Here is a 56,115-nt window from a genome sequence, read left to right as displayed (position 1 = left end):
GATGATCGTCGGCAATGACAACATCCTCGACTCGGTCTTTCATAGTGTTTTCCTTCGCATTGCGTTTTCGCGAACAGGAAACTTCACGGCCAACCTGACAAGCGTCAACAGAAGGAGGCGCGAAACATGCCTGTCGAATTCATCATCGCCGATGATCACCCCGTGGTCACCATCGGCGTTGCCCGGCTCATCGCCGCACACCCGGACCTGTCCCTGCGCGGGTGTGCCAGGAATTCGAGCGAGCTCGTCAACCTGCTGGCCACCACCAGCGTGCAGGTCGCGGTGATCGACTACTCGATGCCGGGTGGCGAGTACGGAGACGGTCTGTCATTGATCCGCTTCCTCCTGCGACGCTTTCCTCGCACGGCGCTCGTCCTGCTCACCGGGAACGACAGCAGCCACATCATCGAGCATGCGCAGCGAGCCGGCGTGAAATGCATCGTTGCCAAGTCCGATCCGCTGGAGTACCTGCCACCGGCCATTCTCGCCGCGGCGGTCGGCAGGAACCACCTGTCGCCGCGGATGCTCGAACTCGCTTCGCTGCATGAGCAGCGACCGGGCGTGGTGCTGTCGGGGCGCGAGCTGGAGGTCCTGCGCCTTCTGGTCGAAGGTTACAGCCAGCGCGAGGTGGCCCGCCAGTTGTGCCGCAGCGTACAGACCATCAGTGCACAGAAGCGCTCGGCGATGAAGAAGCTCGGCCTCAACAGCACCATCGATGTCCATCGCTATGCTGCTGCCAATGGCTGGGTGACGTGTGCCGATGGCGGATAGGCCTGCGGCATTTGCAAACTAGTTCGATTGTGGAAGTGAACTGCCATCCATACAGTGACTGCAACTTAACTCGTAGTCCGGGGGAGCGGAATGACCATTGAACTGGATGCCTGCGTAGCCGGAGTGCTTGCACGGTTCGCTGCACTGGATGTCGAGCAGCAGCGGTGGTTCCTTGATTCATTGAACGGCTACATGTATGCGTCCGCGCCGCAGCGGAGGCAGCTGCGCAGCACGTGGGAGAACCATCGTCACGACGAGGTGGGCGGTCGCAGCGCCGTGCCCCGGCAGGCCTAGGCGGCCACGCGTGTGGAGTGGGGCGCCCGCACACATCATCGCTGTTCCGTGACGCCCACGATCTGCACCGATTCCCGATACAGTGCAGCAACGCCGGACCTCGCCGCGCTTGCCTGCTCCAGTAGTTTCTCTTCCACGGGCAGAAGCCCGGAGCGACATGCCTGCACCACGTCCTTGCACTCCATCATCATCCACTTCGTCTGACTGTCGTCCATCACGATTCTCGACAGCACGCGCGAGGCTTTGCGCAATGCGATCTCCCGCGATGTCGCATGGGCACAGACGTAGGCGTAGAGCGGGGGCGCGAGGCCATGGCGATCACGCCGCAGGTCGAACTTCATCAGAAAGCACACACGCATCCGAACACCGCATCTCCGGCCGGGTCAAACGGCGCGCCATCGCGCCGACAGTGCAACTCCAGCGGGTTTCGCTGCAGTGCAATATGGCAACAGTGCAATCAAGTCCGCGTTCTTTCCATAGAACTTTTATCAATCATTCGTTGCCGAGCTGGCCGGACAGGGCGATCCGCGCTGAACTTCGGAGTTGTTCGATTGAGTGCTCCAGCCGGCGGACATAGCATGGACGGCGCGCCGGCGCAGGAAGCGGCGAGGGGGCTGTTACCTACATGGACCATGTCGAGGGGGTCAAGACGATGTTCACAGCGGGAGCCGGAGTACTGTCGGATCTGCGTCACTGCCTGTGCCGGGACTCCGCAACGATGCCCCATGATGAAGGTGCCATTCTGGGGCCGTCATCTGCATCGGAAGAGGCAGGCGTGCGCAGCCACATTGCCTTCCTGTGCCGATTCCCCGATCGCGATGTGCCGGTGATCACCAGCCGGTTCATGGGCCGGTCACTGACGGTAAGCATCGGGCTGGAGCCCCGTGGCGTCGGTCACGCAGGAAGGCAGGCCACCGGGGCAGAGCAGCGTGCGCTGCGCAGCGCGTGCGGCCGCGGTCGCATCCATACCGTTGCCATATCCACACGCACCGCCGCTCCGATCACCCTGCACGGCATGTTCCGTTCGGTGCCCGATGGCGAAGGCGTGATGATCCTGTGCGCCGACGATGCGGTCCGCCAGCATGTGATCGCTCTGATGGGCCTGTCGAACCACTGTTCCAGCTGCGGCGCGACCCGCTGATTCCCTGTTACAGCGTGCGCAGTACACGAAGCTGAGCCGTTCATCCGCGCGGCCCGGGATTTCGAATTATTCGGAATAGTTGCATACCCAGGCAGAGTATCCGTCCCTATCGTAGCGCCCTTCGATGAAGAGGGTGTCGGCAACGCCGCACCCCGACCTCAAGGAAGCTCCGATGAAACGCCTCATTCTGCTGGGCGCAGCCTTGCTGTTGCCCACGTTCGCCAGCGCCGAAATGCCGTCGATCCACGTCGGCGCCATGTACGAGTACCTGTTGCCCGACCAGGGCGCATTGCTGAAGCGTGTCCGCAACAGCGGTGACGCCACGGCATTCGTGCGTGTGCAGGTCACCGAGGTGCGCTACACGGAGGACAACACGCCTTACGAGGTCGATGTGGAGCCGGGTGTGTATGGCGGTGGTGGCAATGCCCTGATTGCCAGCCCTTCGCGCCTCATCGTTCCGCGCCAAGGGCAGCAGGCCACGCGGCTGCTCTTCCACGGCAATCGTGACAAGGAGCGCTATTACCGCGTCCGCTTCGTGCCTGTGCTGCCGAAGAAGGAGGACGAGTTCGCACTGACCGAGGCGCAGTCCGAGGACTATCGCCGTTCCATCGCGGCCGGCGTCAACGTGCTCACCGGCTATGGCGTCTTCGTCATCGTGCATCCGGAAAAGCCGTTGTCTGATCTGCGCACTGATCGCCAGGCCGACCGCACCGTGGTGCACAACGCGGGCAACAGCACCGTGGTGCTCGACAACGTGCGCCAGTGCAGCACCGGCACCCAGCCCGGGCAATGCGGAGCGTCGCGCAGGGTGCATCTGTTGCCCGGACGCAGCGAGGCATTCGCACATCTGCCTGGCCAAGACCATCGCTTTGAAATCGTCGAGGGGAAATCCCGCAAATCCGTCCTGCTCGACTAGCAGCTTCCTCTGAAGCTGCGTCCACCGCCGCATACGTCGGCATTTTCCAACCCTGGAGCAATTGCAATGAACCTGAAGTCCATCACCGTGGCCGCCCTGGCCACCCTGACCCTGTCGCCGGCCGTCGCCTTCGCCGATCCGGAGCAGTTCCCGCTGCAGATCAACGTCACGGCCACCGTGCCGTCGCCGACCGGCCTGCAGATTTCCCCCGTGGGTGACTGGGCCGGCGAAACCCAGGACCTGCCGTGGAACATGACCACGCAGCGTCTGGAGCCGGTGCAGAAGCAGATCGACATGAAGAGCGGCCTGGGCGCGATCACTGCGCACCTTGCCTACGACGCCAAGCTGGCGGCAGACGCCGGTGAAATGCCGATGACGGTTTCCGTGGCCGGCAAGACCCTGGACGTGGGCCCGGCCGCCGCCGTTGAAGTCGCGACTGAAGTCGAGGCTGCGGCTGGCAAGCGTGCCCTCGTGTCCATCGCAGCGGCGCCGGCCGGCGGCGACTACCTGCAGGGCAACTACAGCGGCACCGTTTCGATGATGTTCGAAAGTCGTTCGCCGTAAGCACAGTCCTGTGCAGACCGGGCGCGCCCGCTCCCCCCGGGAGAGCGGGCGCGCGCCTCATTCTGACTCAACAAGAAGCCATCATGTCTCCGCGCACCCTCCCTCTCGCCATTACCCTCGCGCTGTTCTGCACCGCGCCTGCCGTGCTGGCTGCCGAGGGCGCGCTGGACACACTGAATCTGCTGGAGCAGTCCGATGCCCTGCCGGATGACTTCCGCGATCACTTCTTCGATGTGCCGCTGGTGGTCCGGGTAGAACGGGACGGCGAGTACCTGGGTGACGCGCGCGCCGTACTTACCCGCGACAACGCGGTGTCGTTGCTGGAGTTCACCGACGCGCACGGCAGCACCCAGCCCGAGAGCGAGCGCGAGCGTTGGCTGGCCGTGCTGGGCTCCCCTCATGCCCTCGGCCCGTGCACCAAGCCGTGCCGCGATGGGCTCGCCGGCCTGCACTACAGCCTCGAGAGCTCCCTGCTTTCGATCGCCTCCGAAGCGGCCGGCCAGGCGTTGGCGGTGCAGCGCCACCTGTCGCTGCCCGATTCCGGCAGCAGTGGCCTGATCCTGCGCCACCAGTTGAATGCCTATGGCGGGGAGGGCCAGCGGGCTGCCGGTCGCTACGCGCTCGCCGCACAGGGCAGCGTCGGCAACTGGACACTGGACGCCAGCTACCAGGCGGACCGCAGCGGCGAGGATGATCGTCGCGTCCGCCATGTCCTGCAGTCACTGCACGCGCAGCGTGAGTTCAAGGACCATTTCCTGCGTGCAGGATGGTTCCTCCCGAATTTCGACGGCGTTACGCGGCAGCCCCGTGGCGCAGGACGCACCCGTTTCACCACCTTCGGGGTGATGGCCGGTTCGTCCGATACGCTGCTGGTGGACAGTCGTTCGCCCAGCCTGTACCCGGTATACGTGACTGCCAACCGCGAGGGCAGCGTCGAGGTCTACCGTGACGGCAGCCTGATCCTGACCCAGGCGGTCCGTCCGGGGCTTCAGCAGGTGGAGACGCGACGTCTGCCTGGCGGCATCTATGAAGTGGAACTGCGTGTGATGGAGGACGGACGCGAGACGTCACGCACGACATCCATCATCCACAAACCCACCCAGTGGCGCGATCCCAGCCGGCGTTGGCGCTACAGTGCCTTTGCCGGCGTGCAGGACAGCCTGCTGGACAGCTTCGATGATCCCGGCGCGGGCCGGCCTGCCGTGGGCGGCGTGGTCAACTATCTTGCGCATCCGCGTGCGGTGCTCGGTGTTGCCGTGCAATCCATCGGGAACGATCGCTCGCTTGCCGGTTCAGTCGACTGGCAGGTCAATGACTGGGCCAATGTCTACACGAACGCCTATACTTCCAACCGGACCGGCAAGGGCGTGGACCTGCAGGGCCTGCTGCGCTACCGCAATGGCAGCGTGGTCGCCTCGCATACGCGGAGCTGGCAGGTGCAGGGCGACCTCATCGAGCCTCCGCCGTTTCCCGGGTACACCAGCGCGCCCGTGCGCGAGGGCTGGTTGCGCACCTCGGCAGTCGGGGTCAATCACGGGTTCGGCCGGCATGGCCAGCTCTCGGCCCGGATCTCACACAGCCAGGGCATCAGCCGCGGCACCGGCTTCGACCTTTCATTCAGCCGTCGGCAGACGCTGTTCGGCAGTGACGCCAACTGGCGGGCTTCGGTCTTCGATCGCCCCGGCAGCATCAGCTCGGGCCTGCGACGCAATCGTGGCGTGGAGTTCACCTTGAACATCGCGCTCGGCCAGGATGGGCGGCGCTACAGTGGCAGCCTTGGCTCACGTACCGGGGCCCGGGGAGGACGTGACGTCTACGCCAGTGCTGGCGTGCAACAGAGCTTCGCAGACAGCATCGTGCACAGTATCGCCGGGCAGGCGACCGTGGACAGCACGGGCATCGGCCTGGGCGGCAACGCCCACTTCGAGTCGGCTGCACTGCGCGGGGATCTCCATCTGCAGCGCTCTTCGCTGGACGGTGGTGTGAGCGGGGGCGTCAATCTGGAGAGCACGCTTGCCGTGGGCGGAGGCTCCCTGGCGATTGCAGGCGACGGCCAGGCCAGCATGGTTGACACCGGCATGATCATCGATGTGCGTTCGGACCTGGCCGGCGCCACGATCCGCGCGCACGACAGCCGTGGCGGCTCCCATATCCTGCGCCCCGGCCGCAATCTGCTGCCGGTGTCCGCCTACAGGCCCGGGTCGATCCAGCTCGACTTCGATGATCACCATGCGCCGGCCGCCGCGATCCAGCCGTCGGTGCTGCCCTATCACCTCAACAAGGGCGGCATCGCCTACAACCAGGTCGATGTCGTCAGCACGATCACCGTGATGGGCCATCTGCAGGACTCGCAGGGGCGGCCGCTCGCGGGTGCGCACGTGGTCAATCATGCCGGGCGCAGTGTCGCCGAGGCCGATGGCTTCTTCGCCCTGGAGATGAACAGCCGGATGCCGACGCTGGTGGTGCGTCATCCGGACATCAGCGCATGCAGTTTCGAGCTGGATGGCCGCACAACCCGCCCGCGTGGGGAGATGTGGATGGCTGGCATCCTCAGATGTCCACCTTCGGCCGTGGCCGCACAGGCTGCGGCCGGCCATGCTGGAGAAGCGCCATGATGTTCCATCTGCTGTGCCGCTTCCTTCGCCGGCTCACGCTCGGCGTGTCGATGCTGCTGCCCGCCCTGGCCGCGCAGGCGGGCGACGTGTACATCACGGCCGAGTTCAAGCCTGACCTGACAAACCCCAACCAACGGGGATTCGTCAACACCACGCCGTGGAGCGGGGTCTGTGCCAATGCGCATATGGCGACCTGCATCGCCAACAACTGGTGGAGCATCGATACGACCGTCCGTGGCAGCAAGGAGGTGATCCGCAATGCGGACTACGGCCCGGACGGCTTCTATATCGCGATGCCGGCACCGCGCATCGTGACCGTCACGTCCGAGGATGGCGCCAGCAGCTTCGACCTCACCCTGCGGGTGATCGGGGCGGCGATGCGGTTTACCGACGAGGACAGGGACGGGGCGTCGAGCGGGTTCTACTCCAGCGGCGGACCGAACAACTGCTCGTATGGGGTGACAGGATCAAGTGCCTATACCGTCATGCGCATGCTCCTGCGCCGCGACGATGGACAGGGCGCCGTCGCCTGCGGCCTGCACTGGGTGAACACCAACAACTATGCCATTCCAGCACTGGATTTCGTCTATGCGCTGGAAACCCCGGCGCCGCTGGAGATGCGCAGTGGCATCTACACCGGTTCGACCCGCTTCTCGTTCGGGGGAACCGGGCAGGGCAGTGACTTCGACCTCGGGCACCGGGTATCCCTGTCCGACAGCCTGGTGAACGTGCATTTCCGCCTGGAGGTGCGCCATGCGTTCCGGTTGGATGTGGCCCCCGGCATGGATCACGCGGTGCTGGCGCCCAGAGGCGGGTGGAGCCAGTGGACCGACCATGGCATCGCACCGGCGCGGCTGCAGCAGGAAGTTCCGTTCCACATCAGCAGTTCCGGCCAGTTCAGTGTCTCGATGCAGTGCGAGCACCTGCAGGCAGACGGGCGCTGCGGGATCCGCAATACGAGCGTTGATGCCGATGACGTTCCGTTGGATGTCAGCCTGACATTGCCAGGTTTTCGTGATCGCGCGAGCGGCCGCCAGGTGGTGGATCTGCCGCTGCGGGTGAACCAGCCTCCGCCTGTATTCACCGCCGATGCCGTCATCATCGGGCGTTCGTCGACGCTTCGGTTCGCCGTGAACGGCGAGCCGGTACGGAAGATGCTGGACCACCCGGGCACCACGTATCAGGGCAGCGTCACCGTGGTGTTCGACGCAGATCCATAGCGCTGCGACGTGTGGTGTCTGGCATCATCGGCAGAGCATTCGGACGAGTGCTCTCCATCCGGTCCTTCCTGGGAACCTCTGATGCCTGACAATTCCGCCCCCCTGCGCGTACTCGCTTTCGCCGGCAGCCTGCGCCGGAACAGTTACAACCGGCACCTGATCGACGCTGCAACAGGCTCGGCGCCGGCCGGCCTGTCGCTGACCGTCCATGACAGCATCGCTGACATTCCGCTGTTCAACGAAGACCTGGAAGCAGACGCTGCGGGTGGTCCGGACGGCGTGATGCGCCTGCGTGCTGCGGTTGCGGCGGCCGACGGCGTGCTGATCGCCACGCCCGAATACAACCAGTCCCTGCCGGGCGTGTTGAAGAACACCCTGGACTGGCTGTCGCGCAACGATGCCGCGCTGGGTGAGGTGCTGTCCGGCAAGCCGGTCGCCATCATGGGCGCCACCCCGGGGCGGTGGGGCACACGGCTGGCGCAATCGCAGCTGCGCCACGCGCTGGCCGCGATGGGGGCACTCGTCATGACCTCGCCGCAGCTGTACATTGCCGAGGCGGCATCGGCACTCGACACCGCAACGAATGACTTCGATGACGCCACCCGCAAGCGGTTGCACCGCTTCCTGGAGGGGTTCCAGAGCTGGATTCACCAGTTGCGCGGGGAGCGCAGGCCATGAACCACACTCGCATGAAACCGATTGGATGCCTTGCCCTTGCACTGGCCGCGATGCTGACCGGCAATGCCTGGGCCGAGTCAGACGAGAGCACCAAGCGCCCGTCGTCCGAGCAGTTGCAGCGGCTGATTGTCGACCGCTCGCCGCAGACTCGCGTCGAACGTCCTGACAGCGAGCGGATCACAGCCCGCCGCATCGACATCGTGGATGACAAGGGCGTGATCCGCATGACGCTGTCGGGGCAGACGCCGGCACCGATCATCGATGGCATCCAGTACAAGCGCGCGTTCAACGTGGCGGGCATGGTGCTGTACGACGACAAGGGCAGTGAACGCGGCGGATTCGGCACCGCTGACATCGAGGGCGGGATGGCCGTGCTGGCGCTGGATCATCCGGCCATGGATGCGATCGGCTGGCGGGTATCGCCCGATGGCGAGGTCCGGTTCTCGATCAACCAGGCGCCGCCGCCGATCCGCGATGCCGCACTGGGCAACAAGCTGGTGCCGGGGGTGCAGGTTCCGACGCGCATCCAGATGGTAGTGGGCGCCGACGGCACGCCGGCCATCGCGTTGAATGACAAGCAGGACCGGACCCGCCTGCGCCTGACCGTCACTGCCGAAGGCCATGGTGCCATCGAGTTCCTCGATGCACAGGGCAGGGTGGTGCATACGCTGGCCCCGGAAGCCGGTGCGCAGTAGACGCCGGACGCGGCGGTCGATGGCATCGGTCATCTGCAGATGGATCGCCGGTGGGCTGGCAATAGCCTTGCTGGCGACGGCCGCACAGGCGGAGACCCGGGCGCGCGCGCCCATCGTGCGAACCGATGATGTGACACGCTTCTTCGCGGTGATGGACGCCAGCGGTGGCAGGCCGGATGCATTGTTGCTGCAGCGCCGCTATCTGGAGCCGGGCAGCGACGCGCTGCATCAGTTCAGCGAACTGCGCATCGGCTCGATGCAGCGGCTTGCGGATGCAGTCCAGCAGAAGCCGGCGTTGTATGTGAAGGCGCGCACGTGCGCTGCGGCACTGCCGGGCATCCGCAGCGGAGTGACCCGTGCGCTGCAGAAGCTCGGAGAGATCGTGCCGTCGGCCCGTTTTCCGCCGGTCACCCTCCTCGTCGGGCGGGGCACCACCGGTGGCGTCACCACGCCGGACGGCGTGGTGATCGGCCTGGAGACACTGTGCAGCGCGGACTGGATGCAGGCCGATGTGACGGAACGCTTCGTGCACCTGATCGCGCACGAGTATGTGCACGTGCAGCAGCACGGTGCCGCTGTTGAAGTGCCGACGCCCACGGTGCTGTACCAGACGCTGCTGGAGGGCGGTGCAGAGTACGTGGGTGAACTGATCTCCGGGCAGCCCGCCAACGTCCATCTGCAGCGCTGGACCACAGGGCGCGAATGCGCTCTGGAGCGGGAATTCGTTGCAGAGCGGAACAGCACCGACCTGTCGCGGTGGCTGTACAACGGCCCCGGCGACGACACCCGGCGCGGCGATCTCGGTTACTGGGTCGGGCAGCGCATCGCGCGGGCGTACGTCAACCGCGCCGACGACAGGCAGAAGGCCATCGCCGAGCTGCTGGATGTAAGGCCCGAAACCGCAGAGGCGCTGTTCAGCGCCAGTGGTTGGACGCCGGCGTGCGTTCCCGACAGTACCGGGGCGCGGTAGGCAGGTCGTGCTGGAGCCATGACTTCAGGCACTGCAGGCGATCTGCCTCCATCGCCACTCTGACCGCATGTCCCAGGAAGGAGCATTGCCTTGTCTGCCATCCGACACGTGGCGTCCGTATTGCTGGCGTTCGCGCTGTACTGTCCTTTCGCCGAGGCCAGGCAGTCGCCTGCCGATGTGCTGGCGGATATCGAGCGTAACGGGCGTGCTGCCCATTCCGACGCTGTGCTGATCCAGAAGGACGGTGTTCCACTGCTGGATGTGGCCTCGACCAGCGAGCCGATTCACCTCATGTCGGCCACCAAGTCGATCATGGCGCTGGCGATCGGCCTGCTGCTCGATGACGGGAAGCTTGCGTCGCTGGACGAACCGGTCAGTGCGATCTATCCGGAATGGCGCCAGGGCCAGAAGCGGGACATCACGGTAAGGATGTTGCTGGAGCATACCTCCGGCCTGCAGAACGTTCCCAACGCGGGGGTCGAGCTGGAATCTGCGCCGGATCTCGTGCAGCTCGCGCTCGCAGCGGAAATCACGTCCGTGCCCGGCAGCGCGTTCTCCTACAACAACAAGGCCACCAATCTTCTGCCGGGCATCATTGCCCGCCTGGCCGGCCAGCCCGTGGATGCCTATCTGGAGGCGCGCCTTTTCAGGCCCCTGGGGATCACGCGCTACGACTGGATGAAGGATGAAGCGGGCACGCCCTTGGGCATGGCCGGGCTCTCCCTGTCAGCCCGGGACTTGGCCGCCATTGGTCAGCTGATGCTCGATGGCGGCGTGGCCAAGGACGGAACGCGCCTGATGAGCGAACACGCGATCTCCTTGATGACCGTCGAGAGTACGCAGTCTGCGGACGTCGGATTACTGTGGTGGCGGCTGCCGGAATGGGAGCGATACACGCTGCGGAAGGATGCGCAGCGCACGCTCCGGGAGCGCGGCGTATCTGACCGGCTTCAGCATGCGCTGCTGGCGGCGGAAGGCAGTACCTTTGCCAGCAAGTCGGCGCTGATGGCGCATCTCAGCCAGCAGCTGGGCGACGATTGGCAGCCGTTGTACGCCACCGAGATCACCGGCCGCGGGCTGAAGATCGCCGATCTTTTCCAATCCCAGCGTGGTCCGGTCAGCGCTTACGCCGCCAATGGATATCTTGGCCAGCACCTGGTGGTCGTACCGGAGCAGCGCATCGTCGCGGTCCGGCTGATCCAGCGCAGGGAAAGCCATGCCTTCCCGGTCGACGATTACGCCACGTTTCCAGCGGAGATCATTCGCTTGGCGAAGTCGATGCCTGCGTTGGCTGCGTCCGCCACGGACATCGGCGGGGCACAGCACGATGTTGCAGTGCACACAAAAATGGACGATACAGCTAGTCCCATCCGGCTATAGGCCCCCCGCGCGACTCGACGCACACTTCGTCCCGTGAAGGCCGAAGGGAGGGGCGTGAGATGAGTCTGTACATGGGGAGACTGCGCAGGCTGGCAGTGCTTGTGTTGCTGCTGAATCCCTTGCTTGCGGGTGCGGCGCCGGCGGCATCGTCGGTGCCTGCACCCGAGGTGGTTCCGCTGTGGCCGCAGGACCACTGGCAGCAACGCGCGCGTGGCCCGGAACGGATCGGGATCGAAGGCAGTGCGAAGGGCGCGGTCTCGGGCATCAGCGATGCGCGCATGGAAATCTATCGCCCGCTGAAGCCGAACGGCTCCGCGGTGGTGATCTTCGGCGGTGGCGGCTACTTCCGGATCCAGATCGGCAGCGCCGCCAAGCCGACGGCGCAGTGGCTGCAGTCGCTGGGGGTCACGGCTGCGGTCGTCTACTACCGGCTGCCTGCCGATGGATGGGCACCTGTCTCGCCCTTCCAGGATGGCCAGCGCGCCATGCGGCTGATGCGCGCACAGGCGCCCAGCCTGGGGGTCGATCCGGAGCGCATCGGCGCGTTGGGCTTTTCCGCTGGAGGCAACCTGGCCGGGATCGTCGCCACGCGCTTCGATGCCCCGTTGTATGCGCCGGTGGATGCGGCCGACCAGCTGTCGGCGCGGCCGGATTTCCTCGGCATGATCTATCCGGTCGTTTCAATGCGTGCGCCGCTGGACCAGACCCGGTCGAAGCGGGAGCTGGCGAGCCAGAACGACGCCCAGCAGGCTTATTCGGTCGAAGAACACATCCGCAAGGACATGCCGCCGGTGTTCCTGGCCCAGGCCGTGGATGACCGCATCGTGGATGTCGGCCACAGCGTGGCGATGTACCAGGCCGCGCATGCAGCGGGTATTCCGGTGGAGCTGCATCTGTTCGAGGCCGGAGGCCACAGCTGGGGGCTGGGCCGGCCCGGCACATTGGTGGCGCAGTGGCCGCGGCTCTTCGCCAACTGGGCACGCAGCCACGGCTACCTCGGGCCAGCGCCTGCGCGGCTGCCCCCGAACGGTGGCCAGGCGATGCCGGCCGCTGCACCTCAGCCCCAGCCTGCGCTGGACGACGATGGCGCGGGCGACTGAGCCGCGCACCGTACTTCATTCGGGAGAACTCCATGAATTCACTGAAGCGTGCCGCGCTCGCCGCGGCTGCCGGCGGCGGCCTGTTGCTGGCGTCACCCTCCGTGCTGGCCGCGGCCAGCGATACCGAAGCCGGGTTGCGTGCACAGGTGCAGGAGCAGGCCAGACAGCTGCGCGAACAGGCAACCCTGCTGCAGCAGCTGAGCGCACGCCTGGCTGCGCTGGAAGGGGGAACGCAGGGCGCTGCCGCAGTGCCCGGCAGCGACGCCAACGTTGACGCGCAGGTAGCCGCCGCAATCGCCGACACCCGGCAGGACGACCTGGCCATTCTGCAGGCACAGGTGGCCCAGCTTGCCGCGACCGGTGGGGGAGGCGATGGCAATGTGCGCTGGCGCAAGGGTGGCCCCGAGCTGCGCAGCGGTGATGGCCAGTTCACTTTCCATCCCCGTGGCCGCGTGCTGGTGGATTTCAGCACCACCCACGGATCCGGATTCGACGCGCGCAACGTCACCGGCACCGATCTGGCCAGCGGCCGCCTGGGTGCAGAGGGACAGATGGGACCGCTGGGCTACAAGATCGATGCGGACTTTGCTGGCAACGAGGTATCACTGAAGGACACCTACCTGTCCTGGGACACGCGGATGGGAGGGCTGCCGACAGAGATCTACATGGGCAACAAGCTCAAGGACCGTGGCCTCGACGGTGGCACCAGTGGAGTGAACACGCCTTTCATGCAGCGCAATGCCGTGGCCTCGGTGGGCGCCCAGCAGAGCGGGTACTACGGACTGGGCGTCACCACCAAGGTGATCGGCGATGGCTGGCATGCCAGCGTCGCGGTGACCGGCGACGATATTGGCAATGACAGCACGGCCAGCGACACGATTGCGTATCTGCTGCGCGCGCACTGGAACCCGCTGCGTGGCCAGGCCGGCTTCCTGCACCTGGGCGGCTGGTACTGGTACGAGGATCTCGGCCAGGACGTCGGCAGCATCAACAAGACCTCGCCGATCGCACTGGGCTGGAACGGCAACGTGCGCGTATCGGCCAGTTCCATCGCCAACGTCACCGACAACCGCGCCTGGGGCCTGGAACTGGGCGGGGTGTACGGCCCGGTGTGGGCCTTTGCCGAACACACCACGCGCACCATCGAGTCGCGCACGGTCGACCCGGTCGACCAGCAGGCCACATCGATCTACGCAGGCTGGCTGATCACCGGTGAGCGCCCTGGATTCAGCAGCCGCTCCGGGGTATGGGGTACCACGCGCGTACTTCGCCCCGTGCAGGAAGGCGGCATCGGCGCCTTCGAGCTGGCGGCCCGCTATGACCGCTACGACTTCCTTGATGCTGCCCGCGGTGGCGAGGGCACGGCATGGACGCTCGGGCTGAACTGGTACCTCAACAACTGGTCCCGCCTGATGCTGAACTACGTTCACTGGAAGACCGACAACAAGGTGGGCAATGCCCAAGGGCCGGATTCCGGCAATACTGTCGGCGTACGGGCGCAGGTCTCGTTCTGAGCCCGGTCGGCGATCCGGGTGCGGCATCCGCGGAGCATCCCTTGACAGGCCACGGCGCCACCACCACGCTGCGTGCCATGCATATCGATATCAAGGCGCTGAACGAGCGGCAGTTGAAGGCACTCATCGCGGCCGCCGAGCGGCGGCTGCAGCTGCTCGCACAGCGACGTTCCGCGGCCGTCGTCAGGCGTGAGCTGGTCGCCGCCGCCGCAGAATGCGGTTATTCAATCGAGGAACTGTTCGCCGGCGCCAGCGCGGTGTCCGTGCCTGCGGGCGGCGCTTCCCGCAGGCGCCGGAAGACAGGCAAGGTCGCACCCAAGTATCGCGACCCCGAGAACCGGCGGAATACCTGGACCGGTCGCGGGCGCATGCCGCGCTGGCTAGCGGACAAGACCCGGCACGGTCGCAGCGCGACCGATTTCCTGATTCCGGGCCTGGCCAGGCCGACGACGGGCAAGGATGTGGTCATCGGGCGCAGGAGTGTGTTCAAGCAGAAGTGATGGGGCGTCCCCTAGTAGCTCCCGAAACGGATCTGCACTGCGCCGTCCACCACGTTCACGACGCCGATCTCCGCAGGGCCGAGCTCGACCACGGCGGGCCAGGAATGGCGGAAACCCAGCGGCCATGCGGGAGGTGTTACCGTGCGCCAGCTCGATCCGCTGTCCTCGCTCCAGCTGACTTCGTTCAGGCACGAGGTCACGAACATCACCCCGCGCTTACTGGTCATGACGTGGGGGCCGCAGCGCTGGTCGGCGAGCGGCGTACCGAGGCCGGCCGGCCAGGTCCGCCCGTCCGTCGAGACCTTGTACGACACCGGGCATTGCGGGTCATCGCCGCAGGTCTCGAACACCATCAGGTAGCCACCGGCGGGGCGGCGTGCCATGACGGGCATGCCGGGCCGGAGCTGCCCACCGCCGGGCTGTTCGGCAATCGTCATCGCAGGTCCCCAGGTGCGCCCGCCATCGTTGGACAGTCGCTGTGAAACGACCTGGTTGTAGGACGGATGCTCATCGGCGCGGGTTTCATCGGCATACACCACCGACAGCGTGCCGTCGTCCAGGCGCGTCAACACCGGCTCCCACACGCCGCGGTCCTTGCGCCCGTTCGGTGCCTCGTTGCCGGCGAGGGTGCTCAGGAAGGTCCAGTGTGCTCCAAGGTCGTCGCTGGCATAGAGATGCAGCCGGTAGGAGACGCCTTCGACCAGCGAACGCATCGCCAGCAGCACACGCCCCTCCGGCAGCACCAGCAGTTCGCCGTTGTCGATCATCCGGCCGGGCTCGGCCACGTCGGACCAGGGCGCCCAGCTGCGGGCCCGGTCACTGCTGATCGAGAGCTGCAGGGTGGTCGGCTGCCCTTCATTGAAGCGCGTGGTCACTGCCAGCCAGCGGCCATCCGGCAGCTGCGCCAATCGCCCCCAGCCCGCGTTGCGGGCGGCCACGGTGGCGGTGCCAGTCCATGTGATCTCCGCTGCGTGCAGCACAGAGGCGAACCCGGTCAGGGCCAGCAGGGCCAGGCAGCGCACACCACTGCGCAGAACGAATGCGTGTCGGACAGTCAGGCGCATCGAGGTCACCAGTAGGTTGCGTAGAGGGCCACCAGGATCGCCAGCACCGCCAGCGAAGCGATGTTGAACGATGGGGCGGTGGCATAGCTCACATCGTCGGTGCGGATACGATCACGATCGCCACTGGCGCGGGTGCCCAGCGCGACGCCTACGCCCAGCAACAGCGTGACCAGGAACACCACGCCCATGCGGTCCATGAAGGGCAGCGAGGGCCACAGCAGCTTCAGGGCCAGCGACAGTACGAAGGAGCCGACCGCCGCAGCCAGCGCACCGGCTTCGTTCGCACGCTTCCAGAACAGGCCCAGCAGGAAGATCACCACGATGCCGGGGGTGAAGAAGCCGGTGAACTCCTGGATGTACTGGAAGCCCTGGTCGAACCCGCCCAGCAGTGGGCGCGCGGTCAGCACCGCCACGATGATCGAGACGGACGCCGCGAACCGGCCGACACGCACCAGTCTGGCTTCCGAGGCATCGGGCGCGCGCTTGGCATAGAAGTCGAGCGTGAAGATGGTGGCGACGGAATTGATCTTCGATGCCAGCGACGCAACGATGGCGGCCACCAGCGCGGCGAACACCAGGCCCAGGATGCCGCTGGGAAGCAGCGCCAGCATCGTCGGGTAGGCCGCGTCCGGGCGTTCCAGGCCGGGGGCGAGCATGACCGCGGCGATGCCGGGCAGCACCACGATGGCCGGAATGAGCAGCTTCAGGAACGCAGCGAATACCACGCCCTTCTGCGCCTCACGCAGATCCTTGGCGGCCAGTGCGCGCTGGATGATGTACTGGTTGAAACCCCAGTAGCTGAGATTGGCGATCCACATGCCGCCCAGCAACACCGACAGCCCGGGCAGATCCTTGTAGAACGGATTGTCCTTGCTGAGGATCATTTCAAAGCGTTCGGGATGCTGCTGCCACAGCTGCATGAAGCCGTCGGTGACGCTGCCGTTGCCGATCTGGCCCAGCGTGATGAAGGTGACCAGCAGGCCACCCAGAACCAGCAGCGAGACCTGCACGATGTCGGTCAGCGCGACCGCCTTCAGGCCGCCATACAGCTGATAGGCCAGTGCGAAGGCGCCCAGCAGCACCAGCGCCACGTCCTGGTTGAGGCCTGCCACGCCGGCAATGGCGATCGAACCCAGCCACAGGATCGAGGTGAGATTGACGAATACGTACAGGCCCAGCCAGAACACGGCCATCAGCGTGCGGATGCGGTTGCCGTAGCGCTCCTGCAGGAACTGCGGCATGGTGGTGATGCCGTTGCGCAGGAAGATCGGCAGGAACCATTTGCCGACGATCAGCAGCGTGATCGCCGCCATCCACTCATAGGATGCGATGGCCAGGCCGATGGCATAGCCCGAGCCGGACATGCCGATGATCTGTTCGGCCGAGATGTTGGCCGCGATGAGGGAGGCACCGATCGCCCACCACGGCAGGCTGCGGCTGGCCAGGAAGTAGTCCTGGGCCGACTTCTGCCGGCCGGCCTTCTCGCGGGAAACCCACTGCGCGAGGATGAAGATGCCAGCCAGATAGGCCAGCACGATGCTGATATCCAGGGTGGAAAGGCTCATGGAAGCTCCGCGATGGGTCCGCGCTGTGGGCACGGCGGCACGTCATTGGGGTTGCCGGCGAACCGGGGCTCGGGAACGCCGGCGATGCCGGCGTCGGTGGCGAACAGGTGGCCGGCGAAGGGGTCGCGCGCGCGCGCCGTCGCGTCCAGGCCGTCGTGTGCGCTGGTGATGAACATCGTTCGCAGCATGCTGCCGCCAAAGACCGGGCGGGTGGGCTGCGCGACCGGGACGGAAAGCGTGCGGTCCTGCCGGCCATCGGGCCGGTAGCGCACCACGCACGAACCGCCCCAGCGGGCATTCCAGAGTCCGCCTTCGGCATCGACCACACTGCCATCGGGCTCGCCATCCTCGGCCCGCAGATCGGCGAACACAGCTACCGCTCCCGGGCTGTCGCCGTAATCGCAACGCAGGATCTGCTTCTGCAGCGAGTCGCAGAAGTACATCGTGCGGCCGTCCGGACTGAACGCTACGCTGTTGGCAATCGCCACGGTCGGTAGCGGAAGCGTCTCGAGCACGAGCTCGGCGGTGAGCCTGTAGAAGGGTGCGACGGCCTGCTTCGGACCGTTCGTGGGCTCATGCAGCATGCCGAACACGAAGCGGCCCTGGCGGTCACAGGCGCCATCATTGGCGCGCAGACGCGCCCCTGTGTCGGGCAGCACAAGCACGTCACGCAGCTCGCCGCGCGCCGGATGGAAGAATGCCAGCCGCGACGCCAACGCCAGCAGCAGCCAGCCTTCGGCTTCGCACAATGCCAGTGCGGCCAGCCGCTCCGGCATCGGCCAGCGGGTGAGCGCGCCGTCACCGGGGCGATAGCGCCACAGCTGCGCCTGCGCGATGTCGGTCCAGTACACCACCGATTCGCGATCACACCACAGCACGCCTTCGCCCAGAGTGTTTGCGGCCGGCACCGCGACAGTGGCGGACCCGCTCACACCCAGCCTCCGTCGATGATGAAGTCCTGGCCGGTACACATGCGGCTGTCATCGGCGGCCAGGAACAGGGCGGCGCGCGCCAGGTCATCCGCGCGCAGATAGCCCGGCAGGCATTGCGCACGACGCAGCTGTGCTTCGCCCTCCGCGTCCAGCCACAGCCGCTGCTGCTTCTCGGTGATCACCCAGCCCGGTACCAGCGCATTGATGCGGATGCGGTCCTGCCCCAGTTCCCGGGCCAGGCCGTTGACCAGGCCGTGGACCGCGGATTTGGCCACCGCGTACAGCGGATACCCGCTGTTCTTGATCATCCAGCCCGTCGAACCCAGGCAGATGATCGAACCGCCGCCGAGGGCGCGCATGTCCGGCACCAGCGCCTGGATGGCGAAGTACTGGTGGCGCAGGTTCACCGCCATGCTGCGTTCAAAGTCCGCGATGCCGGTGTCGGCCAGGGCATGACGAGCATCGTTGGCGGCATTGTTGACCAGCACCGAGAACGGTCCAGCCAGGATGCGCGCGTGGGCGATGGCGGACCGGAGTGCCTCGATATCGGTGATGTCGCAATGCAGATAGCGCGGGGCAGTCGCAACGTCGCGCAGGCTTTCCAGCAGCGCTTGGGCGCCGCTGTCGTCGATGTCGAGAAAGACGACCTTCGCACCCTGCCGCGCGAAGTGCTCGACGAAGGCGGCGCCGATGCCGGTGGCACCACCGGTGATCAGCACCGCGCGGTTCTCAAGGCTGGGATAACGTGCCCGATCGGTCATGGCGCTCACCACTCGGCCACGCTGCCATCGGCATGGCGCCAGATGGGGTTGCGCCAGCGGTGGCCTTCGGCGGTTCGCTCGTCAACGTAAGCCTGGTTGATCTCGATGCCCAGCCCCGGGCCGTCGGGAATCCTGACGAAGCCTTCCCTGTACTCGAAGGGCGCGCGGTCCACCAGGTAGTCCAGCAGATCGTTGCTGGCGTTGTAGTGGATGCCCAGGCTCTGTTCCTGGATGAAGGCGTTGTAGCAGACCGCATCCAGCTGCAGGTTGGCCGCCAGCGCGATCGGGCCGAGCGGGCAGTGCAGAGCGATGGCGACGTCGTAGGCTTCGGCCATGGCCGCGATCTTGCGGGTTTCCGTGATGCCACCCGAGTGCGATGGATCCGGTTGCAGGATGTCCACGCCACCGGTCTGCAGTACGCGCTTGAAGTCGAAGCGGGAGTACAGGCGTTCGCCCAGCGCGATCGGCGCAGGCGAAAGGGCGGCCAGTTCCGGGATGGCTTCCAGGTGCTCGGAAAGCACCGGCTCTTCGATGAACATCAGCCCGAAGGGCGCCAGCTCGCGCATCAGCACCTTGGCCATCGGCTTGTGCACGCGGCCATGGAAGTCCACGGCCACTCCCACATCGCGGCCCACCGCATCGCGCACGGCCTGCACGTTCTCCAGTACCCGCGTGACCTTGTCATGGCTATCGACGAACTGCACTTCCTCGGTGGCGTTCATCTTCACCGCAGTGAAACCGCGTGCCACGGCGTCGCGGGCGGCACGGGCGGTGTCGGCCGGCCGATCGCCGCCGATCCATGAGTACACGCGGATGCGGTCGCGCACGGGGCCGCCCAGCAGGGCATGCACGGGCACGCCCAGTGCCTTGCCATGGATGTCCCACAGCGCCTGGTCGATGCCCGCCAGTGCGCTCATCAGGATCGGACCACCACGGTAGAAGCCGCCACGATAGAGCACGTTCCAGTGGTCTTCGATGTGCCGGGGGTCCTTGCCGACCAGATAGTCGGACAGCTCTTCCACGGCCGCCGCCACGGTGTGTGCGCGTCCTTCGACGATGGGCTCGCCCCAGCCGCAGATGCCGGCGTCCGTATCGATGCGGACGAACAGCCAGCGCGGGGGCACCAGGTAGGTCGTGATGGCAGTGATCTTCATGCGGGGGAGTCCGTGTTCGTTCTGTTCCAGGCGTCGATGAACGCACGCGCGCGGCGTGCGACGTCGTCCGCGGGGGTCTTGGGGGCATACAGGGCGGAGCCGATACCGAAGCCGGCGGCACCTGCCTGGCGGTAGGCGGCCATGCGCTCCGGGGTGATGCCGCCGACGGGCAGCAGCGGCGTGCCGGCGGGAAGCACGCTGGACCACGCCTTCAGCACCGGGGGGGGCAGTTGTTCGGCGGGAAACAGTTTCAGTGCATCCGCACCGGCCCGCAGGGCAGCGAAGGCTTCCGTGGGCGTCGCCACGCCGGGCGTGCAGACCATGCCGCTTGCGTGGGCGGCGGCGATGACCTCCACGTCCGCGTGCGGCATCACCACCAGCCGGCCACCGGCATTGTTCACGTCCTGCACCTGCGCGGTGGACAGGACGGTGCCGGCACCGATCAGGCAGCGATCGCCGAGCTGCTTTGCGAGCAGTTCAATGCTCTGCAGCGGCTGCGGCGAGTTCAGCGGGACTTCCAGGATGTGGAAGCCGGCCTCGGCCAGCGCCGCGCCGATGGCGGGCGCTTCCTGCGGGGTGAGCCCGCGCAGGATGGCAACCAAGGGGAGGGGTTGCATCCAGGCGGTGCTCATGGTGTTTCCTTCAGCGTGGGGGTTTTCTGGACAGCCGCGCGCCCTTCAGATTGGCGCGGGAGTCGGCAATCATGTCCAGCATGGCGGCGCGCGCCGCGTCCGGCTGCTTCTGCCGGATGGCGTCGTACACGTCGAAGTGGCGCGGCAGCGAGTACTTGAAGTCCTGCGCGGTCTGCGCCGAGAGCAGGAAGAAGGTGCCCAGCGCCGCGTCGATGACCGAGAACAGGGATGCCAGCAGTTCGTTGTTGGTGGCTTCCAGCACGCTCTCGTGGAACATCAGGTCGGCCTTGGCCCACGCATCCTGGTCCGGTGCATCGGCCATGGCCTGGTACGCGCTCTTGATCCTGGCCAGCTGCGCGGGCGAACGCCGCTCGGCTGCGGAAGCCGCGGCCGCCGGTTCGATCACCTCGCGCATCTCCACCAGCTTTTCCACGAAGTCCTGGGTGGGCATCAGCGCGCAGCGCCACGCCAGGATGTCGCTGTCCAGCTGCTTCCAGTGACGCGGGTCGCGCACCCGCGAACCGGTTTTCTGCCGGGTTTCGATCAGCCCTTTGGAGCCCAGCACCTTCAGGCCCTCGCGCAGGGCGGAGCGGCTGACGGACAAGGTCTGTGACAGCAGCTCTTCCCTGGGCAGGAATTCGCCCGGCTGAAGTGCGCCGCTGATGATCCGCTGCCCGATCTCCTGGGCCACTTGGTCGTAGAGGTTGCGTACCTCGATCGGTTTCACAGGCATCCCTTTGGCTTGGTGCACCGCAGGCTGCGGTCACTCCTATTATCCGACAAAAGGACGGGTGCAGGGTGTGAGGCATGTGGGGGAGCGTCCTCATCAGAGCTTGAACCGGAAGCCCATGCCCAGGGTCTTGTCCTGGTAACGGATGTCGCGCGGCCGCGTGTTGCCGCTGCCCCAGTACTGGTGCAGGTTGTTGCCCAGCAGGTTGGTGGCCGAGAACACCACCGTGGCGCGCGGGGTCACGTCGTAGCTGATCGAGAAGTCCAGCGAGCTGGCCGGCTCGACCTGGTCTTCCGTTCCGGCGACGGTCGGCTGGGTGAAGAAATCGATGTACCGGCTGCGGTAGCCGTAGGCCAGGCGCGCACTCAGGCCGAAGTTCTCGTAGAACAGCACGGCGTTGTAGTTGTTCTTCGAGACGTTCTGCAGCGGCCGCGAGATCACGGGCCCGCCAAGGAACTCCGGAGACTTGGTATCGCCTTCGATGTAGGTGTAGTTGAACTGCGCACCCAGGCCGCTCCAGGCGCCGGGCAGGAAGTCGAAGGTCTGCTGGTAGGCCAGCTCGACACCCTGCAGATGGCCGCTGCCGGCGCTCTGCGGGGATGACAGCTCGTAGTCCTCCCCGGCGATGACCACATTGGTGATGTAGTTCTGGATGTAGCCATCGATGTCACGATAGAACACGCCCGCACTGACGTAGCCCACCGGGGAGAAGTACCACTCCAGTGACATGTCGTAGTTGGTCGACTTGATCGGGCTCAGGTCGGGGTTGCCACTGCTGGCCACGCCCGCCCGGTTGACGGTGCCGGGGTTCAGCGAGATCGACGGGTTCAAGGCACCGAAGTCCGGATAGCTCAGTGTCTTGGCCGCCAGCACGCGCAGCTGCCAGGCATCGTTGAAGTGCAGGTTCAGGCTCGCGTTGGGCAGGGCATTGGTGTCCTGCGTGCTGCGGGTGATGGCACTGTAGACACCCGTGCCCGCGTCGAACGAGAAGGCGTTGAGTTCACGCTTGATCTTCTCCGCACGCACGCCTACCAGACCATCCACGCGCAGGCCGCCCAGATCGAAGTCGTACTTCGCCTGCAGGTAGCCGGCGCTCTTGCGTTCTTCGATATCGAAGAAGCGGCCGGGATTCTCCGCCGCCAGCCCGTCCGGCAGACCGTAGTAGCGGCGCAGCGCGTCGGCGTTGTCGATCAGGTAGTCGTAGCAGGGCGTCAGGAACGACTGGCTCAGTGCGGAGTTGCCGCGCTTGCTGCAGAAGAAGCTGCTGGCCGGGAACAGCCCCACCACCTGGTTGGCCGGGTTGGGCGAGGCGGTGATGTTGCCCGTACCGGCACCGCCTGGTGGCGGCGTGCTGATTTCCACGCTGCCCTTTGCGCTGGCGGTACGGTCGGCATAGCGCAGGCCGAACTGGAGGTTGGCGATCGGGCCGTCGAGGAACTCGAACGTTCCGTCGCCGCGCCAGCTGTTTTCCTCGCCGCGCGACTCGCCCCAGGTCTGGAACAGGCCATTGAGGTAGAAGCGCGACGGGTCCATGGCCGGGTTGCCGGCCAGGTACCAGTTCTGGTGCTTGCCCGAGGTGCCGTCCCAGACGGTGGTGATCGGCCCGGCCAGGAAGGTGTCGATGATGAAGTTCTCATCGCGGTAGTAGCCAGACGTACGGGCCACTTCGGTGGACAGCCGCAGCTGGTCGCCGCGCCACTTGAAGCCCAGCGCGTTCTGGATGTCCTGGCCGCGCTGCTTGTGCGCCTGGGTGCTGCTGGCGGCATAGCTGTCGCCGGTCCATGTACCTGCGGTGGCGTCGCAGATGGTCTGGCCGTAGAGCGGCCCGTCCAGGCGGTTGGCATAGCAGTTGTCGCCGACCTGCAGCCCCGTCGGCGGCACCACCCCGACCGGGAAACTGAACAGGAACGCCTGGTCATAGTCGTCTCGCACGAAATCATAGAGGCCCTCGACATAGACCTCGGTGCGTTCGCTGGGTTTCCACTGCAGGGCATAGTTGAACGCACTGCGCTTGCGGTCGCCATGGTTGTAGTTGGTGCCCCAGCCATTGGGGGCGGCGATCAGGTTGCCGTCATCGGTACGTGCCGGCGTGCCATCCGGATTCTCCAGCACCTTCGGGAAGTCACCCCACACCGCATCGTACGCATAGCGCTTGCCGACATAGCCGAAGTTGACCATGGCGCCGATCTCGCCGGCATCGGTGTCCCAGCGGTTGCTCAGCAGCAGGCTGGCGGAGGGATCGATGTCGCCACCGTACTTGCTGTGCGTACCGGTCACGGTGCCGGCGATCTCCGCACCGTCGAAATCCAGCGGGCGGCGCAGCTGGATGTCCACCAGGCCCGCGATGCCGCCCAGTGGCAGGCTCGCCTCGCTGCTCTTGTAGACGTTCAGGCTCTTGATGGCGGTGGCCGGCAGGTTCTGGAAGGCGTAGCCGCGGCCGGAGCTGCTGAAGATCTCACGGCCGTTGAGGGTGCTGATCACGTTCGGCAGGCCGCGGATCACCACCCCGGTGGTCTCGCCCTGGTTGCCCTGCGCCACCTGCACGCCGGTAACGCGCTGCAGGGCGTCGGCCACGCTGTTGTCGGGCAGCTTGCCGATGTCTTCGGCAACGATCGAATCGACGACCATCTCCGCCTCCTGCTTGATCGACTGGGCGGTCTGCAGGCTTTGGCGCAGCGCGGTCACGGTGACCGTGTCCAGGTTGACGGCCTCCTGCGGGCCGGCCTCCTGCGCCTGCACCAGAGAGGGCAGGGCGAGGGCCGAAAGGATGGCCAGGGAAAGCACGGTGCGGGAAGAACGAGCGGTCATGGCGGTATCTCCGGATTCCGGAAAGCAGTCGCGGTTGAGTGGCCCGCCTTCATGCGAAGGCGGGCGCCAGTAGGGTCAGAAAGCGGGAACGGAGGTGCGCGGGGTCTTGGCCAGCCTGCGGAACAGCTCGGCTTCGCGTGCCCGGTAGGGCGTGCCGTCGGCCTTCAGCAGATCGTGGAACCACACGGTGGGGGCTTCCATCGTGTAGGGGCGCTGCCAGCTGTCCCACGGGAAGCGGGTCTGGATCGCGCCGTCCACGAACCCCCAGTTGATCATGCCGATGTTCTCGCGGCGGGCGATCGGAAGGATCGTGTCCACGTTCGAGCCTGCGCCGCGTGCCAGCCATTCGGTGCAGATCAGCGGGCGGCCGTACCTGCGCAGCTGTGCAATGCGGGCAACGAATGCCTCCGGCTGCTCGTAGTTGTGGAAGGTGATCACATCCGACTGCTCCAGCTGCGTGCGCTGGATCGCGGTGAGCGATGCGGCGCCCGGCGACCAGTCATCGCCGATCCACACGCCGCTGGTGAGCGGCTGCACCGGCTTCTTCGCGCGTGCCCAGTCGAAGATCTTCGGCAGCAGTTCGGCGATGCGTTCCTGCTCGCCCGGCAGCTGCTTGTCCATGTAGTTGCCACCCCCGGGGTTGTCCGGCTCGTTCCACAGGTCCCAGACCAGCACGCGTGTGTCGTTGGCGAAGTGACCGATCACGCCCTCCACATAGGCCTGGAAGTGCGCGTCGTTGGCGCGGTCCACCAGCATGTGGCGGCTCGGGCTCTGCACCCAGCCGGAGTTGTGCACGCCGGGAATCGGGCGGCGCTGCGGGCCGAGCACCGGATCCGGGTCCCAGCAGCTGTCGAACAGCACGAGCATCGGGCGGATGCCGTTCTTCTCGGCGATGGACAGGAAGGTGTCGATGCGCTTCAGCAGGCCCTGCGGGTCCTGCTGCCACAGCAGGTCATGCAGGTAGACGCGCATGGTGTTCATGCCGAACTGCTCGTGCGCCCAGCGGAGTTCGCGGTCGATGGCTGCCGGATCGAAGGTCTCGGCCTGGAACATCTCCAGCTGGTTGATGGCGTTGGAGGTGGTGTAGTTCGCGCCCACCAGCCACTGCTGTCTGGAATACCACGCGTCGGCTTCGGCCGGGGTCCAGCGTGCGGCGTCGGTCGCATGCGCCATCGGTGCGACGGCGAGCAGCGTTGCCAGCAAAGGGGTAAGCCACTTTCGCATGAGATGCATCTCCTTGGTTCATGAGCTGCCCGTCCTGGCGTGAGCCAGGAGGCGGGCGGTGCGTACTGCGTCGGATTGCCGGTGCCGTGAGCGACCGGCGTGCCAGCTGCGCGGGATCAGCGGGCGGGCGGTGTGCGGTCGGTCGAGAAGTCGTAGACGATGCGGTTCACATAGGTCTCGCCCGGGGCCAGCCGCGCCGAGCCGAACGACGGCTGGTTCGGTGTGTCCGGGAACAGCTGCGGTTCCAGCGCGATGGCATCGCCCTGGCGATACACACGGCCACTCTTGCCCACGGTGCTGCCGTCGAGGAAGTTGCCCGAATAGAACTGCAGGCCAGGCTGCGTGGACAGCACGGTCATGACCCGGCCCGAGCGCGGGTCGTGCACGCGGGCGACTTCGCGCGGCTCGCGCGTGGGCGATCTGCTGATGACCCAGTTGTGGTCGTAGCCGCGACCATGCAGCAGCTGCGGCTCATTGCCCTGGCGCAGGTCGCGCCCGATCGGCTTGGCCGTGCGGAAGTCGAAGGCGGTGCCTTGCACCGGCTGCAGCACGCCCGTGGGAATCAGGCTCGCATCCACCGGCGTATAGGCGCTGGCCGGAATGGTCAATTCGTGATCCATCGCCGAGCCGGAACCCTCGCCGGACAGATTCCAGTATGCGTGGTTGCTGAGGTTGACGATGGTCGGTGCATCGGTCGTGGCGCGGTACTCCACCTCCAGCCGGCCATTGCCCTTCAATGCGTAGGTTGCGGTGACGGTGAGCGTGCCCGGATAGCCCTGGTCGCCGTCAGGGCTGACATGCTGCAGGGTGGCGTGATCGGCGGCGGCGTCGACGATCTTCCACACCACCTTGTCGAAGCCGCGGGTGCCGCCGTGCAGGCTGTTCGGCCCATTGTTGACCGGTACCTGATAGGTCCTGCCATCCAGGGTGAAGCGACCCTTGGCGATGCGATTGGCGAAGCGGCCGACGATGGTGCCGAAATACTGCGGATTGTCGAGCGTCGCCTTGAGCGTCGCGTCGCCAAGCAGTACATCGGCGTATGCGCCATCACGGTCCGGCACTTCCAGTGAATGCAGTGCAGCGCCCAGCGTCAGTACCGTGGCCTGCATGCCGGTGCCGTCACGCAGCAGGATGGACTCCACCACGGTGCCATCGGCCGTCCGGCCTACCACAGCGCGTTCCTGTGCCTGACCTGCGCCCACTGCAGACAGTGCCAGTACGCCGATCAGCCCTGCCGTCTTCCCCTTGCCAGCACGCATTGCTCAAGACCCCTCTCGATGTCGTGATGCGTACAAAAACATATAATCAGACAATACGCACGTTGCGACGCAGCACGTGATCGGACCGCCGCGTTCGGCTGGGGTCAGCGCGCAGTCGCGGTCATCGCGTGCAGTGCGGAGAAGCCGCGCACCACGGCGTCGGCGGACGCCACCGCGTGCGTGGCGATGCCGATTTCCGACAGCGCCGCCTGGTACAGCCGGGTGACCGGTCCGGAGCCCACCAGTGGCACCGACGCCGACCTCAGCCCGGGGAACAGCGCCAATGCGTCTGCAATCTCCGCACCGGCCAGCAATCCGCGCAGGTAAGCGCTGGTCGCCGTGCGCGGCAGGGTGCCGCGGATCATCCGTGCCCGCACGCCGAAGAGCAGCGCACCCAGGCCCAGCCGGCGGTCGGCGCCTGCATGCACACCCTCGGCGAAGGCCGGTCCTGGCTCACCCGGTCCGTCCAGCACCGAGGCAAGCAGGCCGCCACTGGCCAGTCGATCGAACAGTTCGCCGGACATCGAGGTCATGAAGCTCTGCACCTGGCCGTCGATCAGCTGGATCCACTTGGTATGCGTACCCGGCAGCGCCACGATGGCATCGGGGTCGACATCGCCGCCGCGCAGCAGCCCCAGCAGCTCGGTCTCCTCGCCGCGGAGCACGTCCGGCATGCCATCCACGGGGCGCACGCAGGCCATGCCGGGCACGATGCTCACGGAGAGCTCGCCGATCCGGGTCGGCACCAGCTGCTGCGCGATCGAGGCAACACCTGCAGGGCACTCCACGTAGCCGGCATCGATCCAGCCGACATTCGACCCGATCATGCCGGCCGCATAGGCGTGGCGTGCAGCCGGCCAGCGTGCGCGGATCGTGTTGGCGGCCACCACCATGTCGTCACGGTCCAGCGTGGCCACGCCCGCGGGCATTTCATGGGCATCAAGCCGCTCACCGTTGGGTCCGATCAGATAGGCGCGCAGATTGCTGCTGCCCCAGTTGATGCCGATGATGCTGTCGGGGTGGTCCTGCTGCATGGTGGTTCCTTGGCGGCGATGGTGTTGCCTATTGTCTGATTATATGGTTTGGTTGCCGCTCGCTGGCAAGCCTGCCGGCGCAGTTCCAGTCGGGAGGGGAACGCAATGAACGGCACGCTTTCCATGGCGCTTGCAGCGCTGCTTCAGGTATCGACGAACGCGTCCGCCGCAACGCCGGCGGTGGACAATCCGCTGCTGGACTCCGGGCCGGACCCGTGGATCACCCGCGATGGGGACGTGTTCTATTACATGGGCACGCACGGTGATCGCCTCGCCATCCGCGCCACCCGCGACCTTGCGCACCTGGCTGACGCGCGCGAAGTCACGGTGTGGCGTCCGCCGGCAACGGGGGCGAATGCCAAGTCGATCTGGGCGCCGGAACTGCATCGCATTGATGGGCGCTGGTACATCTACTACACGGCGGCAGCGGGCGATGCACCAGAAGGCCAGGAAGACGCCCATCGGGGGGTGTTCGTGCTGGAGAACAGCAATGCCGATCCGACCCGGGGTACATGGACCGATCGCGGACGGCTGGCCACGGCACACCCCGGCATCGACGGCACCACTTTCGTAACCGGCGGCAAGCGCTACTTCGTGTATTCACCCTACGTGGGACCGGACAGCGTGCTGGCCATCGTGGCCATGGCCAACCCCTGGACCCTGCGGGGCAGCGAAACCATCATCGCGCGGCCGGACCAGGCGTGGGAGCGACAGGGCGGGCGGCAGATCCTGGAGGGCCCGGAGTTCCTGCAGGGCCCACGCGGCGACCTGTTCCTGACCTATTCGGGCAGTGCGTGCTGGTCGGATGACTACGCGATTGGACTGCTGCACGCCAAGGCGGGCGCCGATCCGCTGGATGCAAGCGCGTGGCACAAGGTAAAGCAGCCGATCCTTGCCAAGCATCCTGCTGGCAACGTGTACGCGCCGGGGCACAACGGTTTCTTCCAGATGGCCGACGGCGCGCCGTGGATCATCTACCACGCCAACCCGGGGCCGGACATGGGCTGCACCGCCAAGCGCTCGCCGCGCATCCAGCCGGTGCATTGGAGCCAGGACGGCATGCCGCTGCTGGATGCGCCGTACGGGCGCGGAGTCGGGGTGAAGTGATTGCGTCGGCCGTCGAATGCTCTCACGCTTCTCCAGCAGCCTTGTCTGGCGCCAGGGCGGCCGCGCGGCTGTGATGAAACGCCGCCGCAGGGCTGGAGGTGGGAGGTGCCGGATTGTTCCGATGCTTTGCGCTACACCGCCGGCACCGTGATCCTCTGCAGGTCCAGCGTGGCCCGCAGCGCATAGTTCTTGCGGATCACCGGCACGATGCGGGCCAGGCGTGGATCGAAGTAGTCCCTGAACAATGGCGGCCGTGCCGAGCCCAGATAGAACGCACGGTCCTGCTTGACTGCTGCCGGCAACAGCACGTCACTGAAGTCGCTGTCGGAGGCGTCAGTCACCAGGCACGGTACATGGCGGAGCCCAAGCTGGCGCAGCAGGTACAGGCGATGGGAGCCATTGGTCAGGATGAGGCGGTTGCCGATCCGGGTGGCACTGACAAGGTTGTCACTGAAACCCAGATAGATGACCAGCGCGTGGCTGGCTGCACCGAAGGGTTCGTAGCCGGCGATGGCGGACGGGTCGATCGTCGCCACGTCCAGAAAGCGCAGGTCGTTGGAGCTGGACGCAAAGGTGTAGCTGCCTTCGGACCGGGACGCGCGGACCGGCGGGTGAGCGTGCCGCCCGTTGCGTGCAACCAGCTCCATGATGTCCTGTGCCGTGGGGGAGGCGGGGAAAGCGGCGGCAAGCTCGCCGACATGGCGCAGGTTGATGCACTCCTGGAAGACCACCAGCCGGTCGATCTCGACCATCTGCCATGCGCGCGGCACGTTGTTCGTCATGCGGTGCATCGACGGTTGGCGTGGCGCGTGGTCGGCCAGCGCCGCCATCTCCGCAGGAAGTGCATGCACCTCGACCGCGTCGGCGTCATTGGCCTCTTCCTTCAGCTGGCGCAGCGCGTCGGCGCGGGCGTTCTTCCATTCCTCCACCAGCATCGCCTCATCGAAGCATCCGGGCGGGCATCGCTCCCTGATGAAGCGGATGAACCTCGGCAGCGGGAGCGGTCCTTTGAGCAGAAGGGTGGGCTCAAGGCCATCGTCACTGGTCGGGTCGCTCATCCATTTCCCCTTCGAGAAGGCGTGTCGACGTTGCCGGACAGCGACAGTCGTCACACTGAAATAATATGTTATATCGTAACATTTGCATGCCTTGACGGCAATCGCTTAGCAACACGCGCAGCGATGGTGGCTTGGCTGCTCCGTATCCGTGGCACGACGCCCGGATACATCCACTGACAAGAGGAGATGTTCATGAACGAGCTGATTGAGCTGGGTGTAGTGGCAGGACAGCAGAACCCTGAAGACCAGGGTGTGGGCGGTGATCTGATCGAGCTGGGCTCGGTGGTTTCGGAAACCAAGGCACACAACCACGGCACCTTGTGGGATGGCGTGTTCCCGACCACCTCGCCCTGATCCACTGCGGCATGCATGACCTGCGGTGCATGCCCTGCGCATGCACCGCTTCTCCGCCTGGACTGAAGAGATCACGTAATGGAACAGCCTGCGGCGCGCTATTTCCTGTCGAAGCAGGCCCATGTCTGTGTCACCGGCGATGCAATGGTGATCCTGGACCAGGCGACGGGAAAATACCTGTCGCTCGACCGCCATCGTGCTGCCAGCCTGGGCGGGCTGGTGCTGGGTTGGCCGTTGCCGGCAGACGGCCGGCGGATGCCGGATCTGTTGCAGTCGCTGCTGCAACGCGGGCTGATCACCGACGATCCGCAGCGAGGCAAAGCCGCGACCAGTGCTTCGATCGCGCTGCCGCGCCACTGGATACGCGACGGTGAACCTCGCGGTTGTCCGCGCATCACCGCACGTGACGTCCGCAGATTCATGGCCGCGTGCATGCGTGCCGGATGCAGCAGGACGTTCCTTCCTTTCAGCCACACAGTGTCCTCGGCGCGCAGGCGTGCGCAGGGATCACAGCGCACGGACGTAAGCGTGCAGGAGCTGGCCCTGCGCGTCCGGGTGTTCGACTGGCTGCGGCCGTTGGCCTTCAGGAAGACGGACGAATGCTTTCTCTACTGCCTGGCGATGCGCGAATTCCTGTCCACGCATGGAATCGTCGCGGACTGGGTGTTCGCGGTCAGGACCCAGCCCTTCGCGGCGCACTGCTGGCTGCAGCACGGCGATCAGGTCCTGACCGATATCCCCTTCAACCTGCGCCGGATGGTTCCCATCCTGGTGCTGTAGAGGCGCCTCACGCATGTATCGATACATCGCCGTGCTCTGGAACACCTCCTGCGACTCCGCAACCGCCCGGGCGCAGCAGGCGATGCAGCGCATCGAGGCCATGCACGCCGGCATCACCTGCGTGATGAACGACCACGGCGCCGCGATCTATGTCCAGAGTGACAACCCGGGCTATCTGGACTGCAGCCGCTGCGGCTCGCTGGTCGTGCTCGGCGCGCTGTTCGACAGGAATTTCGGCCGGGATACCGTGCCCGCGCGTGTGCCACTGGATGCGGCCGCCGCCGATGCGGCCTGCCGCACGCAGGGAAAAACCCTCGTGCAGCACTACTGGGGCCGCTATGTAGCGTTCGGCTACCAGCCGCAGTCATCGAGCTGGTTCGTCCTGCGTGATCCCACCGCTGAAATTCCCTGTTACATGACGACGGCGGATCAGCTGACGGTGGTCTTCTCCAGCATGGAAGACTGCCTTGCACTGGGCCTGCGCGATTTCAGCATCGACTGGCCCTTCCTGTCCTACTCGCTGCTGTTTCCGTTCCGTGACGGGTTGCAGACCGGCTTCAGGGAGGTCACCGCCATCGAGGCCGGGGAGGCCGTTTCGATCCGCCATGGCGAGCCGGTCAGCCGGCAGTGCCAGTGGGACATCGTGCGCCTGGCCCGCGACGAACCGATCGAAGACCTGCAGGAGGCGGTGCAGCTCGCGCGCTCCACGCTGCTGGGCTGCATCGGTGCCCTGGCCAGCCGGCACCGGCGTATCCAGCTGCAGCTGTCGGGTGGGCTGGATTCCTCCATCATCCTCGCCGGCCTGCTGCACGCACCTTCCATGCCGGAAGTGGACTGTGTCCACCACTATGACGACGGCATCGGTGCCGATGAGCGGATGTTCGCCCGCATGGCGGTGGCCGGTGCCAGTGAGTCGTCGGGCCGGCGCTGCGGGTTCGTCGAGTACCGGCGGCAACCCCACTGCGCGCTGGAAGAGATCATGACCTTCCCGCGGACGGCGCGGCCGGCACATTGCTCGGGCTACCTTCTGCATCGCCGTGATGTCACCTTTGACGCAGATACCGTGCAGTTCACCGGCGTCGGCGGCGACGCGGTCTTCCTGCGCTTCAAGGGCAACGCTGCGGCGATCGACCATGCCTGGCGGCGCGGCATCGACCGCCACTTGTTCCGGGTCGCCTTTGAAACCGCACAGTCGGGCGATTCGCTTTATGGCGTCCTCAAGGATGCGGTGATCCATGGGCTGCTCAGGCGGCCGGCCAGCATCAACGGTCGCTGGGGCAACCCCTGCGAATGGGTGAAGGTCGACGCGACCGAGCAGGACGTCACGCCACCGGCCTGGCTGCGCCATGCGCGCAACGAAGGCCATGAGGTGTCACCGTACAAGCTTGCGCACATCAGCCGGATGGTGTTTCCGACCAGCGTCCTTGATCCGTTCGAGGGCGCGGGTCGCTGGCACGGTGTCTCTCCGATCAGCGCACAACCGCTGGTCGAACTGTTCGCGCGCATGCCGCTGCGCCTGCTCATGGCGGACGCGGAGGACCGGACGATCGCACGGCGTGCCTTGCAGGGGCTGCTGCCGGACGCTCTGCTGTCGCGGAAGGTGAAGTCCTACCTCGACGATCATTCGGTCGCGGTCACCCAGGGCCATCAGGCGTTCATCCGCAGCCTGCTTGTCGATGGGCTGCTGGCCCGGCGTGGGTACATCGACAGCGCCTCGGCCGACGCTGGCATCCGCCGGGTCGGCCCGGATCATTCGTCGCAGGTGCTCGGCATCTTCGGCCCGCAGGTCAACATCGAAGCCTGGCTCAGGCGCTGGGCAGAGCGGCCCGCAGGGCAGGGAGCCGGAGTCGCCTAGGCGCTCCGGCTCATCTCCTCGAGGTACAGGCTCTCAAGATCGTTGGCGGTGATGGTGGTGGCATCCAATGTCCTGCGCAGCCGCCCGGCCTGCATGAGGCCGATCGTGGTGGCCACCTCGCGCGCGCGGAACAGATCGTGCGTGGCCATCAGGATGGCGGTGCCACGATCACGCTGCCGCACGATCAGGTCATGGAACTCGGCCGACGCGGTGGGGTCGAGGCCGGAGGTTGGCTCGTCAAGCAGCAGTGCCTTGGCGTCCTTGACGATGGCCAGGGCAATGCCGACCTTCTGCCGCATGCCCTTGGAGTAGAGGCCCACGCGTCGTCCGAAGACATCCGGCGCCAGGCCCGCTGTACTCAGTGCATCCCGCAGCCGGGCGGGTGAGCGGTCGTCCACGCCGGCCAGACGCGCGAAGTAGTCCAGGTTCTCAAGACCGGACAGCTCGTCGTACAGCGCCACGGTCTCGGGGATGTACAGCAGCCTGCGTCGCACCTCCTGCGGGTGCCGGTGCGCGCTGAGTCCATCGACTTCCGCGGATCCGGAGGTGGGGGTGAGGAAGCCCAGAAAGAGCTTGATCGTGGTCGATTTTCCCGCACCGTTGGCTCCGAGCAGGCAGAAGATCTCGCCCGGTCCCACCTCGAAGCTGACGTCGTCGAGTGCCCGGTGGGTGCCGTGTTCCTTGACCAGGTTCTTTGCAGAAAGCATGTGGGCTCCTCAAGGGGCCGCCAACCGGCGACGCATCGATCCGGCGGCGATCAGCAGAATCAGGGTGGCGGCGAGCAGCGCCGCGAGATCGGCACGCACTCCACGCCGGCCCACGCCGGCCGGCTCCACGAACCGGAAGCGGGGCAGTGCTTCATATTCGGCAAGTGTCTGCGGCGCGTCGCGATCCAGGTACGCCTTGTGCAGCAACCGACGGGCCTGCCAGAACGCATGGACCTGGTCCTGGAAGGCGAGCGCGCGATCCGCGTCCGAGCCGGCGATGCGGTCCAGCGCGTCCTGTACTGCGACCGCGGGCATCAGCAACCGCACGTTGTCCAGCACCCGGCGGCGTGCATCCTGCGCCCGCTCATGCGATTCGATCAGCGGCGCAAGGTCGAGATCGGTTGCCAGCAGGTCGGCATAGGCCTCGCGCACGTGGTCCGGAATCACCGGTGTCGAAGAACGTACAGCCGTTGAAGCACTGCGGCGATGGAGTGTCTGTTGCCTGGCCGTTGCGGCCAGCCGCGCCTTCACGTCGGTCGCGAGCTGCATCTGTGATGGCGGCGGAACGGCCAGATTCACTGCGGCGAGGGTCAACGACGGGGCCATCACCACGATCAGCAACCACACTCCGCCGGCCGCAATGGCCGCCTCCGTGGTGCGTCGGGCGAAACAGCCGATCAGCACCGCCACCGCCAGCCAGAAGCCGCCATAGGCAAGGATGACCAGCGAGAGCAGGCCGAGGCCGGCAAGGCTCTCCGCACCGGACCACGCCGCCGCGCCGACCAGGATCACTCCCGCAGGCAGCAGCACCACGCCGCCTCGGGCCAGCGCCTTCACTGCGATCAGCCGTCCCACCGCGACCGGCTGCGACAGCACCAGCGCAGCGATGCCACGCTCGCGCTCGCGGGCCCAGAGGTCATAACTGGCTGCCAGGATGACCAAGGGCAGCAGAAAGACGATGACGAACGCCAGATCGAACCGGCCTGCGGCCCGCGCTGCCGGATTGCCGATGTCGGCCCACACGTTCCTGAAAAGGTGGGTGCGGTCGCCCAACGCCACCACATCGGCCGTATAGGGATAGGCCTCCGCCTGCCCGATCGACACCGACGCCAACGCAGCGGGCGGCAGCACGGGTTGGACGCGCGGCAATACCGAGGGCGCCTTGCCGACGAACACCCGGCTGCGGTCATGGGTGTGCTGCTCTTCGAGCTGGATCACGCCTATGCCGGCGTTACGCTGTTCGACCCACGCCCTGCCATTCCACGCGGCGTAGGCGGCCAGCGCCAGCAGCAGCATCAGCAGGGTGGGCAGCGCCCGATCGCGCAGCAGCCTGCGCACCTCATGGCCGGCAACGGAAAGACTGCTCATGGGGTCGTCCCCAGGCGCCGGGCCGAGAAGAACACCAGTCCAAGCGCCAGCAGCACCCAGCCCAGCAGAATGGCCAGGTTCGCCGCCTGTGCCGCGGCAATGCCGGCCAGGCACTGTTGCCCCGGCGTGTAGGCCACGGACCGGGTGAGGGTCGCGATGTCGGCACGATGCTTCTCCCCCTGCGGCGCCTTGTGCTGCTTCACTTCCGCATTGAGTGCCTGGATCAGGCGGTAGCGGTAGTCTTCCACGCTCTGCAGGAAGGCCAGGTGCGCCGCGAAATCGGTGCGGGCGAATGCGCGTGACCATGACTGCAGCGCGATGGCCGGAGAAACAACGGCGAATGCGCGCTGTGTTGCTTGCTGCTGCCGATAGGTCGCATGGATCAGCTCGAAGTGGCGGTTGTAGGTGTCCGTCGAGTTCCTCTCTGCGAACTCCAGGGCCACGCCCCGGAAGTTGACGGGAAGCTCTTCCACCGTGTCGACCTGGTAGCGCGCCATCAGCGCGTGTCGCAGGGCGTCCAGCCGCTTGTCCGCAGGGTCATGGCCATCCACTCCGTTCTCCGCCTCTTCCGTCACGGCGGCCCTGAACGCCGGCGCGGTGGGCGTGGGATCCAGCGATTCGGCCACCGCTGGCGCCATTCGTGGCACCAGCACGGTGGCTACCACCCAGAACCCCAGCAGCACCACCAGCGAGGTCCGCGCCGAGCTGGACAACGCCGAGACACCGACCGTGAGGGCACAGAACACCAGCAGATAGAGTCCGTAGGCCGCGCACATGGCCAGCAGCGCGGCGATGTCCATCCAGCCGGCGTTCTGTCCCGCCACAGCGGGAACCGTCGCCGCCAGCATGGCAAGCACCAGCAGCAGGGAAGCACTTGCCAGAGCAATCAATCGGCCGATGATCAGCACCGCAGGCGACGCCCCTGTGCCGAGTTCCTGGCGAAGGGTTTCGCGGGCGACGTCACCGGACAGCGTGGCGAAGCCGGCAAGGATGATGAGCAGCGGCGCTACTACCTGCAGCGCCCAGGCGGCAGAGAAACCGTCGAACCGGCTGAGGGCGGTGCCCGCGTCCATCGCGCGATGCCTGGCCGGGTTCTGTGCGTGACCTTCGATGAACACCGAGGTGCCCAGTACATCGGTCAGTCCCGGATCGAGCGCGGCCAGGGGTCGCACCGGTGCGGGAATGGCGCGTCCCACATGCGCCGCGGCATGGGGATCGATCACGCCCTGGCCGTCCCACAGCCGCGCTTCCTCCGCTGCTACGGCCTGGCGCTCCTGCGCCTGCAGGGACAGGCGCGCGGCACCCGTGGCAACGGATGCGCCCGCAAGCAGCAGCAGGACCAGGGCGAGCCACGGCAGGCGCCGCTCACGCCACATCAAGGTCAGCTGGGTTGCCGCGACACCGGCAACTTGCCGAAGCGTCGACGCAGGCCGGAAGCGGGCGGGGGAGGGCGGGCTCATCCGGCTTACCAGCGATGCGTGAGGGTCACCGACAGGAAGCGCCCCAGCGCGGTCGCATTGGTGGGGTCGTAGCCGGTGTTGATGCTGTTGATGATGAAGGGCGGATCCCGGTCGAGAAGATTCTGCACGTTGAGGGCGAGCGACGTGCCTTCGTGGTCGCCGGCCGGGGCGCCGAAGTGGTACTTGAGGTTCAGGTCGACGGTCGTCCAGGAGCTGACGTGTGGGTGGGCGATGTTGGCCGGATCGCGGTAGCTGTCCACGTAGTTCACGAAGACGCCGCCTGCGGCCTGGCCCCGGTCCAGGGTCAGGCCGCCGCGCAGCTTGAGGTCGACCGGGTAGTACACCGCGTTGACCGCGTCCAGCTCGGGCGATGTGCTGGTCACGCGCCGCGTCGATTCGAGGATGTACTGCCCGGCCAGGTTCATCGCGATCCGCGTCTGGCCCACATCGACGCGATAGGACGCGTTGAGATCGACGCCGCGCTGCGAGGTGTATGCGTTGTTGCGGAAGCGGTTGTCCAGGATCACCTGGCTGCTGGTCTCATCCAGGCCGGCAGGGAGTGCATACGGCCCCACACGTGAGACGAACAGCCCCAGGCCCGACACGCCCAGTTGGCGCGCCTGCTGGATCTGCTGCTGCGATGGATCGACGGTCAGGATGTCCGCGTAGGGGGCCGTGGACTGCAGGAACAGGGACGGGAAGCTGCCGCCGAAGCCGCTGCCGATCCGGTCCGCATAGTCGATGTGATAGTAGTTGGCATCAACCGTGAGGCCGGGAACGGAGGGCGGCGCGAACGAGAACCCGCCGGTCCAGGTTTTCGCACGCTCGGGGCCGAGATCGGGATTGCCGTTGGAGAGCATCATCAGGACGGTGCTGCCGTTGGCCGCGTTCGGGTTCGGCACGTTCGCCACGACCACGGTGTTGTTCAGCTGCATGTCCTGGTAGACCGGCGCGCGGTAGGAGCGGCCGTAGCTGGTACGGAAGGAGAGTCCCTCGGTGGCTTCCCACAGCAGCCCCAGCTTGGGATTCAAGGTGGAGCCGAAGTCGCTGTAGTCGTCGTAGCGCGCCGCCGCGGTCAGCGACAGGCTGCGAACGCCGGGCATCTCCTTGAGCAGCGGGATGTTGAGTTCGGAAAAGGCGGACCTGATCGTGCGCTGCAGATCGAGCGGCTTTTCCAGCCCACGGTGATCGAGCAGCTCATAGCCATCGCGGCGGTAACCGACGCCGACCGCTGCGCGTACCGGGCCGGCGGGCAGGCTGAACACCTCGCCGTCGGCCACCACGTCCAGGTAGCGCGATTCAGAGTTCGTATCCGTCGGTGGCGCCGTGCTGACGGTGCTTCCGGTAATGGTCGTGCGCTCGTAGGACACCTCGTTCCTGCCGAATCCAGCGTCCAGGCGCGCCTGCCACTGGCGCGGGAGCTCCAGGGTCAGGCCTGCGAACACATCGAACTGCTGCGTGTGCGGGAACAACCGGGTTTCGTCGGCCGTGCCGGAGATGGTGGTGTCCATCTCGCGCTTGGCGAACGAGCCGGTGAGATTCAGCGTCAGCACATCGCTGAGCTCCTGCACGCCATCGACATACAGGCTGTGCCGCTTCGATCCGGGATAGAGATCGTAGGGCCTGACCGTGACGTTCCGGGAGAAATCCTTGTCGGTGGCGGGCAGGTTGCCCTGCTTCAGGAACTCGTAACTTGCCAGCACACGGCCGCGGTCCCACGCCCACCCCGCGGACTGCGACACCTGGTACTCGTCCATGTTGCCGGTGGTGACCGTGCCGTACCGCAGCGACGACTCATAGCCGGTGAAGTCCTGGCGCAGGATGATGTTGACGACGCCACCGACGGCATCGGTGCCGTAGATGGCAGAGGCACCATCGGTGAGGATCTCCACGCGTTCGACCGCACTGAGTGGAATCAGCGATACATCGACATACTGGTAGCGGTTCGATGAGGTCACGCGATGGCCGTTGACCAGGGTCAGCGTAGTCCCCGTACCCAGGCCACGCAGGTTGATCGCGGTGCCCTGGCCGAAGTTGTTGCCGGTATCACGGTCAACACCGAGATTGGCCACATTGGCACCATTGGCGCCGCCACCGAAGTTCTGCGGCAGCTTCTCGAACAGCTGCTGCAGGGAGGCCACGCCAGTGCGGTCGATGGCCTCCCGGTCGATCACGATGACCGGCGACGCACCACCGCCGACGGCATCGCGGATGTTGCTGCCAATGACCAGCACCTTGTCCAGGGTGGCCGTGGGTGCATCGTCGTCGGTGCCCGCGTTCTGTGCTTGGGCCGGCGCTCCGATCTGCAGCGCGGCAGCGATGCTCGCGGCCAGCAACGCGCGCCTACCGCCCATGAATACCTGTTCCATTCCCCGGTCCATCACTCTCATCCGATATCGGCCTGCAGCACGGTCACGTGCATTTGAGAGCGATGTTATATCATATCATTCAACTGTACAGGGACTGCGTTGCCCTGTGGACCGCCGAGACGCCGGGGACCGAGAGTGATGAAGCCGTTCGCTGTGCCCGCGCCTGTCAGCGAAATACTGACGGCCTACTGGAAAGCCGATCGCACGCTGCTGGTGCTCATCGCCGGCACCGTGCTGCTCTCCGGCCTGGCCACCGTTGCGGCGCCCTATCTGTTCTCGCGGTTGATCGACCGCCTCCCCGGGCAGGGCGCAGCCGTCCTGGCCGGGTGGTTAGTTCTCTACGCCGTGCTGCTCGGGGTGGGCAGCGTGCTGCAGAACACGGTGCAGTATCTGTCATTCCTCAGCGGCGAGAATCTGGGCTTCATCACCAGTACCCGCTACTTCGCGCGCCTGCTGAAGAAGACCAGCAGCTTCTTCGTGGAATACAACGCAGCGGAACTGCAGGTGGCCGGCGAAAAGGGGCGGGGGGCGCTCAAGATCGTCGTGCAGCTGGGCCTGGTGGCCTTCATTCCCAGTGCCCTGCAGATCGTGTTGACCCTGGTCACCCTGGGCGCGCTGATCAACATGCAGATCGTGGCCATCGTGCTGGGCTACGGCACGGTGGCCGTAGCGCTATCTGCTCGCGCTACCCGACGTGCACGCATCCACCGCGAAGCGGCCGTCGAGGCTGGTCAGCAGAACGCCCGCTTCGTCGGCAATGCCATGAATGCCATGGAAACGCTCAGGCAGTTCGGCGGCAGCGGCTGGATGGTGCAGCGCTTCGAGCAGAAGGCGCAGAGCGTGCGTGACAGCTGGCGTGCCTACGTGCTGCAGCGCGTAGGCTTCATCGCCCTGCTGGGCATCGGCCTGGCCGTCGAGTTCATCGTCACCTTCACCCTGCTGCTGCCGCGCTACCAGAGCGGACAGCTGAGCGTGGGCGACATCGTCCTGTTCAATCTGCTGCTGCTCCAGCTCAATCTGCCGCTGGAGATGATCGCGCGCTCCATCGATGACGTCGGCCGTTCGTGGAGCATGCTGGCGCCGCTCTCTGCCCTGTGGGCCGCGCCCGAGGAACCGCAGGTGGCCCATGCCGAACGGTTCTCCGCCCGCAGCGGCCTGCTCCAGTTCGACGCAGTGAGCCATCGCTATGACAATGGTCGCGGCGTCACCGATGCGACCTTCGACGCCGGACGCGGCGGCATCACCTTCCTGATGGGAGAGACCGGTACCGGCAAGTCGACACTGTTCAAGCTGGCGCTGAAATCCATCGAGCCCCAGCACGGCCGGATACGGGTGGACGGTACCGACCTGGCACGGATCGATCGCGCGACGTGGCACGCGGCCGTCGCCGTCGTGCCGCAGGACGTGATGCTGCTCAACGAAAGCCTGGCCGACAACATCCTGCTGGGGCGCCCGCGCGATGACGAGCGGCTGCGGCACGCCGCACGCAAGGCTGCCATCCTTACCTTGATCGAGGCACTGCCCGAACGCTTCGAGACCACGGTCGGGGAGCGTGGCCTGAAGCTCTCCGGCGGTGAGCGGCAGCGCATCGCCATCGCACGCGCACTGTATGGCGAGCCCGCGATCCTGTTGCTGGACGAAGCGAGCTCGGCCCTGGATGAGGCCACCGAACGCGAGATCATGGGTCATATCCGGGCGCTGGCCAGCGAGGTGACCGTGCTGGCCATCACCCATCGGCGCAGTGTCGTCACCGACGCCGATCGGGTGGTGGAGCTGGGCGGGGCGCAGATCGAATCCCTTGGCAGGCCAGCGCAGCCCTGATTCCGCGCCCGCTTTGCCGGCCTTCGTCGGCCGGCGCGGGCTCTGGTCGCATGCCGCTCACCAGGCAGGTGCATTTCGGCTAGCGTGGGCACTTGAACACGGGGATGCAGAAATACATGAAACGTTGGCTCTTCCTGATGCTTGTAACGGTCCCGTTTGCTGCCGGGGCCATCGTCATCCGTGACGACGTGGACGATGCCCGTTACCGCATCGATGGATCTGCCTTCCCGGCCCTGGCCGACCTGCCGGGAGAGGGGCACGGCGTACTGATCGCTCCGCGCTGGGTGGTCACCGCCGCGCACGCGGCACCGATGGACGGCATGGGTGGCGAAGTCACCGTCGGTGGGCGCAACTACGCCGTCGCGCGTGTGTATCTGCACCCCGGCTTCAGGCCGATGCCGGCCGCGCTGGGCGAAGAGGCCCTGGCAACAGGCAGTGCAGGGAAGATCCACGCGTTCCTGGCGGCATCGGATGACATCGCGCTGATCCGGCTGGCAACGCCCGTTGCCGATGTCGAGCCCGTCGCCCTCTATCGGGGCGCGGGCGAGGTTGCGCAGGTGGCCACCTTGATAGGGAAGGGCGCCACCGGGAATGGCGCCGAGGGGTTGATCCCCGGAGGGTCGCATCGCACCGCTCTGCGGCGTGCGTTCAACGCCATCACCGGCGGCAACGACCGCTATCTCTGGTACCGCTTCGATCCGCCGCCGCGTGGCCTGCCGCTTGAAGGCGTGCTCGGCAACGGCGACAGCGGTGGCCCGCTGGTCATCAATGTGCAGGACCACTGGCAGCTGGTCGGCCTAGGCTCCTGGATCACCGCCGTTCCCGAGCACGCCCTTGAGGCCGGCTTCTATGGCCAGGTGGTGTTCAACGTGCGCATCTCACGCTACGCCGGCTGGATCGACCGCGTCATGTCCGGGGACGACGCCGGTCGATAGCGGTCGCCGGGTTCAACCCGGCAGCTCGCACTTCATCTTTCCGTCCACGTAGTACGGCTTGGGCACGTTGGGGTTGTCGCTGGTCTTCTCGAAGACCACCTCGAACGAGTCGGTATCCGGCGAGCCCTTGCGATCGGTGCAGGCGTCCTGCAGCTTCTTCTTGACCGCAGCAATGCCGGCATCGCGGTTGGCGCCTTCGGCGCTGTTGGTCAGGTTCACGGTTTCGGCCGAGGCCAGCGGACTCAGGGCCAGCAGGCAGCCGGTAATCAGCACGGTGTGGAGCTTGGTCATGGACTCGCCTCGTGAAGGTTCAGGGGCTTCGAGGATAGTGCGCGGCTGTTAACGGTGCGTGGTTGGGTGTGATGGGTCACGTTAGTAAGTGCCGCCCGCCGGTCAGGGCGGGCCCACATCTACGGACGCTGCGGTCAACGGGAGTGGCTGTGTGTCCCGCGAGCGCCAGCGCCCGCGGGACGAGGCATCAGCCTTCCGGCAACAGGCGTTCACTGGCGTGTGCGGTCAGCCCAAGGCCGGCCATGACCAGCCCTTCCAGCACACGGTCGCCGACGTACTGGTCAGGCTCTCCATTCTTGCGGGCGCGCTCTGCGGCAAGCAGAATTTCCATCACCACGCGCAGGCCATTGAGAGAACAGTCGGCGTCGGACAGTGCCATGCGTCGCCCTGGCGGAAGATGGCCTTCCGGCCAGGGCCGGCCGTTGGACGCGGCACCTGCGCCGATGCTGTGCAGCAGTGAAACAAAGGCGTTGGGATCCGGTGTGGGCTCGTTGGCGGGATGCAGGCGGATCGGGTGCGGAGAAGGGGGGTAGGCGTTGGTCATGGCAGGGCTCCGAACAGATAAACGGAAGCCGCCACCGATGAAGGTGGCGGACGGTGCGAGGTTCGAAACCCGGTCTACGCTAAACCGGCAGGCACAAGGCCTCCGCGCACCGCCCGCCATAGCCGGCCGACGGATTGCCAGCCGGCACCACCTAATGGGTGATGCCGGCTGGCAAGCCTGTACTTCAGCGTAGAACCGGGGTTTCGAAGCCCGGCCAGCCGTTTTCGGTGGCGCGCCAAGAATTACTCCCGGTCATGCGGGAAGCCAAGGGCTTGGGGCTGATGCCGACAACGCCCTCGACGCTTTCGGCATTGTTGCATAGCTGGCCGGGGCAGGGAGGCGCCCATCGTGCAAGGGTTTGGCCTGATTTCAGGCGTGGGCTGTCGTGGTGGTGATGGCTCGAGTCCCGGAGCCTGGAATTCAGGGCAATCACGACACGCGGCAGAAGGGATCTGAAGGTGCTGGGCACTCAGATCACCGTATCGCTAAACGCCGCCTGTTCTTTCAGCCATGCGATCACCGTCGATGCGCCGCTGCGCACATCGCGGTGCAGTGGAAGCGCAATCCAGTAGGCCGGGCCGAGCACTACAGCGGCATCTTTGAATGGCCTTACCAGCGCGCCCGAGGCGATGTCATCGAATGCAAAGCGATGGCGCGCCAGCGCGACGCCCTGGCCCTGCACAGCAGCCCGAAGCACGAGGTCTGACGATGAGAAGCGCGGGCCGGCAGTCACATCCATCGAGGCCGGACCGTACAGCTGCCGCCATGCCTCCCACGATGCATGTGGATCACGATCATGCACCAGCCGCGTCCCGAGCAGGTCGGCCGGCTGCGCCGGTTGGCCGGAAGCTTCGAACAGCGCCGGGCTCATGACCGGATACAGGACTTCGTCCATCAGCGGCTCGCACCTGGCATCGGGCCAGGGCCCACGGCCCATGCGTATGGCCAGGTCGATGTCGCCGGTCTGCAGGTTGTCGATCTTCTGGTCTACAACCACCGACACCTCAAGATGAGGATGCGCCTGCTCGAGTCGCGGAAGGCGCGGAAGCAGCCAGCGTGCCGCAAATGAAGGTGTGGTCGATACGGTCACCGATCGCCCGGAGCGTGCTTCCTGCACTGCGGTGATTGCGCGCTCGATATCGCGGAAGCTCGACAGCGTGGCTCGGCCCAATGCCTCGCCTTGCGGTGTAAATGTGATTCCTCGCCGGCCTGCAGCGTCGCCGACCAGCCGTACACCCAGCCAGAGCTCCAGCTCCGCGAGATGGCGGCTCACCGACGAGTGGACGATGCCGAGCTCGCGCGCGGCCGAGCGAATCCCGCCGTGGGCATACACGGTGGCGAACGCCCGAAGTCCGTTGAGGGGCATCTTCATGGTGGACTCAATAATAGACCAGAAGCGGCGTTCCTTGGACCAGCTTGCCATCGCACGATGTTGCATCGAGTCCAGATCGGAGAGGATGAACATGGGAATGCTGGTCGATGGCCGCTGGGTCGATGCCGATTCGACAATGATCGATGGTCGCTTTGTGAGACCGGAAAGCATGTTCCGGCAGGGTCTGGATGGCATTGCGGGCCGACTGCGTGCACAACCGGGTCGCTACTGGCTCATTGCGTCGTCCAGTTGTCCGTGGTCGCATCGCACCCTGCTGCTGCGTGCCCTCAAGCGCCTGGAGCATGCAGTGCCGGTGCAGATCGCGGGTGGTGAGCGAATGCAGGGCTACGCGGTGGCCGGCGGTGCCTCCTGGGTCGTCCCGGGATGCGGCTCGCGGGTCCGGCACCTGCACGAGATTTACCGTCTGTCGGCACCCCGTTACACCGGCCGGGCAACAGTGCCGGTGCTGTGGGACAGTCAGGCCTGCAGGATCGTCAGCAATGAGTCGTCGCACATCATGCGCGCGTTCGATGCGGCCGATGCGAACGTCGCGGGGGCGTTCACGCTCGTCCCGCCCGCCTTCCGCGGCCGGATCGATGCCCTCAACGCCGCGCTTCAGGCCGGGCTGTTCAATGCCGTCTATCGCGCCGGTTTCGCGCAACGGCAGGACGCCTACGAAGAAGCTGTCGAGAGTGTGTTCGCCATGCTGGATCAGTTGGAGCGGCGTCTTGCGAATGCACGCTATCTGTTTGGCCTGATCATCACCGAGACGGACTGGCGCCTGTTCCCGACTTTGGTCCGGTTCGACGCCGTCTATCACGGTCACTTCAAATGTTCACGTCGGCGACTGATCGACTACCCGCACTTGTGGGCCTACGCGCGAGACCTGTACTCCTGGCGCGGCGTCGCGGCTACGGTCGATCTCGACGTGATTCGCAACGGGTATTACTGGCACGATCGAAGCGTCAACCCGTTCGGCATCATTGCCGCCGCACCCGATGCGGACTGGTCGGCTGCGCACGGTCGCGAGCGCTTCGGACCGGCGCGGGTGACGCTTGCCTCCGGGCAAGCGATTGAGGTCGATCCCATGACGCTTCAGCGCGGAGAGGTGGTGCGATGAGCGCCCTCCTGATCGGCGCAGGTGTCATCGCCGTTGCCACCATCACGCCAGGTCCCAACAACCTGCTGGTCATGCGCATCGCCGCGCGAACCGGATTCGTGAGCGCGCTGCCAGCGATCGCCGCCATCGTTGCCGGAGGATTGGGCATGTGGGCGCTCGTGGCGGCCGGAGCAAGCACCGCATTCCAAACCGTGCCGCACCTGTACGCCCTGATGACCCTTGCTGGCGGGGCGTACCTGTGCTTGATGGGCGCCCGCCTGGTCCTGGAAACACTCCGGCCACCTGAGAAGCACGTGCCCACGCCGACCAGTGTCCGGCACGGCAGCGTGGTGGCGCTGTTCTGCTTTCAGTTCGTCAATCCTAAAAGCTGGGTGCTGGTGCTGACGGTGACTGCCGTCGTCGGCAATGGCGCCGAGCCCCTGCGGACCTCCCTTGTGCTGGCGGCAGCGTTTACGGTGATCTCCGCACTTTGTCTCGCACTCTGGTGCGCGATGGGCGTTTCAATGATGCGCCATCTGGACACAACCGCGGCACGCAACTGGATTGACAGGGTGATGGGCGCGCTGCTGTTCGCATCAGCACTGTTGCTCGTGCTCGCTCCGGCCGACATGCCGAGCGCATGATCCCAATCATGATCGGCGGGGTGCTGGTTCCAGCTCTGAGAATGGCGAAGCCTGGCAACTCTGGAGGGGTCAGACCTGCCCGTTTGAATTTAGAAAACGGTCGGTCTAAAATGTGCGGCATGACTCCTGCTGTCACTACGACTACGCGCCGCCGGGGGCGCCCGCCGAGGGCGGATCGCGGCTTTGATGACACCCGGCGCGAGCTGGTGCGCACTGGGATCGCGTTGTTGACGGAGCGAAGCTTCTCTGCAACGGGCATCGACGCAATCGTCAGGCAGCTGGGTGTCCCCAAGGGGTCGTTCTACCACTACTTCGACAGCAAAGAGGCCTACGGCTTGGCTGTGCTCGAGGCCTACGACGAGTATTTCTGCCGCAAGCTCGACCGGCATCTGCTGGACGAAGAACGCGATCCGCTTGAGCGGATCCTGGGATTCGTCGCCGACGCCTGCAGTGGCCTGGAACGATTCGACTTCCGGCGAGGCTGCCTGGTCGGCAACCTAGGCCAGGAGATCTCGACATTGCCGCAGGCCTACCGTGCCCGATTGATCGAGGTGTTCAACGGATGGGAATCCCGGCTGGCCGCGTGCCTTGAACTGGCCCGGGGGCGCGCTGAGCTCTCGTCCGATGCGCGCTGCTCCGAGATCGCCACCGCCTTCTGGATCGGATGGGAGGGAGCTGTCCAACGAGCACGGCTTGAGCGCAGCGCTGCGCCGCTCACGATCTTCGCCAATGCGTTCCTGGCGGGCTTGCCCCGCTGAGTCCATGTTCCTTTGCCGGCTTGTAGCCGATCAGTCTAAATCACGCAGCAACCTTGCCGCTGCCCCAGGAGGAAGGCCATGTTCAACGCCGTATACATAGACAAGACGGGAAACGAATTGCAGGTCGACGTCAGGCAGGTGCCTGAATCGGCCCTGCCGGAGGGCGACGTCACCGTCCAGGTTTCGCACAGCACACTGAACTACAAGGACGCGATGGCAATCACCGGCCAGGGCGGTGCGGTGGTGCGGTCCTTTCCGATGGTGCCCGGCATCGACCTGGCCGGCACTGTGCTCGAGTCGGCGGACCGGCGCTATCAACCGGGCGACCAGGTGGTTCTCAATGGCTGGGGCGTGGGTGAGCGGCACTGGGGAGGGCTTTCGCAGCTGGCACGCGTCAACGCCGACTGGCTGATCCCGCTTCCAAAGGGCATGCAACCCGAGCAGGCCATGGCTATCGGAACGGCCGGCTATACCGCCATGCTGAGTCTGATCGCGCTGGAGCGCCATGGCCTTTCTCCGGATGCCGGTGAAGTGCTGGTTACCGGAGCGAGCGGAGGCGTAGGCAGCTTCGCTGTGACATTGCTGGCCGATCGTGGCTACAACGTCGTGGCGTCCACCGGACGGCTGGACGAGACCGACTACCTGAAGTCCCTGGGTGCCAGCGAGGTTATTGATCGCAATGTGCTGTCCCAGCCAGGCAAGCCACTTCAGCGGGAGCGGTGGAGTGCCGCCATTGACTCGGTGGGCAGCCACACACTTGCAAATGTGTGTGCCGCCATCAAGGAAGATGGCGCCGTGGCCGCGTGCGGGCTGGCTCAGGGCATGGACTTTCCTGCCACGGTGGCGCCCTTCATCCTGCGCGGCGTGAGCCTGCTGGGAATCAACAGCGTCACGCGGCCCACCGCAGAGCGGCTCGTGGCGTGGGAACGGCTTGCCAAGGACCTGGATATGGCCAAGCTCGACGCCATCTCCCAGCATATCGGCCTGGGAGAGGTTGTAGCCACTGCCGAAGCCCTGATGGCAGGACGCATCCGCGGACGCGTCGTGGTCAACGTCAATCGTTGACGTGAGGATCGTTGCCGCTGCCTGATGATGGCGTGGCGCCGCTGGCCGGGGGCTCTGTCATTTCCTGAAGGCGCGGGCCTGCACCGCGCCGACCATCGACCAACGCCTTCTTCACTGCCCGCGACATTACACTTGCGCGCTTTCACATGCGGAACAGGGAGGCAAGTAGCCCCATCGTGAGAGCCATTTCCTCTATTGCCGCTGCCGTGCTCGTCAGCGCTTCGCTGACAGCGGAGGCATCGGAACGCGATCGAAACGGCGGCGCTTACTTCGAGCCGGGCGGCGCGGTAAGGTTCAACTACGGCTGGCTCGACTACGGCGCGACCAGCCGCCTCCAGCTTGAACTGCTGCGTGCAGACCTCGACGCTGGGACCGGGCCGTTTTCCTTCTCTGCCCAGTACCGCTGGTACGATGGTTTCGACGCTGTGCATCACGCCTACGCGGGCTGGCAGTTCTCCGATGCTACCCAGCTGAAGGCAGGTATCCAGCAAGTCCCGTTCGGGCTGCTTCCCACCGCTTCGCAGAGCTTCTGGTTCGGCTCCGGCTACTACCTGGGCATCGAGGATGACTACGATCCCGGCCTTGTAGTGATTCACCGCAGCGGCAGCACAACCTGGCATCTGGGCTGGTTCTCCGGAGACGAATACGGATCGGGCGCTCGCTACGATCGCTACTCCTTCGATGTCGCGCAGACCGAGGCGTTGCCGTATCGCGAGCGGCAACGGCTGCATGCACGCGTGGAGAGTGCGCGCGACTGGGCTGGCGGGGACCTGTTGCTGGGCGCATCCGCGTTCGCCGGCAAAGTGCAGAACACACAGACACGACGCCATTACGGTCACCAGGGTGCAGCTCTGCATGCACAGTGGACGCGCGATGGCTGGACCGCCCAGTTGCAGTGGGCGCGCTACCGGTATGACGTACCCGGAGATCGCATCGCGATGTCGGCGTTCCAATCCCCCTTCCAGGTTGCAGCGCAGGCGGATGTGCCAAGCGCCAACATCGCCTATTCGTTCGGCCAGAAGGGCTGGCTGGATGACATCACCTGCTATAACAACCTCAGCATGACCCGCCCGGTCGGGCACCGCGCGGGCCTACGCAACTCGTGGCAGAACGTGACCGGTTGCAGCCTGCAGAAGGGCGTCATGCTCACCTATGTCGATTGGATCGCCGGACGCAACATGTGGTTTGCCGGCGGCGACGGCATCGGCATCAGCGAGGGAGGCCCTTCGCGCTGGCATTCTCGGTTGAATCTGAACCTCGGTTTCTACTTCTGATCGGCCTCGCGCGCTCAGCAGGCCCTTCAATTGAAGAACTCGTAGGCATGCTGTCAGGAGCGCTGCGGCGCCGCAGGTACAGCGCCCAACGAAGGCGGCTCAGGGCGTCTCGTTTGATTGAGACAGCAGATTCCTCGCCACTTCTATTGCCTTCTCGCGTGAGGTGACAATGTGGAGAGGGTAGCCCCAGAACTTGGAAAAGGGTACCGAGAACGCCTTGTAGGCGACGCGCTTGGCCGGATTGGGCTCGACCAGGACCATCGCCAGAACCAGCCTGCGAAGCTCGGCCTTGTGCTGCTTCATCCACAGCGCCATGCGTTTCTTCTCCGCTGGCGAGTGGTCATGCTCCTCCGATGGCGCCGTATCAGTGAGAAGTACGAAGGGCTCCCCCCGGCGCAGATTTTCCTCGAATGCGTCGAAGTCATCCTGATGTTCGTGTTCGGGGCCTTGCGCGAGGTCCATCCAGACCAGGGGAAAATCACTGCTGTTCATCGACATGGGCGGCTTCCTTGAGTTTGATGTGTCGCCAGGTGGTCGCTGCAGCGAACAGGCCCGGCAGCGTGATGAAGAAGATTGCGGAAAAGGTGACGTGCCAACCGTCCCTGAAACCGTCGAAGACGCCGCCGAGCGTATTCAGCAGCACAAGTGCGCTCCCCAGTATCAGCGCAATCCACCAGGATCTTCGGGTATTTGACAGTGCGAGAAGCACTGTCACTATCCAGCACCCGTAATAGGCGGGAAATGCCCAGAGCGCATCGTTATCAAACGTGATCGCCGGTGCCGCTCCTTTGGCCCTGTCGAAGTCGTTGACGTAGAAGAACAGCTGGAAGGTGACAAAGAGAATGGCGCCAGCGGCAGTTGTCAGCCACAGCAATGCAACTCTGTCTGGAACACTTCCGGGCCGGGGTGGTGGGCGAGGAGGGCTGAGTGGGCATGGCGGATTGTTCTCTGATGAGCCTCTATGGATCTTGTCGGGTACAGTGATGAATCAGTATCTGTAGTCCAGCGTCACCATCACATTGCGCGGCGCGCCATAGCCGACGGTGTCGAAATCTCCCTTCTGAAGCGCGTACTTCCTGTCCAGGACGTTGTTGACGTTGATAGCCACACTGGATTTGTCCGTGATGGAGTAGCGACCCATTACCGAGAGAAGTGCATAGGATCCCTGTTCTCCACCCAGGGAACTGGTTCCTGTGTTGGGCGCGTTGTAGAAGCGGCTTTGCCATTTGAAGCCGCCGCCCAGCGTCAAGCGGTCCCATTGGCCCGGCAACCGATAGGTCGTGAAAAGCTGCGCTGTGGTGCGGGGCAACTGCGTGTTCAAGCGCTCGTGGGCACCGTCCTTCGCAGTGAAGTGCGCGACACCCGCGTAGACGTTCCATCCACGGGACAGCTCTCCCTGAAGATCCAGCTCGATACCGCGAGACCTGGTCCCGTCGGCGCCGCGGTAAGCCTGCGCTCCGCTGGGTGTGTAGGTGCCGGCGACCGATTGCGCGGCGTTGTCCAGATCGGTGTGGAAGAGGGCAATCGATGCAGTCAAGCGCCCGTCAAGAAGCCCTGCCTTCAGCCCGATTTCGCTTGTTCTGCCTTTTGAAGGGGTCAGCACGTTACCGTTGCTGTCCCGATACTCGGTCTGGGGGTTGAACACTCCTGTGTGGCTGGCGTAGACCGAGTACGTCGCGTTGATGTCGTAGATCAGGCCGGCGTACGGGGTGAACTCGCCACTTTTTCTGTAGTGCACCGGTGCTCCACCGGCCGCATCGTCGATTTCATAGGTACTGAGGCGCCCCCAGACGATCAGCTTCAGTGGTCCAGCCAGCGAGAGTCGTGCCGCGCTGTAGACGCCACCTTGCTTGATTCGGGTTCGCGTCGGCGCTGTGGACATCGCATCGAAGTCAGGCCTGCGGAATGAGGGGCTCAACTCATACACGTTCACCGGCCAGATGCCTGCATAGAAGGGGGCGACGTCCTCCTGATATGCGTTGCGCCGCGAGCGGGTGGCGCCGACGACCAGATCGTGCTGTCGGCCAAACAGCTGGAAGGGGCCACCGGCCATGACGTCGAACGTGTTCTGGCGACTGCGCCCCTCGGACGCCAGCGCTACCGGATAGGCCCCGTTGGGGAACACGCCCAGGCCTGTGGCACGATCAGGTCGGCCGATCAGGCCAAGGAGCTCGGCGGCATGCTCGGTCCGATATTGATTCGCGGTGGCCTGGAACTTCCAGCCGTTTCCGAAGAGATGCTCGATTTCGGCGAAGGCCGTCTTGAGGGTGTTGTCCCAATAGCTCCAGTCCTGCGCGTAGTTCCTGGAGCGCGCATACTCCGCTTGCGTACCATCGCTGAACCAAAGTGGCAGGCCTCCCCAGGTCGATCCCTTCGGCGTGATGTCCTGGTATTCGTACCCCAGGCGGAAGGTCGTGTCGGCGGTCAGATCGGCCTCGATGACGCCATATAGCGACTTCCTCTGCGGCTTGTAACCATCAAGGTAGCTATGTCCGTCCTGGTATGTCCCCACCAGTCGCGACCGGATCCGACCGTCCGCGGTCAGCGGTGTGGAGATGTCGCCGACGCTCCGATAGGTCTCCCAACTGCCAGCCCCCAGCGAAGCGCTCGCCGAGAAATCACGTGTCGGTCGTTTGCGCACAAGATTGATCGCGGCTGAAGGGTTGCCGGTACCTGTCAGCAGGCCCGATGCACCTCGCACGACTTCCACGCGGTCGTAGAAGGCTGTATCAAGAGCGCCGATGCCACTTCCATTGACGGTGCTGCCGACCACCGTGGGTATGCCGTTGTACTGGATGTTATTGATCAGGAAGCCACGCGCATAGAAGCTGGTACGCTCACTGTCCGACTGGTACGTAGCGATTCCGGAAGTGCTCTCCAGTGCTGCCTGCACCGAGTCCAGGTGCTGGTCATCCATGCGCTGACGCGTCAGTACAGTCAGTGCCTGCGGCGTCTGCTTGAGCGACAGCGGCATGCGCGTGGCGGCAGAGGACTCCCGCGTCGTATAGGATCCTGTGCCCTCTGTGGCCGCCTTGTCCTTGTGAGCCAGCACTGTAACCGTGGGTAACGCGGTCTCTTCCGGCGCTGTCCTTTCGTCCGCGCGATCCGACGGAACGGATTCGCCTGCAAATACGGTCGGCGCGCCCAGCAGGGCCCATGCAACTGCCACGGCCAGGCCAGCGTATCGGGCGTCCCTCGGGCGCCCGCGCCTGTACTCCAGAGCAGAATTCCCATCCGCACCTGCAAGCACGTTGATCGGGTAATGGGGAGCATCGGCGCTCTGCTGGCCAGTCATAAATAATAGTCATTCGCGTTTGGGCGCCACATTTAACAACGAAATCCAGTGGAACACTGGCGAACCCAGGCCAGACTATTGTTCAGTCAGGCCAGGTCGGCAGGCGGCAGGCGGCAGGCGGCAGGCGGCAGGCGGCAGGCGAGAGTCGGCTACACGAAGGAGCGGGGTCGAACCGGGCCAGAGGTGGAGCAGGCCAGGGGGGGGGCGGGAGTTGGCCAGTCCGTTCAGCCCAGCAGATGGCCGGGCAAGGTGATTGTGGGCGGCGCGATCTGCGGCGCCAGCATGGAACGTTCTGAAAGGTAGCGCCCAGGCGGCTTTCCCATCGCCTTGCGAAACATGGTTACAAAGCCGCTTGCACTGCCGTACCCCAGATCCAGTGCGATCGTTTGAACGCTTTCACCTTGGGCCAGACGTTGGAGCGCGAGGATGACGTGCAGCTGCCGGCGCCAACGACCAAAGCCCATACCGATCTCGTCCTGCAGGAGGCGGCTCATGCTGCGCTCGCTCATGCCGACGCGGCTCGCCCATACGCCCTTTGGCGTCTTGTCGGTCGGGTCGACCAGCAGGCACTCGGCCAGGCGACGGAGTCTTGCATCGCGCGGCATCGGCAGATGCAGATCTTCAACCGGGGCCTCTGCCAGCTGGTCGAGCAATGTGGCAATGAGGCGCTCCTCCTTGCCTCCAGCTGCGTACTGCTCAGGAAAATCAGCCGCCTTCAACAGCAGTTCGCGCAGCAAAGGCGAAACCGCAACGGTACAGCAGAACGTTGGGAGGTCCGGTGCGGCCTCCGGCTCGACAAACAGGCAGTAGCATTCTGTGTGTCCCGCTCCTCTTGCCGAGTGGGGAAGGTCGCCCGGTATCCAGACTGCGCACTGCGGAGGAACGATCCAGACGCCATCTTCCACCTCGCAGGTCAAGACGCCGCGAACCGAATAGATCAGCTGTGCCTTGCGGTGCTGGTGGCGCTCATTTTCCCAGTCCCGCGCCACCGAAGCGGCAGTAACGGCTACAACTGCCTGGTGAAGGCTGTCGACGCTCGCGTGCGCTGCGAAATCAGTGGTGGATACTCTGGACATGATGGAGGGGTCGATAGGCGGACGGCGATCTGCCGCCCGATTAGGGATTGCGGCCATTCACTTGTCAATGAAGCAGGCGCATCCTCGCGGCTGCGCGCTCATCGCTCGATTGCCCGCTTTGGACGCCCCCTTCTGAACGGAGCCGGCGTGCGATGGCGGTTTCATGGGATGATGCATCACTGTGCCCGCCTGCCACATATGCATACGCTGACTGATCCCCACCTGCTCAATGACGTCGCTGAGATCGGTCGTATCGAGGCAGTGCCGCGCATCCTTGAAACCGTAGCCCATATCACGGGCTCGAGATTCACGGCGATTGCCAGGGTTACAGAGACGACCTGGACCGCCTGCGCCACCCTGGACACGCTCGGGTTCGGGCTTGTTCCAGGCGGGCAGCTGGTCCTGGAAACCACCATCTGTGACGAGATCAGGCAGTCATCAACCTCCGTGGTTTTCGCACGCGCCAGTACCCACCCGCTGTACTCCAAGCACCACACGCCTCGGATCTACGGGCTTGAGAGTTACGCGTCGGTTCCGATTCATCGGCCCGACGGCAGTTTCTTCGGCACCCTGTGCGCCATTGATTCTTCGCCGGGCAACTTCGATGAAGCCCATGTCCGACGGTCCATGGAGCTGCTTGCCGAGCTCGTCGGCAACTATCTGGACAAGGAGGACCGCCTACAGGAAGCGGAGACGGCGCTTTCGGACGCGCAGCGGGATTCCGACTTGCGCGATCAGTTCATCGCGGTACTGGGCCATGATCTTCGCAGCCCCCTCCAGGCAATCAGCGTAGCAGCAGATGCACTTGAGGATGAGGCGACGTCCGCGCGTCAGCAGCAGATGCTTGCGCACATCGCATCTGGCGTGACCCGGATGGATGGGCTCATAAACGATGTACTTGATTTTGCCAGGGGCCGATTGGGTGGAGGCATCCCGATCTCGCTCCGGGAAAGCGATACGCTGCAAGCTGACCTCGAACGAGTTGCAGCGGAAGTGGCGATCGCCACCGGTCGCGAGGACATCGATGTGCAGATGCGGATCGAGGGCAGCGTGGTCTGCGATCCCGGCAGGCTGTCGCAGATGCTGGCCAACCTGCTGACGAACGCAGTGCAGCATGGCGAGCGGTCGCTTCCTGTCACGCTGAGGGTGCACGCTGCATCCAATCGCCTCACGCTGGATGTGCACAACGCAGGCTGCATTGCGCCCGACAGGCTCAGCACCATTTTCAACCCGTTCTCGCGTGAGAAGGGCGAGCTTCCCAGGCCAGGTCTTGGTCTGGGCATCTACATCGCATCGGAGATTGCCAAGTCTCATGGCGGGATACTCGATGTGGTGTCAAGTGAAAGTGCCGGAACAGTGTTCACGTTCCGGATGCCAAGCGCGGATGTTGCCTGAGCGCCGGGGCTGGCCCTGCTTGATGCCGCGGCATGCACTATCCAGGAGGTAGGCCGCGGTGGACTTTCGCTCAAGCAAGCTGTGGTAGCTCACGTCGTAGCACTTCGTGCGCTGCGCGAGGGCGAAGGCAGACCGTCAGGCACCTGTTGGCCGGACAATAGCTCTGTCAACGGAAGCTCTCGCGCATCCAGCGTGGATCGTGCCTCCTTGCTGGGCTGGTCGGGAAGTCCCTTCTCGAACGCTTGATTGTAGATCTGTGTACCGTGGGCGATACTGAGATTGCCCCTGAGCGAGAGGACAGATCGTTGAGCGCCTCCATGCTTCCAAGAATCGTAGGTTTCGACGTGCCACGGCTACAGGAGCATGTCGACTCATCTACCGACGAGGCCATCATTGCATTGCTGGATCTTGCCCCCGGTGCTCGCTGGATTGAACTGTTCCTGATGAAGTGTGAGGCGCTGGCGTCTCAGCTTTCGCTTGCGCAAGTCCGGGTTGAAGGCTCGAAGATCTACTTCTACGGTTCGATCAGCGACTCTCGGGCGCTTGCAGATGCTGTCATGTCCATCGTCCACGTGCTGAATGATCAGCTGATGCGGGAAGGGAATGATGCAGCTGGGCAGGAGGGGCGTTGCTAAGGGCAGGAGAGTCGTGACCAGCATAGGGTCGCGATCTCCGCTGCGCCGGGGTGCCCGCGGAGACTGGATCGAGCCGCAAGCCTGACTTGGAGGGCGCCCAGCCATGCCTCGCGCATTCCGTGCGGATCTCTGATGTAGATGTCACACGCGAGCCGGATGACGGGGTCAACTTCATGGCGAAAGCTGACAGCAGGCAGGGCGCCAGAGTTGAATGCCAACCCCCAATGGGTGAGCTCACGCTCGACGTCAACGAAATCCTTGTTCCTCGTGCGTTCCATGGTTTGCTCCTGTTGGACATGCACTGTACACCCTTCAGGACAGCGGCCTGTTCATGGCGCTTGTTCATACTCGATCCAATCGGGCACGGCTGCGTAACGCGCTGAAGCCCACTGTGGGGTCGCAGCAGATGGCTGCATCGGAGCAAGACATGAACAACACTTCCCAGAACCAGAATGATGGCCGCAACTCGAGTGTCGAGAAGAAGCCCGGCCAGCAGGGCCACGCGGACGGCAAGGATCTCGGCGGTGAGGATCTGGCCGGACAGCAAGGGCAGCAACAGCAGCAGCCAAGCGAAACAGAGACTGGACAGCCAAGCCCTGGCCAGAACCCAAAGGCGGGTGTTGATCGCGACAGCCAGCGTTGATGCCCCAGAGGTGGCCGCGCCCAGCGCGGCTGCTTCGGCATCGACAGGAAGGCTGGAATGTCGTCTCACAATCAGGCTGTGGCCTTGATGTCTCAGATCATGTACCAATCGCGCCCGGTCAGCACGACGACGATGGCTCAGTGCCGGGCTTGCCATGGCGAGAGTCCTGGTGGAATGGAGTGTGCGCGGTGTTTGACTGAAGAGTTGGGAAGAGTGATTGCCAATCGAGGCGCTGCTCTTTGCTGGCTTGAGTCGTTCCTGAAAGTTCAGCGAGACGAGGCACGCGTGTTCATCTGTGCAAAGAGAGTCGATGCGTCAGCCTTGGAGTAGTCGCATTCGGACCTGACATTGCGCAAGCGTATGCTCGATAGATCCAGGAGCAACGCTATGAACTTCCCGATATGCATCTACGACCGAACGGGTACGGGGCTCCGCCTTCCTGCCGGGTGGTGGATTGACCTTCAGTCCGATCTCCCCGCTCTGGTGAGAGGTGGTGAGCGCATAGATCTGCCACGCTCATCGAGAGATGACCGCCCTCGCCTGGATCCTGAAGTTCTCAGCGATCTGTCGAGGCGGATCCGGGGCTCACAATGGCTAGAGTAGATCGAGCCCAACCGCCAGGTGTGCGCTGGTTGTTCTTCCGTCTTCGGAACGGACAGTCGATCAGCCCCGCCAGGCTGATGTCTGTC

The 56,115-nt window shown here is 65.3% G+C and carries 54 protein-coding genes (2 of these 54 cut by a window edge); 29 read left to right on the top strand and 25 right to left on the bottom strand.

Annotated features, from left to right (window positions below; translation table 11 throughout):
* Positions 1-43, bottom strand: the beginning of a protein-coding gene (locus AC06FB_RS01005; protein WP_065182300.1) for a response regulator. The gene continues 596 nt to the left of window position 1, outside the view; the window shows 43 of its 639 coding nt (coding positions 1-43); it begins with the start codon at positions 41-43; its stop codon lies off the left edge, out of view.
* Positions 44-126: 83 nt separating this feature from the next.
* Between AC06FB_RS01005 and AC06FB_RS01000 the strand changes: the two genes are divergently transcribed.
* Both AC06FB_RS01000 and AC06FB_RS00995 read left to right on the top strand, forming a co-directional pair.
* On the top strand, positions 127-771 hold the full coding sequence (locus tag AC06FB_RS01000) for a response regulator (protein ID WP_111186923.1): 645 nt from the start codon (positions 127-129) through the stop codon (positions 769-771).
* Positions 772-861: 90 nt separating this feature from the next.
* Positions 862-1,065, top strand: coding sequence for a hypothetical protein (locus tag AC06FB_RS00995; RefSeq protein WP_065176077.1), 204 nt, complete (start codon positions 862-864; stop codon positions 1,063-1,065).
* A 35-nt stretch (positions 1,066-1,100) separates the two neighbouring features.
* On the opposite strand, the gene AC06FB_RS00990 is transcribed toward AC06FB_RS00995, so the two are convergent.
* Positions 1,101-1,406 carry a hypothetical protein gene (locus tag AC06FB_RS00990; protein ID WP_146256257.1) on the bottom strand — a complete coding sequence of 102 codons (306 nt, stop codon included), beginning with the start codon at positions 1,404-1,406 and terminating at the stop codon, positions 1,101-1,103.
* 284 nt (positions 1,407-1,690) lie between these two features.
* On the opposite strand from AC06FB_RS00990, the gene AC06FB_RS00985 reads away from it, so the two are divergent.
* From AC06FB_RS00985 to AC06FB_RS00930, 12 genes are all read left to right on the top strand, one after another.
* Positions 1,691-2,206 carry a hypothetical protein gene (locus AC06FB_RS00985; protein ID WP_460255736.1) on the top strand — a complete coding sequence of 172 codons (516 nt, stop codon included), beginning with the start codon at positions 1,691-1,693 and terminating at the stop codon, positions 2,204-2,206.
* A gap of 172 nt (positions 2,207-2,378) precedes the next feature.
* Positions 2,379-3,122 (top strand): CS1 fimbrial subunit B flags: Precursor, encoded by a 744-nt coding sequence (locus AC06FB_RS00980; RefSeq protein WP_262100613.1) that lies wholly within the window; start codon positions 2,379-2,381, stop codon positions 3,120-3,122.
* 66 nt (positions 3,123-3,188) lie between these two features.
* Positions 3,189-3,686: a CS1 type fimbrial major subunit gene (locus AC06FB_RS00975; protein WP_053515864.1), complete on the top strand. Its 498-nt coding sequence runs from the start codon at positions 3,189-3,191 to the stop codon at positions 3,684-3,686.
* Between the two features lie 83 nt (positions 3,687-3,769).
* The gene (locus AC06FB_RS00970) at positions 3,770-6,301 is read left to right on the top strand and encodes a TcfC E-set like domain-containing protein (protein ID WP_478053269.1); all 2,532 of its coding nucleotides are present in this window, start codon (positions 3,770-3,772) and stop codon (positions 6,299-6,301) included.
* Positions 6,298-7,521, top strand: a complete 1,224-nt coding sequence (locus tag AC06FB_RS00965; RefSeq protein ID WP_478053268.1) for a hypothetical protein — start codon at positions 6,298-6,300, stop codon at positions 7,519-7,521. Before AC06FB_RS00970 ends, AC06FB_RS00965 begins: the two co-directional genes overlap by 4 nt.
* 81 nt (positions 7,522-7,602) lie before the next feature.
* A complete protein-coding gene (locus tag AC06FB_RS00960) occupies positions 7,603-8,199 on the top strand; it encodes an NADPH-dependent FMN reductase (protein ID WP_262100616.1) in 597 nt (198 codons plus the stop codon).
* A gap of 11 nt (positions 8,200-8,210) precedes the next feature.
* Positions 8,211-8,894, top strand: coding sequence for a hypothetical protein (locus AC06FB_RS00955; RefSeq protein ID WP_111186930.1), 684 nt, complete (start codon positions 8,211-8,213; stop codon positions 8,892-8,894).
* A 19-nt stretch (positions 8,895-8,913) separates the two neighbouring features.
* On the top strand, positions 8,914-9,864 hold the full coding sequence (locus AC06FB_RS00950; protein WP_111186931.1) for a DUF2268 domain-containing putative Zn-dependent protease: 951 nt from the start codon (positions 8,914-8,916) through the stop codon (positions 9,862-9,864).
* 90 nt (positions 9,865-9,954) lie between these two features.
* The gene (locus tag AC06FB_RS00945) at positions 9,955-11,244 is read left to right on the top strand and encodes a serine hydrolase domain-containing protein (protein ID WP_428992969.1); all 1,290 of its coding nucleotides are present in this window, start codon (positions 9,955-9,957) and stop codon (positions 11,242-11,244) included.
* Positions 11,245-11,303: 59 nt separating this feature from the next.
* A complete protein-coding gene (locus AC06FB_RS00940; protein WP_111186932.1) occupies positions 11,304-12,344 on the top strand; it encodes an alpha/beta hydrolase in 1,041 nt (346 codons plus the stop codon).
* Positions 12,345-12,376: 32 nt separating this feature from the next.
* Positions 12,377-13,858: an OprO/OprP family phosphate-selective porin gene (locus AC06FB_RS00935; protein WP_111186933.1), complete on the top strand. Its 1,482-nt coding sequence runs from the start codon at positions 12,377-12,379 to the stop codon at positions 13,856-13,858.
* 77 nt (positions 13,859-13,935) lie between these two features.
* Positions 13,936-14,358: an H-NS histone family protein gene (locus AC06FB_RS00930; protein ID WP_279941460.1), complete on the top strand. Its 423-nt coding sequence runs from the start codon at positions 13,936-13,938 to the stop codon at positions 14,356-14,358.
* A gap of 11 nt (positions 14,359-14,369) precedes the next feature.
* Here the strand turns inward: AC06FB_RS00930 and AC06FB_RS00925 are convergent, their stop codons facing one another.
* The 11 genes from AC06FB_RS00925 to AC06FB_RS00875 form a co-directional block, all read right to left on the bottom strand.
* Positions 14,370-15,422, bottom strand: a complete 1,053-nt coding sequence (locus AC06FB_RS00925) for a sialidase family protein (RefSeq protein ID WP_478053267.1) — start codon at positions 15,420-15,422, stop codon at positions 14,370-14,372.
* Positions 15,423-15,427: 5 nt separating this feature from the next.
* On the bottom strand, positions 15,428-16,987 hold the full coding sequence (locus AC06FB_RS00920) for a sodium/sugar symporter (protein ID WP_053515835.1): 1,560 nt from the start codon (positions 16,985-16,987) through the stop codon (positions 15,428-15,430).
* Entirely contained in the window at positions 16,984-17,919 is a 936-nt protein-coding gene (locus AC06FB_RS00915; RefSeq protein ID WP_478053266.1) for an SMP-30/gluconolactonase/LRE family protein, read from the bottom strand. Before AC06FB_RS00915 ends, AC06FB_RS00920 begins: the two co-directional genes overlap by 4 nt.
* On the bottom strand, positions 17,916-18,680 hold the full coding sequence (locus AC06FB_RS00910) for an SDR family NAD(P)-dependent oxidoreductase (RefSeq protein ID WP_478053265.1): 765 nt from the start codon (positions 18,678-18,680) through the stop codon (positions 17,916-17,918). The genes AC06FB_RS00915 and AC06FB_RS00910 overlap by 4 nt, the downstream gene beginning before the upstream one ends.
* A gap of 5 nt (positions 18,681-18,685) precedes the next feature.
* A complete protein-coding gene (gene dgoD, locus AC06FB_RS00905; protein ID WP_065175640.1) occupies positions 18,686-19,834 on the bottom strand; it encodes a galactonate dehydratase in 1,149 nt (382 codons plus the stop codon).
* A complete protein-coding gene (locus AC06FB_RS00900; RefSeq protein WP_065182277.1) occupies positions 19,831-20,466 on the bottom strand; it encodes a 2-dehydro-3-deoxy-6-phosphogalactonate aldolase in 636 nt (211 codons plus the stop codon). Before AC06FB_RS00900 ends, dgoD begins: the two co-directional genes overlap by 4 nt.
* Positions 20,467-20,476: 10 nt before the next feature.
* Positions 20,477-21,199: a FadR/GntR family transcriptional regulator gene (locus AC06FB_RS00895; protein ID WP_053515824.1), complete on the bottom strand. Its 723-nt coding sequence runs from the start codon at positions 21,197-21,199 to the stop codon at positions 20,477-20,479.
* Between the two features lie 93 nt (positions 21,200-21,292).
* A complete protein-coding gene (locus tag AC06FB_RS00890) occupies positions 21,293-24,004 on the bottom strand; it encodes a TonB-dependent receptor (protein WP_478053264.1) in 2,712 nt (903 codons plus the stop codon).
* Positions 24,005-24,079: 75 nt separating this feature from the next.
* Entirely contained in the window at positions 24,080-25,228 is a 1,149-nt protein-coding gene (locus AC06FB_RS00885) for a cellulase family glycosylhydrolase (protein WP_478053263.1), read from the bottom strand.
* A gap of 116 nt (positions 25,229-25,344) precedes the next feature.
* Complete coding sequence (locus AC06FB_RS00880) at positions 25,345-26,487, bottom strand: aldose epimerase family protein (protein WP_065182275.1); 1,143 nt, start codon at positions 26,485-26,487, stop codon at positions 25,345-25,347.
* A gap of 104 nt (positions 26,488-26,591) precedes the next feature.
* Positions 26,592-27,521 carry a 2-dehydro-3-deoxygalactonokinase gene (locus AC06FB_RS00875; RefSeq protein ID WP_478053262.1) on the bottom strand — a complete coding sequence of 310 codons (930 nt, stop codon included), beginning with the start codon at positions 27,519-27,521 and terminating at the stop codon, positions 26,592-26,594.
* Positions 27,522-27,626: 105 nt separating this feature from the next.
* Between AC06FB_RS00875 and AC06FB_RS00870 the strand changes: the two genes are divergently transcribed.
* A complete protein-coding gene (locus tag AC06FB_RS00870) occupies positions 27,627-28,628 on the top strand; it encodes a glycoside hydrolase family 43 protein (protein ID WP_461289783.1) in 1,002 nt (333 codons plus the stop codon).
* A gap of 131 nt (positions 28,629-28,759) precedes the next feature.
* Here AC06FB_RS00870 and AC06FB_RS00865 read toward each other — a convergent pair whose 3' ends face one another.
* Positions 28,760-29,686: a ParB N-terminal domain-containing protein gene (locus tag AC06FB_RS00865; RefSeq protein WP_478053261.1), complete on the bottom strand. Its 927-nt coding sequence runs from the start codon at positions 29,684-29,686 to the stop codon at positions 28,760-28,762.
* A gap of 192 nt (positions 29,687-29,878) precedes the next feature.
* Between AC06FB_RS00865 and AC06FB_RS00860 the strand changes: the two genes are divergently transcribed.
* The 3 genes from AC06FB_RS00860 (at position 29,879) to AC06FB_RS00850 (ending at position 32,675) form a co-directional block, all read left to right on the top strand.
* Positions 29,879-30,040 carry a hypothetical protein gene (locus AC06FB_RS00860; protein WP_180875215.1) on the top strand — a complete coding sequence of 54 codons (162 nt, stop codon included), beginning with the start codon at positions 29,879-29,881 and terminating at the stop codon, positions 30,038-30,040.
* Positions 30,041-30,118: 78 nt separating this feature from the next.
* A complete protein-coding gene (locus tag AC06FB_RS00855) occupies positions 30,119-30,820 on the top strand; it encodes a lasso peptide biosynthesis B2 protein (protein ID WP_478053260.1) in 702 nt (233 codons plus the stop codon).
* Positions 30,821-30,833: 13 nt separating this feature from the next.
* On the top strand, positions 30,834-32,675 hold the full coding sequence (locus tag AC06FB_RS00850) for an asparagine synthase-related protein (RefSeq protein ID WP_461289395.1): 1,842 nt from the start codon (positions 30,834-30,836) through the stop codon (positions 32,673-32,675).
* Here the strand turns inward: AC06FB_RS00850 and AC06FB_RS00845 are convergent.
* Genes AC06FB_RS00845 through AC06FB_RS00830 form a run of 4 tightly spaced genes read right to left on the bottom strand, consistent with a single transcriptional unit; the run spans position 32,672 to position 38,579 of the window.
* Complete coding sequence (locus AC06FB_RS00845) at positions 32,672-33,382, bottom strand: ABC transporter ATP-binding protein (RefSeq protein WP_053515807.1); 711 nt, start codon at positions 33,380-33,382, stop codon at positions 32,672-32,674. The two genes, AC06FB_RS00850 and AC06FB_RS00845, sit on opposite strands and share 4 nt — an antisense overlap.
* Positions 33,383-33,391: 9 nt before the next feature.
* The gene (locus AC06FB_RS00840) at positions 33,392-34,750 is read right to left on the bottom strand and encodes an ABC transporter permease subunit (protein ID WP_197600003.1); all 1,359 of its coding nucleotides are present in this window, start codon (positions 34,748-34,750) and stop codon (positions 33,392-33,394) included.
* Positions 34,747-36,210, bottom strand: a complete 1,464-nt coding sequence (locus AC06FB_RS00835; protein WP_478053259.1) for a DUF3526 domain-containing protein — start codon at positions 36,208-36,210, stop codon at positions 34,747-34,749. The genes AC06FB_RS00840 and AC06FB_RS00835 overlap by 4 nt, the downstream gene beginning before the upstream one ends.
* A gap of 5 nt (positions 36,211-36,215) precedes the next feature.
* The gene (locus AC06FB_RS00830; RefSeq protein WP_258391204.1) at positions 36,216-38,579 is read right to left on the bottom strand and encodes a TonB-dependent receptor plug domain-containing protein; all 2,364 of its coding nucleotides are present in this window, start codon (positions 38,577-38,579) and stop codon (positions 36,216-36,218) included.
* A 138-nt stretch (positions 38,580-38,717) separates the two neighbouring features.
* On the opposite strand from AC06FB_RS00830, the gene AC06FB_RS00825 reads away from it, so the two are divergent.
* Positions 38,718-40,400, top strand: coding sequence for an ABC transporter ATP-binding protein (locus tag AC06FB_RS00825; RefSeq protein WP_197600000.1), 1,683 nt, complete (start codon positions 38,718-38,720; stop codon positions 40,398-40,400).
* 116 nt (positions 40,401-40,516) lie between these two features.
* The gene (locus tag AC06FB_RS00820; protein ID WP_197599999.1) at positions 40,517-41,335 is read left to right on the top strand and encodes a S1 family peptidase; all 819 of its coding nucleotides are present in this window, start codon (positions 40,517-40,519) and stop codon (positions 41,333-41,335) included.
* A gap of 12 nt (positions 41,336-41,347) precedes the next feature.
* Here the strand turns inward: AC06FB_RS00820 and AC06FB_RS00815 are convergent, their stop codons facing one another.
* The 3 genes from AC06FB_RS00815 to AC06FB_RS00805 form a co-directional block, all read right to left on the bottom strand.
* Complete coding sequence (locus AC06FB_RS00815; RefSeq protein WP_053515798.1) at positions 41,348-41,626, bottom strand: hypothetical protein; 279 nt, start codon at positions 41,624-41,626, stop codon at positions 41,348-41,350.
* Positions 41,627-41,813: 187 nt separating this feature from the next.
* Positions 41,814-42,170 (bottom strand): hypothetical protein, encoded by a 357-nt coding sequence (locus tag AC06FB_RS00810; protein ID WP_111186949.1) that lies wholly within the window; start codon positions 42,168-42,170, stop codon positions 41,814-41,816.
* Between the two features lie 469 nt (positions 42,171-42,639).
* Positions 42,640-43,635, bottom strand: coding sequence for a LysR substrate-binding domain-containing protein (locus AC06FB_RS00805; protein WP_461289392.1), 996 nt, complete (start codon positions 43,633-43,635; stop codon positions 42,640-42,642).
* Between AC06FB_RS00805 and AC06FB_RS00800 the strand changes: the two genes are divergently transcribed.
* The 5 genes from AC06FB_RS00800 (at position 43,634) to AC06FB_RS00780 (ending at position 48,382) form a co-directional block, all read left to right on the top strand.
* Positions 43,634-44,662, top strand: coding sequence for a glutathione S-transferase family protein (locus AC06FB_RS00800; protein ID WP_197599998.1), 1,029 nt, complete (start codon positions 43,634-43,636; stop codon positions 44,660-44,662). The genes AC06FB_RS00805 and AC06FB_RS00800 overlap by 2 nt on opposite strands.
* Positions 44,659-45,285, top strand: coding sequence for a LysE family translocator (locus AC06FB_RS00795; RefSeq protein WP_478053258.1), 627 nt, complete (start codon positions 44,659-44,661; stop codon positions 45,283-45,285). The genes AC06FB_RS00800 and AC06FB_RS00795 overlap by 4 nt, the downstream gene beginning before the upstream one ends.
* A 119-nt stretch (positions 45,286-45,404) precedes the next feature.
* Positions 45,405-46,043 (top strand): acrylate utilization transcriptional regulator AcuR, encoded by a 639-nt coding sequence (gene acuR, locus AC06FB_RS00790; RefSeq protein ID WP_053515927.1) that lies wholly within the window; start codon positions 45,405-45,407, stop codon positions 46,041-46,043.
* Between the two features lie 78 nt (positions 46,044-46,121).
* Positions 46,122-47,108 carry an acrylyl-CoA reductase (NADPH) gene (acuI, locus tag AC06FB_RS00785; RefSeq protein ID WP_065175658.1) on the top strand — a complete coding sequence of 329 codons (987 nt, stop codon included), beginning with the start codon at positions 46,122-46,124 and terminating at the stop codon, positions 47,106-47,108.
* Between the two features lie 176 nt (positions 47,109-47,284).
* A complete protein-coding gene (locus AC06FB_RS00780) occupies positions 47,285-48,382 on the top strand; it encodes a hypothetical protein (protein WP_478053257.1) in 1,098 nt (365 codons plus the stop codon).
* Positions 48,383-48,481: 99 nt separating this feature from the next.
* Here the strand turns inward: AC06FB_RS00780 and AC06FB_RS00775 are convergent, their stop codons facing one another.
* The 4 genes from AC06FB_RS00775 to AC06FB_RS00760 form a co-directional block, all read right to left on the bottom strand.
* A complete protein-coding gene (locus AC06FB_RS00775) occupies positions 48,482-48,880 on the bottom strand; it encodes a hypothetical protein (RefSeq protein WP_111186954.1) in 399 nt (132 codons plus the stop codon).
* The gene (locus tag AC06FB_RS00770; RefSeq protein WP_478053256.1) at positions 48,861-49,256 is read right to left on the bottom strand and encodes a hypothetical protein; all 396 of its coding nucleotides are present in this window, start codon (positions 49,254-49,256) and stop codon (positions 48,861-48,863) included. The genes AC06FB_RS00775 and AC06FB_RS00770 overlap by 20 nt, the downstream gene beginning before the upstream one ends.
* A 114-nt stretch (positions 49,257-49,370) precedes the next feature.
* Complete coding sequence (locus tag AC06FB_RS00765) at positions 49,371-51,677, bottom strand: TonB-dependent siderophore receptor (RefSeq protein WP_478053255.1); 2,307 nt, start codon at positions 51,675-51,677, stop codon at positions 49,371-49,373.
* A gap of 224 nt (positions 51,678-51,901) precedes the next feature.
* Entirely contained in the window at positions 51,902-52,753 is an 852-nt protein-coding gene (locus AC06FB_RS00760; protein ID WP_283219287.1) for an AraC family transcriptional regulator, read from the bottom strand.
* Between the two features lie 198 nt (positions 52,754-52,951).
* Here AC06FB_RS00760 and AC06FB_RS00755 point away from each other — a divergent pair, with 198 nt between their 5' ends.
* The 4 genes from AC06FB_RS00755 to AC06FB_RS00740 form a co-directional block, all read left to right on the top strand.
* Positions 52,952-54,148, top strand: a complete 1,197-nt coding sequence (locus tag AC06FB_RS00755; protein WP_414487479.1) for a GAF domain-containing sensor histidine kinase — start codon at positions 52,952-52,954, stop codon at positions 54,146-54,148.
* A 305-nt stretch (positions 54,149-54,453) separates the two neighbouring features.
* The gene (locus tag AC06FB_RS00750) at positions 54,454-54,783 is read left to right on the top strand and encodes a hypothetical protein (RefSeq protein WP_227255272.1); all 330 of its coding nucleotides are present in this window, start codon (positions 54,454-54,456) and stop codon (positions 54,781-54,783) included.
* Positions 54,784-55,210: 427 nt separating this feature from the next.
* Positions 55,211-55,426 (top strand): hypothetical protein, encoded by a 216-nt coding sequence (locus AC06FB_RS00745; RefSeq protein ID WP_193395781.1) that lies wholly within the window; start codon positions 55,211-55,213, stop codon positions 55,424-55,426.
* A gap of 590 nt (positions 55,427-56,016) precedes the next feature.
* On the top strand, positions 56,017-56,115 hold the 5' portion of the coding sequence (locus AC06FB_RS00740) for a hypothetical protein (protein WP_227255271.1). It continues 201 nt past the right edge of the window; the window shows 99 of its 300 coding nt (coding positions 1-99); the start codon lies at positions 56,017-56,019; the stop codon falls past the right edge of the window.

The sequence above is a fragment of the Stenotrophomonas sp. Steno-C15 genome, from assembly GCF_056393265.1.
Note: the sequence above shows the minus strand (reverse complement) of the source record. Positions and strands in the feature narration are given on the sequence as shown.

What these genes read in the sequence shown, in the direction of transcription:
- AC06FB_RS00890 (WP_478053264.1), bottom strand. Translation starts at nt 24,004, where the DNA reads ATGACCGCTCGTTCTTCCCGCACCGTGCTTTCCCTGGCCATCCTTTCG.
- AC06FB_RS00835 (WP_478053259.1), bottom strand. Translation starts at nt 36,210, where the DNA reads ATGAGCCCGCCCTCCCCCGCCCGCTTCCGGCCTGCGTCGACGCTTCGG.
- AC06FB_RS00990 (WP_146256257.1), bottom strand. Translation starts at nt 1,406, where the DNA reads ATGAAGTTCGACCTGCGGCGTGATCGCCATGGCCTCGCGCCCCCGCTC.
- AC06FB_RS00795 (WP_478053258.1), top strand. Translation starts at nt 44,659, where the DNA reads ATGAGCGCCCTCCTGATCGGCGCAGGTGTCATCGCCGTTGCCACCATC.
- AC06FB_RS00895 (WP_053515824.1), bottom strand. Translation starts at nt 21,199, where the DNA reads ATGCCTGTGAAACCGATCGAGGTACGCAACCTCTACGACCAAGTGGCC.
- acuR (WP_053515927.1), top strand. Translation starts at nt 45,405, where the DNA reads ATGACTCCTGCTGTCACTACGACTACGCGCCGCCGGGGGCGCCCGCCG.
- AC06FB_RS00825 (WP_197600000.1), top strand. Translation starts at nt 38,718, where the DNA reads ATGAAGCCGTTCGCTGTGCCCGCGCCTGTCAGCGAAATACTGACGGCC.
- AC06FB_RS00970 (WP_478053269.1), top strand. Translation starts at nt 3,770, where the DNA reads ATGTCTCCGCGCACCCTCCCTCTCGCCATTACCCTCGCGCTGTTCTGC.
- AC06FB_RS00960 (WP_262100616.1), top strand. Translation starts at nt 7,603, where the DNA reads ATGCCTGACAATTCCGCCCCCCTGCGCGTACTCGCTTTCGCCGGCAGC.
- AC06FB_RS00865 (WP_478053261.1), bottom strand. Translation starts at nt 29,686, where the DNA reads ATGAGCGACCCGACCAGTGACGATGGCCTTGAGCCCACCCTTCTGCTC.
- AC06FB_RS00765 (WP_478053255.1), bottom strand. Translation starts at nt 51,677, where the DNA reads ATGACTGGCCAGCAGAGCGCCGATGCTCCCCATTACCCGATCAACGTG.
- AC06FB_RS00760 (WP_283219287.1), bottom strand. Translation starts at nt 52,753, where the DNA reads ATGTCCAGAGTATCCACCACTGATTTCGCAGCGCACGCGAGCGTCGAC.
- AC06FB_RS01000 (WP_111186923.1), top strand. Translation starts at nt 127, where the DNA reads ATGCCTGTCGAATTCATCATCGCCGATGATCACCCCGTGGTCACCATC.
- AC06FB_RS00950 (WP_111186931.1), top strand. Translation starts at nt 8,914, where the DNA reads ATGGCATCGGTCATCTGCAGATGGATCGCCGGTGGGCTGGCAATAGCC.
- AC06FB_RS00860 (WP_180875215.1), top strand. Translation starts at nt 29,879, where the DNA reads ATGAACGAGCTGATTGAGCTGGGTGTAGTGGCAGGACAGCAGAACCCT.
- dgoD (WP_065175640.1), bottom strand. Translation starts at nt 19,834, where the DNA reads ATGAAGATCACTGCCATCACGACCTACCTGGTGCCCCCGCGCTGGCTG.
- AC06FB_RS00975 (WP_053515864.1), top strand. Translation starts at nt 3,189, where the DNA reads ATGAACCTGAAGTCCATCACCGTGGCCGCCCTGGCCACCCTGACCCTG.
- AC06FB_RS00800 (WP_197599998.1), top strand. Translation starts at nt 43,634, where the DNA reads ATGGGAATGCTGGTCGATGGCCGCTGGGTCGATGCCGATTCGACAATG.
- AC06FB_RS00940 (WP_111186932.1), top strand. Translation starts at nt 11,304, where the DNA reads ATGAGTCTGTACATGGGGAGACTGCGCAGGCTGGCAGTGCTTGTGTTG.
- AC06FB_RS00855 (WP_478053260.1), top strand. Translation starts at nt 30,119, where the DNA reads ATGGAACAGCCTGCGGCGCGCTATTTCCTGTCGAAGCAGGCCCATGTC.
- AC06FB_RS00920 (WP_053515835.1), bottom strand. Translation starts at nt 16,987, where the DNA reads ATGAGCCTTTCCACCCTGGATATCAGCATCGTGCTGGCCTATCTGGCT.
- AC06FB_RS00935 (WP_111186933.1), top strand. Translation starts at nt 12,377, where the DNA reads ATGAATTCACTGAAGCGTGCCGCGCTCGCCGCGGCTGCCGGCGGCGGC.
- AC06FB_RS00745 (WP_193395781.1), top strand. Translation starts at nt 55,211, where the DNA reads ATGAACAACACTTCCCAGAACCAGAATGATGGCCGCAACTCGAGTGTC.
- AC06FB_RS00830 (WP_258391204.1), bottom strand. Translation starts at nt 38,579, where the DNA reads ATGGAACAGGTATTCATGGGCGGTAGGCGCGCGTTGCTGGCCGCGAGC.
- AC06FB_RS00925 (WP_478053267.1), bottom strand. Translation starts at nt 15,422, where the DNA reads ATGCGCCTGACTGTCCGACACGCATTCGTTCTGCGCAGTGGTGTGCGC.
- AC06FB_RS00875 (WP_478053262.1), bottom strand. Translation starts at nt 27,521, where the DNA reads ATGCAGCAGGACCACCCCGACAGCATCATCGGCATCAACTGGGGCAGC.
- AC06FB_RS00880 (WP_065182275.1), bottom strand. Translation starts at nt 26,487, where the DNA reads ATGCGTGCTGGCAAGGGGAAGACGGCAGGGCTGATCGGCGTACTGGCA.
- AC06FB_RS00900 (WP_065182277.1), bottom strand. Translation starts at nt 20,466, where the DNA reads ATGAGCACCGCCTGGATGCAACCCCTCCCCTTGGTTGCCATCCTGCGC.
- acuI (WP_065175658.1), top strand. Translation starts at nt 46,122, where the DNA reads ATGTTCAACGCCGTATACATAGACAAGACGGGAAACGAATTGCAGGTC.
- AC06FB_RS00985 (WP_460255736.1), top strand. Translation starts at nt 1,691, where the DNA reads ATGGACCATGTCGAGGGGGTCAAGACGATGTTCACAGCGGGAGCCGGA.
- AC06FB_RS00980 (WP_262100613.1), top strand. Translation starts at nt 2,379, where the DNA reads ATGAAACGCCTCATTCTGCTGGGCGCAGCCTTGCTGTTGCCCACGTTC.
- AC06FB_RS00995 (WP_065176077.1), top strand. Translation starts at nt 862, where the DNA reads ATGACCATTGAACTGGATGCCTGCGTAGCCGGAGTGCTTGCACGGTTC.
- AC06FB_RS00755 (WP_414487479.1), top strand. Translation starts at nt 52,952, where the DNA reads ATGCATACGCTGACTGATCCCCACCTGCTCAATGACGTCGCTGAGATC.
- AC06FB_RS00840 (WP_197600003.1), bottom strand. Translation starts at nt 34,750, where the DNA reads ATGAGCAGTCTTTCCGTTGCCGGCCATGAGGTGCGCAGGCTGCTGCGC.
- AC06FB_RS00870 (WP_461289783.1), top strand. Translation starts at nt 27,627, where the DNA reads ATGAACGGCACGCTTTCCATGGCGCTTGCAGCGCTGCTTCAGGTATCG.
- AC06FB_RS00930 (WP_279941460.1), top strand. Translation starts at nt 13,936, where the DNA reads ATGCATATCGATATCAAGGCGCTGAACGAGCGGCAGTTGAAGGCACTC.
- AC06FB_RS00810 (WP_111186949.1), bottom strand. Translation starts at nt 42,170, where the DNA reads ATGACCAACGCCTACCCCCCTTCTCCGCACCCGATCCGCCTGCATCCC.
- AC06FB_RS00815 (WP_053515798.1), bottom strand. Translation starts at nt 41,626, where the DNA reads ATGACCAAGCTCCACACCGTGCTGATTACCGGCTGCCTGCTGGCCCTG.
- AC06FB_RS00820 (WP_197599999.1), top strand. Translation starts at nt 40,517, where the DNA reads ATGAAACGTTGGCTCTTCCTGATGCTTGTAACGGTCCCGTTTGCTGCC.
- AC06FB_RS00910 (WP_478053265.1), bottom strand. Translation starts at nt 18,680, where the DNA reads ATGACCGATCGGGCACGTTATCCCAGCCTTGAGAACCGCGCGGTGCTG.
- AC06FB_RS00805 (WP_461289392.1), bottom strand. Translation starts at nt 43,635, where the DNA reads ATGTTCATCCTCTCCGATCTGGACTCGATGCAACATCGTGCGATGGCA.
- AC06FB_RS00885 (WP_478053263.1), bottom strand. Translation starts at nt 25,228, where the DNA reads ATGCGAAAGTGGCTTACCCCTTTGCTGGCAACGCTGCTCGCCGTCGCA.
- AC06FB_RS00775 (WP_111186954.1), bottom strand. Translation starts at nt 48,880, where the DNA reads ATGTCGATGAACAGCAGTGATTTTCCCCTGGTCTGGATGGACCTCGCG.
- AC06FB_RS00965 (WP_478053268.1), top strand. Translation starts at nt 6,298, where the DNA reads ATGATGTTCCATCTGCTGTGCCGCTTCCTTCGCCGGCTCACGCTCGGC.
- AC06FB_RS00955 (WP_111186930.1), top strand. Translation starts at nt 8,211, where the DNA reads ATGAAACCGATTGGATGCCTTGCCCTTGCACTGGCCGCGATGCTGACC.
- AC06FB_RS00845 (WP_053515807.1), bottom strand. Translation starts at nt 33,382, where the DNA reads ATGCTTTCTGCAAAGAACCTGGTCAAGGAACACGGCACCCACCGGGCA.
- AC06FB_RS00850 (WP_461289395.1), top strand. Translation starts at nt 30,834, where the DNA reads ATGTATCGATACATCGCCGTGCTCTGGAACACCTCCTGCGACTCCGCA.